The sequence below is a fragment of the Paraburkholderia sp. SSBN10T genome (assembly GCF_056619545.1).
On sequence record NZ_JBWQQI010000036.1, the window covers coordinates 1 to 55,464 of the forward strand.

At 61.4% G+C, this 55,464-nt stretch carries 61 protein-coding genes (1 of these 61 only partly in view); 7 read left to right on the forward strand and 54 right to left on the reverse strand.

Going from position 1 to position 55,464, the window contains the following annotated elements:
* Positions 1–188: 188 nt before the first annotated feature.
* From thpR to AC1ECK_RS34610, 4 genes are all read right to left on the reverse strand, one after another.
* Positions 189–743 (reverse strand): RNA 2',3'-cyclic phosphodiesterase, encoded by a 555-nt coding sequence (thpR, locus tag AC1ECK_RS34595; RefSeq protein WP_480327484.1) that lies wholly within the window; start codon positions 741–743, stop codon positions 189–191.
* 365 nt (positions 744–1,108) lie between these two features.
* Positions 1,109–2,575 carry a glutamate synthase subunit beta gene (locus AC1ECK_RS34600; protein WP_480327486.1) on the reverse strand — a complete coding sequence of 489 codons (1,467 nt, stop codon included), beginning with the start codon at positions 2,573–2,575 and terminating at the stop codon, positions 1,109–1,111.
* A gap of 100 nt (positions 2,576–2,675) precedes the next feature.
* On the reverse strand, positions 2,676–7,379 hold the full coding sequence (locus AC1ECK_RS34605) for a glutamate synthase-related protein (RefSeq protein ID WP_480327488.1): 4,704 nt from the start codon (positions 7,377–7,379) through the stop codon (positions 2,676–2,678).
* A 288-nt stretch (positions 7,380–7,667) separates the two neighbouring features.
* Positions 7,668–8,375 carry a transposase gene (locus AC1ECK_RS34610; RefSeq protein ID WP_090695838.1) on the reverse strand — a complete coding sequence of 236 codons (708 nt, stop codon included), beginning with the start codon at positions 8,373–8,375 and terminating at the stop codon, positions 7,668–7,670.
* A gap of 190 nt (positions 8,376–8,565) precedes the next feature.
* Between AC1ECK_RS34610 and AC1ECK_RS34615 the strand changes: the two genes are divergently transcribed.
* The gene (locus tag AC1ECK_RS34615; protein ID WP_480327490.1) at positions 8,566–9,288 is read left to right on the forward strand and encodes an OmpW/AlkL family protein; all 723 of its coding nucleotides are present in this window, start codon (positions 8,566–8,568) and stop codon (positions 9,286–9,288) included.
* A 304-nt stretch (positions 9,289–9,592) separates the two neighbouring features.
* Positions 9,593–9,970, forward strand: coding sequence for an ElaB/YgaM/YqjD family protein (locus tag AC1ECK_RS34620; protein ID WP_480327492.1), 378 nt, complete (start codon positions 9,593–9,595; stop codon positions 9,968–9,970).
* A 167-nt stretch (positions 9,971–10,137) separates the two neighbouring features.
* Here AC1ECK_RS34620 and AC1ECK_RS34625 read toward each other — a convergent pair whose 3' ends face one another.
* The 7 genes from AC1ECK_RS34625 to pilM form a co-directional block, all read right to left on the reverse strand.
* Positions 10,138–11,334 (reverse strand): deoxyguanosinetriphosphate triphosphohydrolase, encoded by a 1,197-nt coding sequence (locus tag AC1ECK_RS34625; protein ID WP_480327557.1) that lies wholly within the window; start codon positions 11,332–11,334, stop codon positions 10,138–10,140.
* A gap of 183 nt (positions 11,335–11,517) precedes the next feature.
* On the reverse strand, positions 11,518–12,594 hold the full coding sequence (gene aroB / locus AC1ECK_RS34630) for a 3-dehydroquinate synthase (RefSeq protein ID WP_480327494.1): 1,077 nt from the start codon (positions 12,592–12,594) through the stop codon (positions 11,518–11,520).
* 7 nt (positions 12,595–12,601) lie between these two features.
* The gene (locus AC1ECK_RS34635; protein WP_137955848.1) at positions 12,602–13,153 is read right to left on the reverse strand and encodes a shikimate kinase; all 552 of its coding nucleotides are present in this window, start codon (positions 13,151–13,153) and stop codon (positions 12,602–12,604) included.
* Positions 13,154–13,247: 94 nt separating this feature from the next.
* Complete coding sequence (locus tag AC1ECK_RS34640; RefSeq protein WP_480327497.1) at positions 13,248–14,912, reverse strand: type IV pilus secretin PilQ; 1,665 nt, start codon at positions 14,910–14,912, stop codon at positions 13,248–13,250.
* Positions 14,909–15,820, reverse strand: coding sequence for a hypothetical protein (locus tag AC1ECK_RS34645; RefSeq protein WP_480327499.1), 912 nt, complete (start codon positions 15,818–15,820; stop codon positions 14,909–14,911). Before AC1ECK_RS34645 ends, AC1ECK_RS34640 begins: the two co-directional genes overlap by 4 nt.
* On the reverse strand, positions 15,817–16,503 hold the full coding sequence (locus AC1ECK_RS34650) for a fimbrial assembly protein (protein WP_480327501.1): 687 nt from the start codon (positions 16,501–16,503) through the stop codon (positions 15,817–15,819). Before AC1ECK_RS34650 ends, AC1ECK_RS34645 begins: the two co-directional genes overlap by 4 nt.
* A complete protein-coding gene (pilM, locus tag AC1ECK_RS34655; RefSeq protein ID WP_480327503.1) occupies positions 16,500–17,480 on the reverse strand; it encodes a pilus assembly protein PilM in 981 nt (326 codons plus the stop codon). Before pilM ends, AC1ECK_RS34650 begins: the two co-directional genes overlap by 4 nt.
* 339 nt (positions 17,481–17,819) lie before the next feature.
* Here pilM and AC1ECK_RS34660 point away from each other — a divergent pair, with 339 nt between their 5' ends.
* Positions 17,820–20,234, forward strand: a complete 2,415-nt coding sequence (locus AC1ECK_RS34660; protein ID WP_480327505.1) for a penicillin-binding protein 1A — start codon at positions 17,820–17,822, stop codon at positions 20,232–20,234.
* A gap of 132 nt (positions 20,235–20,366) precedes the next feature.
* Here AC1ECK_RS34660 and cyaY read toward each other — a convergent pair whose 3' ends face one another.
* Complete coding sequence (cyaY, locus tag AC1ECK_RS34665) at positions 20,367–20,684, reverse strand: iron donor protein CyaY (RefSeq protein ID WP_480327507.1); 318 nt, start codon at positions 20,682–20,684, stop codon at positions 20,367–20,369.
* A gap of 35 nt (positions 20,685–20,719) precedes the next feature.
* Here cyaY and lptM point away from each other — a divergent pair, with 35 nt between their 5' ends.
* Both lptM and lysA read left to right on the forward strand, forming a co-directional pair.
* Complete coding sequence (gene lptM, locus AC1ECK_RS34670; RefSeq protein ID WP_480327509.1) at positions 20,720–21,112, forward strand: LPS translocon maturation chaperone LptM; 393 nt, start codon at positions 20,720–20,722, stop codon at positions 21,110–21,112.
* 9 nt (positions 21,113–21,121) lie between these two features.
* Entirely contained in the window at positions 21,122–22,384 is a 1,263-nt protein-coding gene (lysA, locus tag AC1ECK_RS34675) for a diaminopimelate decarboxylase (RefSeq protein ID WP_480327511.1), read from the forward strand.
* Positions 22,385–22,491: 107 nt separating this feature from the next.
* On the opposite strand, the gene msrQ is transcribed toward lysA, so the two are convergent.
* The 5 genes from msrQ to AC1ECK_RS34700 all read right to left on the reverse strand — a co-directional run bounded on the left by msrQ (position 22,492) and on the right by AC1ECK_RS34700 (position 28,568).
* Entirely contained in the window at positions 22,492–23,184 is a 693-nt protein-coding gene (msrQ, locus tag AC1ECK_RS34680; RefSeq protein WP_480327513.1) for a protein-methionine-sulfoxide reductase heme-binding subunit MsrQ, read from the reverse strand.
* Positions 23,185–23,196: 12 nt separating this feature from the next.
* Positions 23,197–24,192 carry a protein-methionine-sulfoxide reductase catalytic subunit MsrP gene (gene msrP, locus AC1ECK_RS34685; protein ID WP_480327515.1) on the reverse strand — a complete coding sequence of 332 codons (996 nt, stop codon included), beginning with the start codon at positions 24,190–24,192 and terminating at the stop codon, positions 23,197–23,199.
* A gap of 165 nt (positions 24,193–24,357) precedes the next feature.
* Complete coding sequence (gene ccsB, locus AC1ECK_RS34690; protein ID WP_480327517.1) at positions 24,358–25,578, reverse strand: c-type cytochrome biogenesis protein CcsB; 1,221 nt, start codon at positions 25,576–25,578, stop codon at positions 24,358–24,360.
* 4 nt (positions 25,579–25,582) lie between these two features.
* The gene (locus tag AC1ECK_RS34695) at positions 25,583–27,787 is read right to left on the reverse strand and encodes a cytochrome c biogenesis protein ResB (protein ID WP_480327519.1); all 2,205 of its coding nucleotides are present in this window, start codon (positions 27,785–27,787) and stop codon (positions 25,583–25,585) included.
* A gap of 127 nt (positions 27,788–27,914) precedes the next feature.
* Positions 27,915–28,568 carry a c-type cytochrome gene (locus AC1ECK_RS34700; RefSeq protein ID WP_480327521.1) on the reverse strand — a complete coding sequence of 218 codons (654 nt, stop codon included), beginning with the start codon at positions 28,566–28,568 and terminating at the stop codon, positions 27,915–27,917.
* A gap of 202 nt (positions 28,569–28,770) precedes the next feature.
* Here AC1ECK_RS34700 and yihA point away from each other — a divergent pair, with 202 nt between their 5' ends.
* Both yihA and hemB read left to right on the forward strand, forming a co-directional pair.
* On the forward strand, positions 28,771–29,424 hold the full coding sequence (gene yihA, locus AC1ECK_RS34705) for a ribosome biogenesis GTP-binding protein YihA/YsxC (RefSeq protein WP_480327523.1): 654 nt from the start codon (positions 28,771–28,773) through the stop codon (positions 29,422–29,424).
* Positions 29,425–29,702: 278 nt separating this feature from the next.
* Positions 29,703–30,701, forward strand: a complete 999-nt coding sequence (gene hemB, locus AC1ECK_RS34710) for a porphobilinogen synthase (protein ID WP_480327525.1) — start codon at positions 29,703–29,705, stop codon at positions 30,699–30,701.
* A gap of 156 nt (positions 30,702–30,857) precedes the next feature.
* Here hemB and dsbD read toward each other — a convergent pair whose 3' ends face one another.
* The 37 genes from dsbD to rpoC form a co-directional block, all read right to left on the reverse strand.
* Positions 30,858–32,759 (reverse strand): protein-disulfide reductase DsbD, encoded by a 1,902-nt coding sequence (gene dsbD, locus AC1ECK_RS34715; RefSeq protein WP_480327527.1) that lies wholly within the window; start codon positions 32,757–32,759, stop codon positions 30,858–30,860.
* Positions 32,752–33,084 carry a divalent-cation tolerance protein CutA gene (cutA, locus tag AC1ECK_RS34720; RefSeq protein ID WP_480327529.1) on the reverse strand — a complete coding sequence of 111 codons (333 nt, stop codon included), beginning with the start codon at positions 33,082–33,084 and terminating at the stop codon, positions 32,752–32,754. Before cutA ends, dsbD begins: the two co-directional genes overlap by 8 nt.
* Positions 33,085–33,296: 212 nt before the next feature.
* The gene (rplQ, locus tag AC1ECK_RS34725) at positions 33,297–33,689 is read right to left on the reverse strand and encodes a 50S ribosomal protein L17 (RefSeq protein ID WP_137955744.1); all 393 of its coding nucleotides are present in this window, start codon (positions 33,687–33,689) and stop codon (positions 33,297–33,299) included.
* A 172-nt stretch (positions 33,690–33,861) separates the two neighbouring features.
* The gene (locus AC1ECK_RS34730) at positions 33,862–34,839 is read right to left on the reverse strand and encodes a DNA-directed RNA polymerase subunit alpha (protein WP_006052226.1); all 978 of its coding nucleotides are present in this window, start codon (positions 34,837–34,839) and stop codon (positions 33,862–33,864) included.
* 124 nt (positions 34,840–34,963) lie between these two features.
* Positions 34,964–35,587 carry a 30S ribosomal protein S4 gene (gene rpsD / locus AC1ECK_RS34735; protein WP_228882643.1) on the reverse strand — a complete coding sequence of 208 codons (624 nt, stop codon included), beginning with the start codon at positions 35,585–35,587 and terminating at the stop codon, positions 34,964–34,966.
* Positions 35,588–35,741: 154 nt separating this feature from the next.
* Positions 35,742–36,146 (reverse strand): 30S ribosomal protein S11, encoded by a 405-nt coding sequence (gene rpsK / locus AC1ECK_RS34740; RefSeq protein ID WP_006052224.1) that lies wholly within the window; start codon positions 36,144–36,146, stop codon positions 35,742–35,744.
* 28 nt (positions 36,147–36,174) lie between these two features.
* Positions 36,175–36,540: a 30S ribosomal protein S13 gene (gene rpsM, locus AC1ECK_RS34745; RefSeq protein WP_006052223.1), complete on the reverse strand. Its 366-nt coding sequence runs from the start codon at positions 36,538–36,540 to the stop codon at positions 36,175–36,177.
* Positions 36,541–36,581: 41 nt separating this feature from the next.
* Positions 36,582–36,698: a 50S ribosomal protein L36 gene (gene rpmJ, locus AC1ECK_RS34750; protein WP_004199844.1), complete on the reverse strand. Its 117-nt coding sequence runs from the start codon at positions 36,696–36,698 to the stop codon at positions 36,582–36,584.
* 20 nt (positions 36,699–36,718) lie between these two features.
* Positions 36,719–36,937 carry a translation initiation factor IF-1 gene (gene infA / locus AC1ECK_RS34755; RefSeq protein ID WP_004521905.1) on the reverse strand — a complete coding sequence of 73 codons (219 nt, stop codon included), beginning with the start codon at positions 36,935–36,937 and terminating at the stop codon, positions 36,719–36,721.
* Positions 36,938–36,945: 8 nt separating this feature from the next.
* Positions 36,946–38,292, reverse strand: a complete 1,347-nt coding sequence (gene secY, locus AC1ECK_RS34760) for a preprotein translocase subunit SecY (RefSeq protein ID WP_480327532.1) — start codon at positions 38,290–38,292, stop codon at positions 36,946–36,948.
* Between the two features lie 46 nt (positions 38,293–38,338).
* Positions 38,339–38,773: a 50S ribosomal protein L15 gene (gene rplO, locus AC1ECK_RS34765; protein WP_480327534.1), complete on the reverse strand. Its 435-nt coding sequence runs from the start codon at positions 38,771–38,773 to the stop codon at positions 38,339–38,341.
* Positions 38,774–38,802: 29 nt separating this feature from the next.
* On the reverse strand, positions 38,803–38,985 hold the full coding sequence (gene rpmD, locus AC1ECK_RS34770; RefSeq protein ID WP_007180126.1) for a 50S ribosomal protein L30: 183 nt from the start codon (positions 38,983–38,985) through the stop codon (positions 38,803–38,805).
* 11 nt (positions 38,986–38,996) lie between these two features.
* A complete protein-coding gene (rpsE, locus tag AC1ECK_RS34775) occupies positions 38,997–39,515 on the reverse strand; it encodes a 30S ribosomal protein S5 (RefSeq protein WP_090695792.1) in 519 nt (172 codons plus the stop codon).
* Positions 39,516–39,529: 14 nt separating this feature from the next.
* A complete protein-coding gene (rplR, locus tag AC1ECK_RS34780; protein ID WP_006052218.1) occupies positions 39,530–39,895 on the reverse strand; it encodes a 50S ribosomal protein L18 in 366 nt (121 codons plus the stop codon).
* Between the two features lie 12 nt (positions 39,896–39,907).
* Complete coding sequence (gene rplF / locus AC1ECK_RS34785) at positions 39,908–40,438, reverse strand: 50S ribosomal protein L6 (protein WP_137955741.1); 531 nt, start codon at positions 40,436–40,438, stop codon at positions 39,908–39,910.
* 18 nt (positions 40,439–40,456) lie between these two features.
* Positions 40,457–40,852: a 30S ribosomal protein S8 gene (gene rpsH, locus AC1ECK_RS34790; RefSeq protein WP_074262699.1), complete on the reverse strand. Its 396-nt coding sequence runs from the start codon at positions 40,850–40,852 to the stop codon at positions 40,457–40,459.
* Between the two features lie 14 nt (positions 40,853–40,866).
* Positions 40,867–41,172, reverse strand: coding sequence for a 30S ribosomal protein S14 (gene rpsN, locus AC1ECK_RS34795; protein ID WP_480327537.1), 306 nt, complete (start codon positions 41,170–41,172; stop codon positions 40,867–40,869).
* Positions 41,173–41,179: 7 nt separating this feature from the next.
* Complete coding sequence (rplE, locus tag AC1ECK_RS34800; RefSeq protein WP_006052214.1) at positions 41,180–41,719, reverse strand: 50S ribosomal protein L5; 540 nt, start codon at positions 41,717–41,719, stop codon at positions 41,180–41,182.
* Between the two features lie 17 nt (positions 41,720–41,736).
* Positions 41,737–42,045, reverse strand: a complete 309-nt coding sequence (gene rplX / locus AC1ECK_RS34805; protein WP_074262701.1) for a 50S ribosomal protein L24 — start codon at positions 42,043–42,045, stop codon at positions 41,737–41,739.
* Positions 42,046–42,054: 9 nt separating this feature from the next.
* The gene (gene rplN / locus AC1ECK_RS34810) at positions 42,055–42,423 is read right to left on the reverse strand and encodes a 50S ribosomal protein L14 (RefSeq protein ID WP_006052212.1); all 369 of its coding nucleotides are present in this window, start codon (positions 42,421–42,423) and stop codon (positions 42,055–42,057) included.
* Between the two features lie 288 nt (positions 42,424–42,711).
* On the reverse strand, positions 42,712–42,984 hold the full coding sequence (gene rpsQ / locus AC1ECK_RS34815; RefSeq protein WP_007180129.1) for a 30S ribosomal protein S17: 273 nt from the start codon (positions 42,982–42,984) through the stop codon (positions 42,712–42,714).
* Positions 42,981–43,175 carry a 50S ribosomal protein L29 gene (gene rpmC / locus AC1ECK_RS34820; protein ID WP_007180130.1) on the reverse strand — a complete coding sequence of 65 codons (195 nt, stop codon included), beginning with the start codon at positions 43,173–43,175 and terminating at the stop codon, positions 42,981–42,983. The genes rpsQ and rpmC overlap by 4 nt, the downstream gene beginning before the upstream one ends.
* Before the next feature lie 10 nt (positions 43,176–43,185).
* The gene (rplP, locus tag AC1ECK_RS34825; RefSeq protein WP_074262702.1) at positions 43,186–43,602 is read right to left on the reverse strand and encodes a 50S ribosomal protein L16; all 417 of its coding nucleotides are present in this window, start codon (positions 43,600–43,602) and stop codon (positions 43,186–43,188) included.
* Between the two features lie 2 nt (positions 43,603–43,604).
* Entirely contained in the window at positions 43,605–44,420 is an 816-nt protein-coding gene (gene rpsC, locus AC1ECK_RS34830) for a 30S ribosomal protein S3 (RefSeq protein ID WP_090695785.1), read from the reverse strand.
* Between the two features lie 11 nt (positions 44,421–44,431).
* Positions 44,432–44,764 carry a 50S ribosomal protein L22 gene (gene rplV, locus AC1ECK_RS34835; protein ID WP_208449389.1) on the reverse strand — a complete coding sequence of 111 codons (333 nt, stop codon included), beginning with the start codon at positions 44,762–44,764 and terminating at the stop codon, positions 44,432–44,434.
* Between the two features lie 7 nt (positions 44,765–44,771).
* The gene (rpsS, locus tag AC1ECK_RS34840; RefSeq protein ID WP_004199273.1) at positions 44,772–45,047 is read right to left on the reverse strand and encodes a 30S ribosomal protein S19; all 276 of its coding nucleotides are present in this window, start codon (positions 45,045–45,047) and stop codon (positions 44,772–44,774) included.
* Positions 45,048–45,057: 10 nt separating this feature from the next.
* Complete coding sequence (gene rplB, locus AC1ECK_RS34845; RefSeq protein WP_480327541.1) at positions 45,058–45,885, reverse strand: 50S ribosomal protein L2; 828 nt, start codon at positions 45,883–45,885, stop codon at positions 45,058–45,060.
* Between the two features lie 2 nt (positions 45,886–45,887).
* Entirely contained in the window at positions 45,888–46,202 is a 315-nt protein-coding gene (gene rplW / locus AC1ECK_RS34850) for a 50S ribosomal protein L23 (protein ID WP_090695781.1), read from the reverse strand.
* Entirely contained in the window at positions 46,199–46,819 is a 621-nt protein-coding gene (gene rplD / locus AC1ECK_RS34855) for a 50S ribosomal protein L4 (protein ID WP_074262706.1), read from the reverse strand. The genes rplW and rplD overlap by 4 nt, the downstream gene beginning before the upstream one ends.
* On the reverse strand, positions 46,819–47,478 hold the full coding sequence (gene rplC / locus AC1ECK_RS34860; protein ID WP_090695779.1) for a 50S ribosomal protein L3: 660 nt from the start codon (positions 47,476–47,478) through the stop codon (positions 46,819–46,821). Before rplC ends, rplD begins: the two co-directional genes overlap by 1 nt.
* 200 nt (positions 47,479–47,678) lie before the next feature.
* Positions 47,679–47,990 carry a 30S ribosomal protein S10 gene (rpsJ, locus tag AC1ECK_RS34865; RefSeq protein WP_006998489.1) on the reverse strand — a complete coding sequence of 104 codons (312 nt, stop codon included), beginning with the start codon at positions 47,988–47,990 and terminating at the stop codon, positions 47,679–47,681.
* Between the two features lie 136 nt (positions 47,991–48,126).
* Positions 48,127–49,317, reverse strand: coding sequence for an elongation factor Tu (gene tuf / locus AC1ECK_RS34870; RefSeq protein WP_074262708.1), 1,191 nt, complete (start codon positions 49,315–49,317; stop codon positions 48,127–48,129).
* 47 nt (positions 49,318–49,364) lie between these two features.
* Positions 49,365–51,467 (reverse strand): elongation factor G, encoded by a 2,103-nt coding sequence (fusA, locus tag AC1ECK_RS34875; protein WP_480327544.1) that lies wholly within the window; start codon positions 51,465–51,467, stop codon positions 49,365–49,367.
* Between the two features lie 133 nt (positions 51,468–51,600).
* The gene (rpsG, locus tag AC1ECK_RS34880; RefSeq protein ID WP_006053291.1) at positions 51,601–52,071 is read right to left on the reverse strand and encodes a 30S ribosomal protein S7; all 471 of its coding nucleotides are present in this window, start codon (positions 52,069–52,071) and stop codon (positions 51,601–51,603) included.
* Positions 52,072–52,250: 179 nt separating this feature from the next.
* On the reverse strand, positions 52,251–52,631 hold the full coding sequence (gene rpsL, locus AC1ECK_RS34885; protein ID WP_102645290.1) for a 30S ribosomal protein S12: 381 nt from the start codon (positions 52,629–52,631) through the stop codon (positions 52,251–52,253).
* A gap of 212 nt (positions 52,632–52,843) precedes the next feature.
* Entirely contained in the window at positions 52,844–54,691 is a 1,848-nt protein-coding gene (gene recQ, locus AC1ECK_RS34890) for a DNA helicase RecQ (protein ID WP_480327546.1), read from the reverse strand.
* Between the two features lie 204 nt (positions 54,692–54,895).
* A protein-coding gene (gene rpoC / locus AC1ECK_RS34895; RefSeq protein ID WP_480327548.1) for a DNA-directed RNA polymerase subunit beta' crosses the window boundary here: on the reverse strand, positions 54,896–55,464 show its 3' portion. 3,670 nt of this gene lie beyond the right edge of the window; only the last 569 of its 4,239 coding nucleotides appear in the window; its start codon lies off the right edge, out of view; its stop codon occupies positions 54,896–54,898.

Sequence of the window (55,464 nt, forward strand, 5' to 3'; positions counted from 1 at the left end):
CACACCGCTAGCTCGTAGGTGTCCCCCACTAACTTCAAACCGGAGTGGTCCGCACGAAGACCTGCACTCGCGCCGCAACCGTTAGTGACACAGGGCTCATTCATCCCGCCCACGCACTTCGTGCATGGCGGTTGGGTACACCGGGTTGGCTCCGGCGGTTTTTTGTCGTCTGTGCGAGGTGCTATTCCTCACCGTAACGAAGTGGTTGCCAGGGCGCGGTAGCGTGCGCCGTGTCTTGCCAGTGTGCTCGAATATAGGATCAGTGATTCGAAACCTGCCAGCAGGTTCGGCGGCGTATGCGCCGCGTGCCCGGCTGGCCCCGCGTCGCGGGCGAAGCGCGCCAGTGTTATGTGCGGTCTGAACGCCCGCGCGTCGACTGGTAAGCCATGTTCGATCATCAGCGATCGTACCTGCCAGTCAAGTTTTACGAACTCGTCGGTCATTGCCAACGTCGCTACCGTCAGGCGCGGGTGCGCCGCGCTCGGCCAGTGTTCTATGCGCGTCACCTCCGTGGGTGCCAGCGGCACGCTATGTTCAGCCAGTGCCTCTGCGAGCGCGCCGCCCTGCTCGACCGTCAAGGCACCAATGAACGTTACCGTTAGATGCAGTTGTTCGTAAGGCACCCGGCGTGCGTTCGTCGAAACCGAAATCGCGCCAAGCGCGTCGCGCGTCTCGACATCCGGCGCCAACGCGATAAAGCAGCGTTGCCATCCGTCTATCGCCTCTGAATCCGTTGCCGGCATCGTTTGTCACCATCCCTGGTTGAAACTCCGCTCGCGCAGGAGCATTGCGTGGACTCACCATACATCCAGTCTCGTGTCCGCAAAGGTGCGCCAGGTGACGGCGGCGGCAAGGTTCTTGCCAGTTTCGCAGGCCACGTCGTTCATGGCATGGTCCAGCATCATTTGCCGGTATTTGCCGCCGCTGGCGAGTGCAGTTCCACCACCTCTACATCACATTATCTCCGCCCCGCCTCACTTGCGTCCGCCAATTGAAAAGCCGGGTCACCCTTGCGGGTGCCCGGCTTTGGGTACGGCCTTGTCGTCTCCACCTCTTCCTGCAAATCGTTGCCGGCCTCTCGTCTCCTGGACGCCGGCCAGCCAAAGATTTAGCGCGGCAGTTCCGAATGGCCCATCAGGTAGGCGTCCACCGAACGCGCGCACTGGCGCCCTTCGCGGATCGCCCACACTACCAGCGATTGCCCGCGGCGCATGTCGCCCGCCGTGAACACCTTGTCCACGGACGTGTAGTACGCCTTGTCGCCTTCCGTCGAGGAGCGCACGTTGCCGCGTGCGTCCTTGTCCACGCCGAACGCCTCGAGGATCGGTGAGACCGGCTGCGTAAAGCCCATCGCCAGCAGCACCAGGTCGGCCTTCATTTCGAATTCGGAGCCCGGCACTTCCTGCATCTTGCCGTCCTTCCATTCGACACGCACCGCAATCAGCTTCTCGACCTTGCCGTTCTTGCCCTCGAAACGCTTCGTCGCCACCGCCCAGTCGCGCTCGCAGCCTTCCTCGTGCGAGGAGGATGTGCGCAGCTTGATCGGCCAGTACGGCCACACGAGCGGCTTGTTCTCTTCTTCCGGCGGTTGCGGCAGCAATTCGAACTGCGTCACGCTCTTCGCGCCGTGCCGGTTCGAGGTGCCCACGCAGTCGGAACCCGTGTCGCCGCCGCCGATCACAACGACGTGCTTGCCCTTCGCTACCAGTTGGTCGGCCAGCTTGTCGCCCGCGTTGACCTTGTTCTGCTGCGGCAGGAATTCCATCGCGTAGTAAATGCCTTCCAGCTCGCGGCCCGGCACCGGCAAGTCGCGCGGCGTTTCCGAGCCGCCCGACAGCACCACCGCGTCGAACTGCTCTTTCAGCTCGGCCGGCGTGATGGTTTCCTTCGCGGTGCTGCCGATATGCGCCGGCAGCGGATCCTTGCCGATGAACACGTTGGCGCGGAACGTCACGCCTTCGGCTTCCATCTGACGCATGCGGCGGTCGATCAGCCACTTTTCCAGCTTGAAATCAGGGATGCCGTAACGCAGCAGGCCGCCGATGCGGTCGTTCTTTTCGAACACCGTCACATCGTGCCCCGCACGCGCGAGCTGCTGCGCGACCGCGAGGCCAGCGGGGCCTGAACCGACGACCGCGACCTTCTTGCCGGTCTTGTGCTTCGACGGCAGCGGCGCGACCCAGCCTTCCGCCCACGCCTTGTCGATGATCGCGTGCTCGATCGACTTGATGCCGACCGGGTCGTCGTTGATCCCGAGCGTGCACGCCGCTTCGCACGGCGCCGGACAGATGCGGCCGGTGAACTCCGGGAAGTTGTTGGTGGAGTGCAGCACTTCGATGGCGTTCTTCCAGTCCTGATGGAACACCAGGTCGTTGAAGTCCGGGATGATGTTGTTCACCGGGCAGCCGTTATTGCAAAACGGAATGCCGCAGTCCATGCAACGCGCGCCTTGAATCTTCGCGTCTTCGTCGGACAGCGCCGCGACGAATTCCTTGTAGTGCTTCACACGCGTGAGCGGAGCTTCGTACGCCTCGTGGCGGCGCTCGAACTCGAGAAAACCGGTTGCCTTGCCCATGTGGTTCTCTTATCTATCTGTACAGGTGGGGGGATCGGCGCCCGCCGCACACGAGGGCGGCGGGCACAGCTAATGGGTATCTACCGTCTCCGGCTGCCCGTTATGCGGCGAGCACTTCCTTGTTCGCCTTTTTGGCAGCCAGTTCGCCCAGTGCGCGCTTGTATTCCGTCGGGAACACCTTCACGAACTGACGGCGCGAGGCGTCCCAGTTTTCGAGCAGCGCCTTCGCTCGCGGCGAGCCGGTGAACTGGAAGTGACGTTCGATGAGCCCCTTGAGCAGCACTTCGTCCGTCTCGTTGGCGTGCCACAAGCCCTTGTCGACCGTGCGCTCCTGTTCGGCCTGCTGCAGCACCGGGTCGAGCGCGACCATCGACTTGTTGCACTTGCCGGCAAACGTGTTGTCCGGGTCGTACACATAAGCGATACCGCCCGACATGCCGGCCGCGAAGTTACGGCCAGTTTCGCCGAGCACCACGACCGTGCCGCCCGTCATGTACTCGCAACCGTGGTCGCCCGTGCCTTCGACAACCGCCGTCGCACCCGAGTTACGCACGCAGAAACGCTCGCCTGCGACACCGCGGAAGAACGATTCGCCTTCGATCGCGCCGTACATCACCGTGTTGCCGCAGATGATGTTCTCTTCCGACTTGCCGCGGAAATCATTAGTCGGACGAATGATGATCCGACCGCCCGACAGGCCCTTGCCGACGTAGTCGTTGCCGTCGCCGACCAGATCCAGCGTCACGCCCTTGGCGAGGAACGCGCCGAAGCTCTGGCCCGCGGTGCCCTTCAACTGGATATGAATCGCGTCGTCAGGCAAGCCGTCATGGCCGTACTTCTTCGCGATCAGGCCGGACAGCATGGCGCCGACCGTACGGTTCACGTTGCGCACCGGCTGGATGAACGAGACGTGCTCGCCCTTCTCGATGGCAGCCTTCGCCTTCTCGATCAGCGTGTGGTCGAGCGCCTTGTCGAGACCGTGGTCCTGCACGTCGACGTGCTTGCGCGCCACTTCCACCGCAACCGGCGGCTGGTAGAACACGCGCGAGAAGTCGAGACCCTTCGCCTTCCAATGCTCGATGCCCTTCTTCATATCGAGCAGTTCGGCATGGCCGATCAGGTCGTCGAACTTGCGCACGCCCAGTTGCGCCATGATTTCGCGCACTTCTTCCGCAACGAAGAAGAAGAAGTTGACGACGTGTTCCGGCTGGCCCTGGAACTTCGCACGCAGCACCGGATCTTGCGTCGCAACGCCAACCGGGCAGGTGTTCAGATGACACTTGCGCATCATGATGCAGCCTTCGACGACGAGCGGCGCCGTTGCGAAGCCGAATTCATCCGCGCCGAGCAGCGCGCCGATCACGACGTCGCGGCCGGTCTTCATCTGACCGTCGGCCTGCACGCGGATCCGACCGCGCAACTGGTTCAGTACCAAGGTTTGCTGCGTTTCGGCCAGACCCAGTTCCCACGGCGTGCCGGCGTGCTTGAGCGACGACAGCGGCGAAGCGCCCGTGCCGCCGTCATGACCGGCGATCACGACGTGATCGGCCTTCGCCTTCGCGACACCGGCTGCCACCGTGCCGACGCCCGATTCGGACACGAGCTTGACCGAGATACTGGCGGCCGAATTCGCGTTCTTCAGATCGTGGATCAGTTGCGCCAGATCTTCGATCGAATAGATGTCATGGTGCGGCGGCGGCGAAATCAGGCCGACACCCGGCACCGAATAACGCAGCTTGCCGATGTAATCGGACACCTTGTGACCCGGCAACTGGCCGCCTTCGCCCGGCTTCGCGCCCTGCGCCATCTTGATCTGGATCTGGTCGGCCGACGACAGGTACTCCGCCGTGACGCCGAAGCGGCCCGACGCCACCTGCTTGATCCTCGAGCGCAGCGAATCGCCTTCCTTCAGCGGAATGTCGACGATGACTTCGTCGCCGATCACCGACTTCATGGTGTCGCCGTTCTTGATCGGGATGCCGCGCAATTCATTGCGATAGCGGTTGGCATCTTCGCCGCCCTCACCGGTGTTCGACTTGCCGCCGATGCGATTCATCGCCACCGCCAGCGTGGCGTGGGCTTCGGTCGAGATCGAACCCAGCGACATCGCACCCGTCGCAAAGCGCTTGACGATTTCCTTCGCGGACTCGACTTCGTCGAGCGGGATCGCCCGGGTCGGGTCGAACTTGAACTCGAACAGGCCGCGGAACGTCATGTGACGCTTCGTCTGATCGTTAATCAGGTGTGCGTATTCCTTGTACGTCTGGTACGAGTTGCTGCGCGCCGAGTGTTGCAGCTTGGCGATCGCATCCGGCGTCCACATATGTTCTTCGCCGCGTACGCGGTAAGCGTACTCGCCGCCCGCGTCGAGCATCGTGGCCAGCACCGGGTTGTCGCCGAAGGCTTCGCGATGCAGGCGGATCGCTTCCTCTGCGACTTCGAACAGGCCGATGCCGCCCACCTTCGACGACGTGCCCTTGAAGTACTTCGAGACCAGGTCTTCCGCGAGGCCGACCGCTTCGAAGATCTGCGCGCCCGTATACGACATGTAGGTCGAGATGCCCATCTTCGACATGACCTTCTGCAGGCCCTTGCCGACTGCCTTGGTGAAGTTGTAGACCGCCTTCTCCGCCGACAGGTCGCCCTTCAGACCTTGCGCCATCTGCGCGAGCGTTTCCATTGCGAGGTACGGGTGCACGGCTTCTGCGCCGTAGCCCGCGAGCAGCGCGAAGTGGTGCGTCTCACGCGCCGAGCCGGTTTCGACGACCAGACCCGCGCTCGTGCGCAGGCCGTGCTGCACCAGATGCGTGTGGATGGCGGCCGTCGCCAGCAGCGCCGGGATCGCGACGTTGTCGCGGTCGGTGCGGCGGTCGGAGACGATCAGCATGTTGTAGCCGGACTTCACCGCATCGACGGCTTCTGCGCACAGCGACGCCAGACGTGCCTCGATGCCTTCCTTGCCCCAGGCGACCGGATAGCAGATGTTCAGTTCATAGGAGCTGAACTTGCCGCCCGTGTATTGATCAATGGCGCGGATCTTGGCGATGTCGCGGAAATCGAGCACCGGCTGCGACACTTCGAGACGCATCGGCGGGTTGATGTTGTTCGTGTCCAGCAGGTTCGGCTTCGGACCGACGAACGACACCAGCGACATCACCATGTTTTCGCGGATCGGGTCGATCGGCGGGTTCGTCACCTGGGCGAACAACTGCTTGAAGTAGTGATAGAGCGTCTTGTTCTTGTTGGACATGACCGCCAGCGGCGAGTCGTTGCCCATCGAACCGACCGCTTCTTCGCCGGCTTGCGCCATCGGCGCCATCAGGAACTTGAGATCTTCCTGCGTATAGCCGAAGGCCTGCTGACGGTCCAGCAAGGCGGCGGCTTCGCGGCGCTCCGTCACGACGTCTTCGGCGCTCGGCTCGATCTCGTCGAGCTTGATCCGCACCGCGTCGATCCAGCTCTTATACGGCTTGGCGTTAGCGAGGTTGTCCTTGAGTTCCTTGTCGTCGATGATGCGGCCGTGTTCCATGTCGATCAGGAACATCTTGCCCGGCTGCAGACGCCACTTCTTGACGATCTTCGACTCGGGAATAGGCAGCACGCCGGCCTCCGACGCCATGATGACCAGGTCGTCGTCTGTAATGATGTAGCGCGCCGGGCGCAGGCCGTTGCGGTCGAGCGTCGCGCCGATCTGACGGCCGTCGGTGAAGGCGATCGCGGCGGGGCCGTCCCACGGCTCCATCATGGCGGCGTGGTATTCGTAGAACGCGCGGCGGTTGTCGTCCATCAGCGTGTGCTGTTCCCATGCTTCCGGGATCATCATCATCACCGCGTGGACGAGCGGGTAGCCGGCCATCACCAGCAGTTCGAGACAGTTGTCGAACGAGGCGGTGTCCGATTGGCCCGGGTAGATCAGCGGCCACAGCTTGGGCAGGTCGTCGCCGAGCACATGGCTCGCGATCGCGCCGGTGCGGGCGTTCAGCCAGTTGACGTTGCCCTTCACCGTGTTGATTTCGCCGTTGTGGGCGATCATCCGGTACGGGTGAGCCAATTCCCACGCCGGGAACGTGTTGGTCGAGAAACGCTGGTGCACCAGCGCCAGCGCCGAAATGGTGCGCTCGTCCTGCAGGTCGCGGTAGTACACGCCGACCTGGCCGGCCAGCAGCAGCCCCTTGTAGACCACCGTGCGCGCCGACATGGACGGCACGAAGTATTCCTTGCCGTGCTTGAGCTTGAGCGCCTGGATGCGGTGGCTCGCCGTCTTGCGGATCACGTACAGCTTCCGCTCGAGCGCGTCGGTCACCATGATGTCCTTGCCGCGGCCGATGAATATCTGGCGGATCAGCGGCTCGCTCGCCTTGACGGTGGGCGAAATCGGCATGGAGTGGTCGACCGGCACGTCGCGCCAGCCGAGCACCACCTGACCCTCGGCCTTCACCGTCCGCTCGAGTTCCTGTTCGCAGGCGAGACGCGACGCGTGCTCCTTCGGTAGGAAAATCATGCCGACGCCGTATTCGCCGTTCGGCGGCAACGTCACGCCCTGCTTGGCCATTTCCTCGCGATAGAAGCCATCCGGAATCTGGATCAGGATGCCCGCGCCGTCGCCCATCAACGGATCGGCGCCAACGGCGCCCCGGTGGTCGAGGTTCTCGAGAATCTTCAGTCCCTGCTCAATGATCTCGTGACTTTTCTTGCCCTTGATATGAGCAACGAAGCCGACGCCGCAGGCGTCATGCTCGTTTTGCGGGTCATAGAGACCTTGCTCGGCGGGAACCGAGGAGACCGGTTGCTGGTGATCGTTCATGGGGACACCGTCTGAAAGGGGGCCGGGGAAGGCCGTTAAACCGTTTTGTTATTGCCCGCAGTCACACTGCAACCGCGCAGCCGGCCTCGACGCAATCCGCGTCGAAACAGCCGGAATTCGGAATATACGCGACGAATCAATGGAATAGCAAATAAAACGTGATGATAAGTCCCCTATTATCAGGTTGGTGCATCGCACCTTAATTTTATTGGTGACACATCAAAAAGGTGCAAATAAAACGGCATCCGGAGATGCCGTTCCTTGCGCAGGCCGTTGAAGCGAAACGACTTATTGGGTCTGCGGCGTTTCCCGGACCTTGCGGGGCCGCCCGCGCGGCAACGGCGAGACCCGGCGGTTGGCCGCCCGCGCCGCCCACTCGCGGTAAGTGTCGCTGCCGAGCACCCAGCCTTTGAGCGTGGCCTGCTGCAGTTGGCTGGCTTCGCGCTCGTCGAGCGGCTGCTCGCACAGTTCGCGATACGCGCGCTGCCGCTCGAACGGCGTATTGCCAAGCGACCAGTACAGCGGGTGATCGGTGATCAGGCTGTCGAGCGTGAGTCCAATGTGGTGCCGGTAGCTCGACCAGCGGTAGTCTTCCGGCGCGCTAACCAGTTGGCCGCGCACCGGACACATCTCGACCACCCGGCTCGCCAGCAGGAAATAGCGCTCACCCTCGATCACCGTTGCCCGGTAGCGCCCCTCCCATAAAGTGCCGCGCCGCGCGTAGCGCCGGTTGAAGTGCGCCACGTAGCGACGGCCGACCGCTTGCATTGCCTTGGGCAAGCTGGACTCCTCCGTCGGCGTGACGAGCAGTTGCACCGCGCCTGGCATCAACGCATACGCGTGAATCGACAGGTGGTGGTCGCGGGAAGCCGCCTTCAGGCAATCGATGAAGAGTTCGTAATCCTGGTCGTCGACAAATGCGGGCTGCTGATCGAGCCCGCGCAGGATGACGTGTTGCGGCTGGTCGGGGACATAAAGACGTGCGAGCCGTGCCATGCTGGAGTATCCAATAGTCGCGTTGGTATATACCCGAAGGTCCAAAAAAGCCGAACGCCCGTACGATTCGGTGCGAAGCGGCTGAGCCGAAAACCGCGCGGAGCTTAGGGAGAAAGCTCTAACCGCCGCGTATGGTTTGTTTCAAACGTTGTAGTCATAATGAGCGGGCCTTTTATGGAGGAGCACATATATGAAATTAAAACAGGCCATGACGGGGATCGCGGCGCTCGCCTGCATGACGGCAGCCCACGCTCAATCGGCTGGAACCTTTTACGTCACGAGCGGCTGGTTGCATCTTGCACCTCAGTCCAGTAGCGATCCGTTGAAGGAGACAAGCGTTGGCGGTTCACCCGTCAATGTCACTCTGCCAAATACAGGGGCTAGCCTCGATAGCGCAGACACCTTGGGCCTCGCCGCCGGTTACTTCGTCACCGATCACATTGCAACCGAATTCGTGGTTGGCATCCCGCCGAAGTTCAGTCTGGACGGCACGGGTGCTTTCTCGCAATACGGCAAGCTCGGTGACGCCAAGCAGTGGAGCCCCACGCTGCTGTTCAAGTACTACTTCATGAGTGCGCAATCGCGGTTCCGTCCTTACCTGGGCTTGGGTGTCACGTACGTCTCGTTCACCAACGCAGAAATCACCAACAGCGTGTTCGAACAACAGGTACTGCATGGTCCGACCACCGTATCCACGGATAGTTCTTGGGAGCCGGTGTTTAATGGGGGCTTCACCTTCGCAATCGACCAGCACTGGTTCGCCGGTTTCTCGCTCTCGTACATACCGCTCAGCACCACCGCGAAACTGAACACTGCCGCCACGACCCCGGTCGGCGTGCTCAACGTCCAGTCGCAGACGAAGATCAGGCTGAACCCGATCGTCAGCTACGTGAGCATCGGTTATCGCTTCTGACACTTAGGACTAAGGGTAGACGAGTTTTGGGGGCTTGAACAATGCCGTCATGCGATCATGACGGCATTTTCTTTTGTCTGCCCCACATAGCGCCTGTGCGCACGGCGGCACGGCACGCCTCATTGTAAATTTGACTGGCGACGGCGCACCCGTCAGGCAAATTGTGCTTCGGCAAAAGGCGTGGTCCGCCGTGCGGAACGCCGCCGGGGGGTTAGGCATCGAAGTTGCGTGGTAGCGGGTTTCCAGCCCGATTCAAGCGGATCTCTTTGACTCAATCCTTTGACTCATCAACGACGGAGCGACCATGACTGCACTACCGAACACGCGAGACGCCCTCGGCGAATCCTGGACGACGACGAGCCGCCGTGCACGCCGTATTGCGCGCCGCAGCCGCCATGCGGCCGAAGACATCGCAACCGAACTGCGCTCACTGATGACGGAACTCGAAGACACCTTGGCCGACGGCACCCAGGCCGACGCGGTGGCCCTGCGCGCACAGTTGCAGAAGCGTCTCGACATCGCCCGCGAGCGCCTGAACGAAACCCGCGACGCCGTACGCCAACGCGCCGAAATCGCGCTCGCGGACGCCGACAACTTCGTGCGTGAAAACCCGTGGCAAACCCTTGCTATCGTCGGCGGCGTTGCGCTGATTGCCGGCGCGTTGCTGGCCCGGGCCCGCTGAACCACACGCTAAGGTTGAAATCCTTGCCCGGGTAATGGGAAGGGCCGGGTAATCGAGGCGGGGCGGGGCGCGCCGGCGTAACGGTACTTCGCCGGCGCATGTTAGTTGCGCATTGCGCGCACGAACTCGCTCTGCGCGGCTCACCCGCTGCCGGCCCCGTTCCAGGCCTAGTTGTCGGCGATCACGAACAGGCGCTGGTATTCCTTGAGCGCGTAACGGTCGGTCATGCCCGCAATGTAGTGGGCAATCAGGCGCGGCTGGATCGCCGCATCCGGCGACTGGTACGAAGGCGGCAGCAGCCGCGGATCATCGGTGAACGCGTCGAACAGGCCGAACACCACGCGGCGCGCCTTGTTCGCCATGCGCATCACGCGATAGTGCCGGTACAGATTCTTGAGCAGGAACCGCTTGAGCACCGCCGCCTGCGCGGCCACCGTCTCGCTATGGGCAACGAGCGGCGGCGCCGCGCGCACGGCATCAAGCGAAGCCGGCGCGTGCTGGATCAGATTGCCGGTCGTGGTTTCGATCAGGTCGACGATCAGCGTATTGATGATGCGCCGCACCGTTTCGTGAATCAGCCTGCGCCCTTCGATGTGCGGATAGTCGCGGCGCGCAGCTTCGAAATGCACCTGCCAGAGTTCGACTTCGGCCAGTTGCGCGACCGTGATCAGTCCCGAGCGCAGTCCGTCGTCGACGTCGTGATTGTTGTACGCAATCTCATCGGCGAGATTGGCGATCTGAGCCTCGATGGACGGCTGCCGCCCTTCCAGAAAGCGTTCGCCGAGGGGGCCAAGGCGTCGCGCGTTTTCCCGTGAGCAATGCTTCAGGATGCCTTCGCGCGTTTCGAAACACAGATTGAGGCCGTTGAACGCCCCATAGTGCTCTTCGAGATCGTCGACTACGGCAAGGCTCTGCAGGTTGTGCTCGAAGCCGCCATGCTCGCGCATGCGTTCGTTGAGCGCGTCCTGTCCGGCATGGCCGAACGGCGTATGGCCGAGATCGTGGGCGAGCGAAATGGCTTCGACCAGATCCTCGTTGACACGCAGGTTGCGAGCCACCGAACGCGCGATCTGCGCAACTTCGAGACTGTGCGTGAGACGGGTGCGAAACAGATCGCCCTCGTGGTTCACGAACACCTGGGTTTTGTATTCGAGGCGCCGGAACGCGGTGGAATGGACAATCCGGTCGCGATCACGCTGGAACTCGGTGCGCGCGCTGGGCGGCGCTTCGGCGTGGCGGCGACCGCGGGATTGCGACGCATGGGCCGCATACGGCGCGAGATGCGCTTCGAGGGCGGCAACGGTGGGGGTGACAGGAAAGGCCGGCGCGCTGCTCGCGGACGTCGCGCCGGTTGCTTCATTCAAAGTCTCGCCATGCGTCTTGCTCACCAGCTTCTCCGAATCAAAGACCACACCCGCAACGCGTGGCGGCGGCCCCCCTTCCCTCCACGAAAACGCCTGGCGGCCCGAAGTTTTCCGCTCCGGAGGAAGCCCTCCCGTGGGATGCCCCCTCGGGGCCGCCGCGCGAAGCGACAGCTTCGGCGCAGCTCAGATGGCGGCCGCTAACGTGGCTTGTACGGCGGGCTCGGGTGCCGGGCCGATTAGCGTCTCACCGAAACGCTTCAGCAGGATGAATTTGATCTCGCCGGCTTCGGCTTTCTTGTCGACCCGCATCAGGTCGACATAGCGAGCCTCGCCGAGCGCCGGCGCGCGGGTAGGGAGATGCGCTGCCGTGATTACCTCGACCAGTCGCTTGCGCGAAGCTTCGTCGAGGTGGCCGAGGCGCACCGACAGATCGGCCGCCATCACCATGCCGCAACCGACGGCCTCGCCATGCAGCCACTCGCCGTAACCGAGTCCTGCCTCGATCGCATGACCGAAGGTGTGACCAAAATTGAGGATCGCGCGCAGACCACTTTCACGTTCGTCCGCCGCCACCACCGACGCCTTGATCTCGCACGAGCGCTTGACCGCCTCCGCAAGCGCCTGGGGCTCGCAGCGGTTCAGGGCGCCGACATTCGCCTCGATCCAGTCGAAGAACGCCGCATCGGCAATAGCGCCGGTTTTGATGATTTCGGCGACACCTGCTGCGAGTTCACGCGCCGGCAGCGTCCGCAGCGCGCCGATGTCGGCGATGACGACCTGCGGCTGGTAGAAGGCGCCGATCATGTTCTTGCCGAGCGGATGGTTGATTCCGGTTTTGCCGCCCACCGACGAATCGACCTGCGACAGCAAGGTGGTCGGCACCTGGATGAACGGCACGCCGCGCATATAGCAAGCAGCGGCAAAACCCGTCATGTCGCCGATCACCCCTCCGCCCAGCGCGATCAGTGTGGTCTTGCGATCGGCCCGCGCGCCGAGCAGCGCGTCGAAGATCAGATTGAGCGTTTCCCAGTTCTTATGGGCCTCACCATCCGGCAGCACCACCGTGGAGACCTGCTTGCCGAGCGGCGCGAGCGCCTTGCGCAGTGCATCGCCATAGAGCGGTTCGACTGTGGTGTTGGTGACGATGGTGACGGACGAACCGGCAATATGCGGTGCGAATAGCGCAGTCTGGCCGATCAGGTCGGAGCCGATATGGATGGGGTAGGCGCGGTCGCCCAGTTCGACATTGACGGTAATCATGCTGGCATTATGACGCAGGATGTTTGGCGACGCCGGCCATCTCGAGCTGCATGAGGACCATGTTGACGAGGCCGTTGACCGACGGTCGGCCGGTTTCGATGACGAAATGGGCGCACTCGCGGTAGAGCGGGTCGCGCACTTCGTAGAGCTCCTCCAGACGCCCTTTGGGATCTTCGGTTTGCAGCAGCGGACGATTCTTGTCGCGCCGCGTGCGCAGCCACAGATCGTGCGGATTGGCGCGCAAATAGACGACAAGGCCGTTATTGCGCAGCGCGAGGCGATTCTCCGGCCGCAATACCGCCCCGCCGCCGGTGGCCAGCACGATGTCCTGCTGGCCGGTCAGGTCGCTGATGACTTGCGATTCCCGGTCGCGAAAGCCTCCTTCGCCCTCGAGTTCGAAGATGACGGGGATGCGCGCGCCCGTGCGCGCCTCGATTTCGTGGTCGGAATCGAAGAACGGACGATCCAGCCGGCGCGCCACCGCGCGGCCCACGGTGGTCTTGCCTGCCCCCATGAGCCCTACAAAAAATACATTGGCGTGTGCGTCCCGCGCTTGCAACGGTGTCCTCTGGCTAATCCGGTATGTTCGTGCCGCAGCTTACTGGCAAAGCGACTGCCTTGTCGAGCCTGCGGGCCGCGGCTGAGGCAGGCGCTCAATTTGTCTGCACAACACGTGGTGTGATGAAAACGACCAGCTCGCTGCGCTGGTCACGGTGTGCCCGATGACGGAAAAATGCGCCCAAAAGGGGTATTTTGCCCAGGAGTGGCACCCGCGTCACATCATCCCGGTCATCCCTGGCATAGATGCCGCCAATCGACACCGTGCCGCCGTCCTCCACCTCGACGCGTGTGCGCACGTGCTTGGTGTTGATGGCCGGGCCCGCGTCGGTCTGCTCGCCCACGCTGTCCTTGGCGATGTCGAGGTCCAGCACCACCCGGCCGTCCGGCGTGATTTGCGGCTCGACCTCCAGTTTCAGGCTGGCGCGGCGAAACTGCACACCGGAGACACCTTGGCCGACCTTGGCCTGATACGGCAATTCGGTACCCTGCTCGACGATCGCTTTCATGCGGTCGGCAGTCACGACCCGCGGGCTGGAGACCGTTTCGCCATGCCCTTCGGCTTCCAGAGCGCTCAACTCGATGTTGAGAAGCCGCGTGGCCTGGGCCGCGAACAGCGTGAGGCCGGCCGTTGCGGCATCAAAGCCGAGCAGAGGCCGCGCCGACAGATCGTAGACGCTGCCGTCCTTGCCGCCGGCGAGTCCGGTCGACGCGCCGCCGTCCTCACCCGTCGTGGCGAGGGAAAGACGCACGCCCAGATTGCGCGAAAAGCCCTGCTCGCCTTCGACAATCCGCGCTTCGATCAGCACCTGGCGCGATGGCCGGTCGATCGATGCCAGCAATTCGGCAATCTGCGCGAGACGCGCTTTCAGATCTGTGACGAACAGCAGGTTGGTGCGCGGATCCGCCATTGCCGCGCCGCGCTTCGACAGCACCCGCTGGCTTCCCGAGCCGGTCAGCAAGCGCCGCACGTCTTCCGCATGCGCGTAGTGCAACTCGAACGTGCGGCTTGCGAGTGGCTCCAGATCCGCTACCCGCGCGTGCGCCTCGAAGCGCTGTCGTCCACGCGCTGCCAGATCGGCGAGCGGCGCGACCCAGATCAGATTGCCGTGACGCTCCATCGCGAGGCCGTTGACGTCGAGCAGGGTATCGAAGGCGGTACGCCACGGCACCTTGTCGAGCCGCAGCGACACCGTGCCGCGTACGCGGTCGCTCGCGACAATGTTCAGGCCTGTGAACTGGGCGAACGCGTTCAGGACCGCGCCTAGTTCCGCGCGCTGGAAGTTCAGCGAGATCGGCTTATCGGGAGCGAGGCCGTCGTCGCTCGAGCGGTTGGACTCGTCGCCAAGGTGCTGCGCCGGGGGGAGCGGCACCGGCGGGCCTTCGAGGGTATGGGCCGGTGCTGGCTCCCGGTTCGCCGTAGCGCCCGAAGCCGGGGGCGACACGCCGTCGGGAGGAGTGCCGTCGACTTGAGCGCCGTCCGGTGGCGCGCCGTCGATGCCGGCGCTCGCGGCGCGGTCCTGGCCGATTGCGCTTTCCGGACGCACGGACGCCTGCGTGTCGTCTGCGGAGTCCGAGCCGAGAAACGGGTTCGGCGCGTCGACCGGGAAGTTGCTCGGTAACGGCACTGCGTCGTACCGCTCGACCGCGTTGTCGGGCGGCATGAAGGCGGGAAGCGGCGGCAGCGCCGCCTGCGCCGCGCCTACAAACAGACAGGCAGCGCCAGTTGCCAGCCGAATGCGCTCAGCACACGTCCTCATAAGGCCTCCGTCAGAGCAAGGGTGCGGAAACCGACACGATTCGTCAGCGTGATACTGAGCGCATCGATATCCGTGACCCGCTCGTCCCCCATACGCTGACCTCGCTCGACGATTGCGGCGCCATCGGCGGTTTCCAGCAGGGCGAGGCCGTGCGCACGGTCGCGCAACAGACCGGCTAGCCGCAGCAGGCCGGCCTGCACCGCGTCCCCGTCCGCCTGCGGTTGCGGTTGCGCTGAAAACGGGTCGTAGAACACCACCTCCTCGTCGTCCAGGTCTTCATCGGCGACAAGCTCAGGGTGGGCCGGCGCAGGATTCAGCGCCCGGAACAGATGCAGGTTCGCGCTGATTTGCAAGTCGCCGGCACCGCGCTTGACTGTCACGTCTTCGGGCACGACCAGCAGCGGCAAGTCCGACAGGCCGCGCAGAAACACCATCAGGTGCAGGAAGTCTGCCTGGGCGGTCAGACGCATCGAGCGCATCGTATCCAGCCCCGCACCGTTTTCTGCGCCCGGCGCCAGAGTGAGCAAAGTCACGCCGCTGCGGGCTGCCAGCAGTGAGATCAGACGCACGTCGTCAGCCGGCGTCCACGACTCTGCCGGCACCGGTCCAATTGGGATAGCCGCGACGGCACGACGCAGTTCAGGCAACTCGCCGAGCGAGCGCTGCGCCTTGATGAGCTGGCGCCGAGCCGCGGAGAGAGCCGCGTGGCCTGCCTGCACGCCGGCCAGATCTGCAGAGATCCACGCGTTCGCGCCGACACAGAACACAACCATGACTATCAGCCCCGCGACCAGAAGCCGGCGCCGTCCGCTCCACGCCGCAAGCGGCACACGCAGGCAATTCAGCCAGTTCGAGAGCGGCGCCGTCGCACCCGCGCCTACGCCATGCTGGGCAAACAAGGTGCTCATCGCGCGCCTCCTGGCCGAGCCGGCCCGTGTGACTGCCGGCTCGCGGAAACGCCCCGCGGCGTCGCGTCTTTAGCGGCACCATCCCACCGCAAGCGTGCGGCAAGCTCGATCGGACTTCCGCCGCTCGCTGCGGCGCCACGTCCGGTATTCGCCAAGGGACGCAGATCGGCGACCTCGGCGCTCTTGACGCCACGCGCCGTGCTCAATTGCTTGAGCCACAGCGTGGACGCCAAAGGATCCTTCGAGGTCGCAAGCAGCTCCGTCTCGTGCCCGTGCTGCCGCACCTGCTGCAGGATCACGTCATCCGCCGGCACACGGCTCAAGGTGTCGAGCAGATCGAGCAGACGCATCGACGGTCCGGATAGCGCAACCGCACGCGTGTAACGGTGGCTGCGCTCATCAGCCTCGTGACGCAGTCTCGCGTGCTCCGCAAGCGGCGTAACAAGGCGCGCCAGTTCCTGCTCGCTCGACACACGCTGCCTATCCAGCCGGGTACGTTCGAAGGTCTGCCAGCCGGCCACCGCCAGCACCGCCGCGCAACCCAGTAATGCCGCGGCCAGCCATTCGAGCAGGCAGCGCCGCCGCGCGCGCCGGGCGTCGCGTTGCCGGTACGGCAGAAGATTGAAGCCGCCGATCCAGACCGCTTGACCGGCCGCCCCCATGCGCAAGTTCATCCACGTCATTCCATCACCCCGCGCAATGCGAGACCGAACGCCACCACGCAGTTCGGCTCGCGCAACAATTCGGCGGACAACGGTCGCGCGCAGTCGCCCATTGCAACGCATTCGAACGACAGCACCGTGCAGCCCAGCACATCGCCGAGATCCGCGACAGAAAAACCGACCCCATCAAGCAAGTCCAGTTCGCCTCCGAGCAACGCGCAGCCGAGTGCGCCGCCGCCTGCAAGGTCGCGCAGCGCGTCAGCCAGATCTTCGTGCTCGGGAGCGGGATAGTGCATCTCGCCGGCGACGGCTTCGTCGGCGATGCGCCAGCCATATACGCCGTCCGCACCGATCCAGATCGCGGCATAGGTTTCGTGCGGCTCCACTTCGAGGGCGGCCGTATGCACCAGCGCGCGCAGCGCGGCGTGCGGCTCGCCGTCGATGGCCGTCAATGTCACGCCGGCCGCCGCCGCACACTCGATGCGAGCCTCCAGATGCTGGCGTGTGGCTGACGCGATCGTCACGGAACCCGCGCGACGCGGCGAGCGGTCTATGAACCAGTCGACCGCCAGCGCATGGCGCTCGATCCCCGCGATCCGCTCAGCTTCGCCCAACACGGCCGACTCCAGTGCCGCGAGCGAGGCGCCGCTCGCGGCCGTTACGGCATCCACGCCGCCCAACTGCGCCAACGGCACACTCGACATCAGCGTCGCCGAAGCGGGCAGTGCCATGGTGCAGCGCAGAGAATTGGATGCACAGGGTCGCGGCAGTTCCGCGAACACGTCGCGCAATGCGCGGATCACCGCCGCGCGATCCACGATCTCGACGCCCGCCACGGCCCCTGCGGCAAGCGGCACGGCTGCGAGATACTCGACCCGCACGGGACCACCCACGGGCACACGCTGACTCAACACCACCAGTCTCACCGCCTGCGGACTCAAGTCGATTCCCGCAGCAAAACGTCGCACCTTCACCAGTAACGAACTTCTGAACGCCATTCCGCCTCCCTTCAGATACATGCCAAATACGCGATACACGCGGCGAACCATTCGCTTGCGAGTACCGGGCAGTCCCGTTCCTGACGCTGCGCGTCACGCCCCCGAGGAGGCCGGAAAACGTGGGAATACCCTGCTGTTTCCTGAGAGGAGAATTGTGCGCAGCCGCCGCGTTGCGCGATATTCGGCCGAATGGCTAACGTGAGTTCCACGGCTCCCGAGACGACCTCAAAGCGTCTACAGTAAGGTCATCCCCTGCGCGGCCTGCCACCCATCTGTAAGCACGCCGAAAGCTGACGAGCCAGGCGGCTATAATCGCGGGACTGTTTTTTTGGTATTCATATGCAATCTTCGTCCCCTACGTCTGCTCCGCCCGCGCCGCAGAAGCGCAAACGTCCGTTGTGGCTGAAGCTCGTTCTGGGGCTGGTAGGTTTGATGTTCGCCGGCATCGCGTGTGCCGGGCTCGTGCTCGGCTACGCGCTGGTCGTGGCCACGCCGAACCTGCCTTCGCTCGACGCGCTCACCGACTACCGTCCGAAAGTGCCGCTGCGCATTTACACGGCAGACCACGTGCTGATCGGAGAATTCGGCGAAGAGCGGCGCGACGTAGTACATATTCAGGACGTGCCCGACAGTCTCAAGAAGGCCGTGCTCGCCATTGAAGACGCGCGCTTCTACGATCACGGCGGCGTCGATCTGACAGGTATCGCGCGCGCCGGCTTCGTCGCGCTGACCAACGGTCACGCCACGCAAGGCGCCAGCACGATCACGATGCAGGTGGCCCGCAATTTCTTTCTCTCGAGCGAAAAAACCTACACGCGCAAGATCTACGAGATGTTGCTCGCGTACAAGATCGAGTCGAAGCTGTCGAAAGATCAGATTCTCGAGGTGTACATGAATCAGATCTATCTGGGCCAGCGCGCATATGGCTTCGCAAGCGCGGCACGAGTGTATTTCGGCAAGGACATGAAGGATCTGACGCTAGCCGAATCCGCCATGCTCGCCGGTTTGCCCAAGGCTCCCTCCGCCTATAACCCGGTCGTCAACCCTAAGCGCGCCAGGGTTCGTCAGGAGTACATCCTGCAGCGCATGCTGGAGTTGCACTACATCACGCAGGAACAGTACGACGAAGCGAGTAGGCAGCCAATCGCCGTCAAGGGCGCGGGTAAAGAGTTCAGCGTGCACGCGGAATACATCGCGGAAATGGTCCGTCAGATGATGTATGCGCAATATCACGAAGAGGCCTACACACGTGGGCTAAATGTCGTGACGACGATCGACTCGGCGGATCAGGATGTCGCATACCGTGCGTTACGCAAAGGTCTGATGGACTACGAGCGGCGCCACGGCTACCGAGGGCCGGAAGCCTTTATCGATCTGCCCACGGATGCGGACGAGCGCGAACAGGCGATCGACGACGCATTGCTCGAACATCCCGACAACGGCGAAATCATCGCGGCCGTGGTAACCACCGCCAATCCCAAACAGGTCGAGGCGACCCTCGCCGACGGCAATGTCGCGACGTTGCAGGGCGACGGCCTGCGTTTCGCCGCCTTCGCACTCGGCCCGCGCGCGCAGCCGAATCAGCGCATCCGTCCCGGCGCGATCATCCGCGTCGTCAAGGGTGACGACGGCAACTGGTCGGTCACGCAGTTGCCGCAGGTCGAAGGCGCCTTCGTCTCGGTCGTGCCGCAAGATGGGGCGATCCGCGCGCTGGTTGGCGGTTTCGACTTCAACAAGAACAAGTTCAATCACGTCACCCAGGCGTGGCGGCAACCGGGCTCGAGCTTCAAGCCGTTTATCTACTCGGCTTCGCTGGAAAAGGGCCTCGGGCCGGCCACCGTCATCAACGACGCGCCGCTCTTCTTCAGCGCCGCGGAAACCGGTGGCCAGGCGTGGGAGCCGAAGAACTACGGCGGCGGCTTCGACGGCCCGATGACGATGCGCACCGCGCTGCAGAAATCGAAGAACCTCGTGTCGATCCGGATCCTCAACCACATCGGCCCGAAATACGCGCAGCAGTACATCACCCGTTTCGGCTTCGATGCGGATCGCCATCCGGCCTATCTGCCGATGGCGCTCGGCGCCGGTCTCGTCACACCGTTGCAGATGGCCGGCGGTTTCTCGGTGTTCGCCAATGGCGGATATCGGATCAACCCGTATCTGATTGCGGAAGTGACCGACCAGCGTGGCATCGTCGTGGCACAGGCCAAGCCGCTCGTCGCGGGACAAAGCGCGCCGTACGCCATCGACGTGCGCAATGCCTACGTCATGAACAGCCTGTTGCAAAGCGTCGCGCAGCGCGGCACGGGAGCAAAGACCAATATCCTGAAGCGCACCGACCTCGCCGGCAAAACCGGCACGACCAACGATTCACGCGACGCCTGGTTTGCGGGTTATCAGCACACGCTCACTGCGATTGCATGGATCGGCTACGACAATCCGCGCAGTCTCGGCGACAAGGAAACCGGCGGCGGTCTGGCGTTGCCGGTGTGGATCGATTACATGGGCAAGGCACTGAAGGGCATACCCGAATACAAGACGCCGATGCCACAGGGAGTCGTCACGCTCGGCGACGAACTGTATTTCGACAACTTCACGCCGGGAAACGGTTTCGTCTCGACCGTCGGAGTCAGTCAGGCCGAGCTGGATGCGGACTCGAGCGAAGGGGCATCCGGCGCGGCGCAAGCGCCGGCACCGGAACAGGTTGGCGACCAGGAAAAGCAGGACATCATGAACCTGTTCCGCGGTCATTAGCGGCTGTGCCGGCGCGCGCTCAACGAGGCGTGCCGGCAAGATTGCGGCCGTGTCATGCGATCGCGAGCGGGTGATCACGCACCATCCGCTATCGCATCCGGCTTCAGGCGAGACGCCGCCGAAGCGCCGCGCTTACGGCTGGAAGCGAACCGGCTCGCCGGCCTGCTGCGTCGCGTAGTCCGAGAGCGCGGCGAAGAACTCGGTGCCGCTGCGGGTATCGCGCCATGCATCGTCGGTAAAGCGGAAATGGAAACCTCCCGCCTTTGCCGCGATCCAGATTTCCCGCATCGGCGGTTGCAGGTTCACGATAATCTTCGAGCCGTTCTCGAACTCGAGTGTCAAAACGTTGCCGCTGCGTTCGAACTCGATATCGGCTTCCGTATCGTCGAGCGTGCGTTCGATGGCCGCAAGTGCAGCCTCGGCGCGGGTCAGGTATTCGCTATCGGACATGCTAAACTCCAACGATCATTTTTTCAGGGACAGTCATGCGAGTTGTTTCTCGGATGCGCAAAACGGCGCCCGACGCGTGGGCGCCCCGCTCAAGGGCGTTTGGCTTAACGCAGCCCCGCGCATCGGCGCCCGGCTTTAGGCAGCCCCGCGCGATTGTAGCCGCTCTGGTCATTGTCGCAGGTTGCGCTCTTGGTGGCTGCGGGCAACGCGGGCCGCTCTATATGCCGACCGTGCCGCCCTTGCCGGCCAAACCCGCCGACGCAACCCAGACGCCGTCCACTGACGCAGTGAAAGCGGCGTCCGGCACGATACCCGACACATCGGGTACACCGTTGACGCTTGCGCCGGAAACCGAACTCCGTACCGTACCTGACTCGGCCGCATCGGCACCGCAATCGCCGGCCTCCGACAGCACCCCCGTTCAATAAGACTTTCGCATGACTCGATCCGCATTTGCCTATGTCGACGGCGTCCTGCACGCAGAAGGCGTGTCCGCCGTTTCCCTTGCCGAGCAGTTCGGCACGCCGCTGTACGTGTATTCGCGCGCGGCGCTTACCGCTGCATGGCAAGCCTATGCGGGCGCATGCGCAGGCCGCCGCGCCACCGTACACGTGGCCGTCAAGGCGAACAGCAATCTCGCTGTGCTGAACGTGTTCGCAAGGCTCGGTGCCGGCTTCGATATCGTCTCCGGCGGTGAGCTGGCGCGCGTCCTCGCGGCCGGCGGCAAAGCGGAAAACGTCGTCTTTTCGGGCGTCGGCAAAAGCGCCGCAGAGATGCGCGAAGCGCTCGAAGCGGGTGTCAAGGGCTTCAACGTCGAATCGATTCCCGAGCTCGACCGCCTGAACGCCGTGGCTGCGTCGGTGGGCAAGAAAGCGCCGGTCTCGCTGCGCGTGAATCCCGACGTCGACGCGAAAACACATCCGTACATTTCCACCGGCCTGAAGTCGAACAAGTTCGGCGTGGCGTTCGACGAGGCGCGCGCCACTTACCGCGCCGCCGCGGCCATGACGCACCTCGAGGTGGTCGGGATCGACTGCCATATCGGCTCGCAGATCACCGAGGTTGCCCCTTATCTGGACGCGGTGGACAAGCTGCTCGAACTGGTCGAACAGATCGAAGCCGACGGCCTGTCGATCCGCCATATCGACGTGGGCGGCGGTCTCGGCATCACCTATGACGACGAAACGCCGCCCGAGATCGGCGAGTTCGTACGTACCGTGCTCGATCGTATCGAAGCGCGCGGTCACGGCCATCGCGAGGTGTATTTCGAACCGGGTCGTTCGCTGGTCGGCAATGCCGGCGTGCTGCTCACGCGTGTCGAGTTTCTCAAGCCCGGCGCGGAAAAGAACTTTGCCATCGTCGACGCGGCGATGAACGATCTCGCGCGTCCGGCCATGTACGAGGCGTATCACCGCATCGAACCGGTCGTGAAGCGCGATTCCCCGGCGCATCTGTACGACGTGGTCGGCCCGGTCTGCGAAAGCGGCGACTGGCTGGGCCGCGAGCGCCTGCTGGCAATCGAAGCCGGCGATCTGATCGCGCTGCGCTCGGCGGGCGCCTACGGTTTCGTGATGAGCTCGAATTACAACACGCGTCCGCGTGCCGCTGAAGTCATGGTCGACGGTGACAAGGTGCACCAGGTCCGCGCCCGCGAAGAGGTCAAGCAGTTGTTCGCCGGCGAGGCCATCTTGCCCGATTGAGGGGCCGGATAACGGATAACGGCTTGACACGCCGCCAACAAAAAGGCGATGCCACTGCGGCATCGCCTTTTTGTTAGGTGGCGCTCAAGACGGCCAGCGGCGCACGTTCACCTCTTCGCGGCTGACACGGCCATGCGCTCGCGCAACCACCCGAGCAACCGCCAGCCCAGCAGGGCAACCATGATTGCGCCGTAGATCTTCGGCAGCAGCAGATCGTGCTTGCCGGATTTCATCCACCAGAAATGCAGGATCGCGAGCACACCGATCGCGTAAATCGCGCGGTGCAGGCTCTGCCAGCGGCGCCCCAGCTTGCGGACCATCGCGCGCGGCGAGGTCGCGGCCAGAGCGATCAGCAGCACGAAGGCCGCGAAACCGACCATGATGAACGGGCGCTTGCCGATGTCTTTCAGGATGGCCGCCACGTCGAACCATTTGTCGAACCACAGGTAGGTCGTGAAATGCAGCGTGGCGTAGAAGAATGCGTACAGCCCCAGCATGCGCCGAAACCGCACCAGCGCGCCCACCCCGGTCAAGCGGCGCAACGGCGTCACAGCAAGCGTGATGCACAGGAATACCAGAGTCCACAGACCGGTTGAGCGAGTGATGAACTCGATCGGATTGGCGCCGAGCCGGTCGGTCAAGCCGAACAACACGATCCGTGCGAGCGGATACCACGCCGCCACGAAAACGGCGATCTTCGCCGGCACCACCCAGCGGGCGCCCGCCGCGGCGGGACGCCTGGCAGCAGACGGCTGCCGCCGTGAAGCAGGCTCGGAGACGGTTGGTGTTTCAGAGGCCATGGCGCATCCCGTTCAGAAGTTCTTCTTCAGGTCCATGCCCTGATACAGCGAGGCAACCTGATCGCCGTAGCCGTTGAACATCAGCGTCTTTCTCTTGGGCGTGAAAAAGCCGTCTTCGCCGATGCGCCGCTCGGTAGCCTGGCTCCAGCGTGGATGGTCGACATTCGGGTTCACGTTCGAGTAGAAGCCATATTCGTTGGGTGCGTAGGTGTTCCAGCTCGTGGCCGGCTGCCTGTCGACGAAGCGGATCTTCACCAGCGACTTGCCGCTCTTGAAGCCGTATTTCCAGGGAACGATGATCCGCAACGGCGCGCCGTTCTGGTTGGGCAGCACTTCACCGTAGACGCCCACCGTCAGCAAGGTCAGCGGATTCATCGCTTCGTCCATCCGCAGTCCCTCGGAGTACGGCCAGTCCAGAATCGGCGTGGACAGGCCCGGCATCTGCGACGGATCGGCCAGGGTGATGAACTGCACGTATTTGGCATTGCCGTTAGGCTGGGCCCGCTTGATGAGCTCCGACAACGGAAACCCGATCCACGGCATCACCATCGACCAGCCCTCCACACAGCGGTGCCGGTACACACGCTCCTCGAGCGGCGCCATCTTCAGCAGATCGTCGATGTTGTACACCTTGGCGTTCTTCACCTCGCCTTCGACGCTCACTCGCCAAGGGTGCGGCCGCAACGTGCCGGCATTCTGCGCCGGGTCGCTCTTGTCGGTCCCAAACTCGTAAAAGTTGTTGTAGGTGGTGATGTCCTTGTAAGGCGTGACCTTATCCGTCGCGACGAACCTGGGATTCGTCTTCGCGGCCAGCTTCTGTCCCTTCGCGTCCGGCGAAGCATACTCGGCGAACGCCTCGCCGCTCGCGCCGATCAGACTGCCCATCGCTGCCGCGCCGGCCGCCCGCAGCACGCGCCGCCGGTTCTCGTACACGCGCCTCGGCGTGATTTCGCTGCGGGCGATGTCGTCGCCCTGCAGTGCAATCCTGTCGCTTCGCTTGATCCACATGGTGCAACTCCTGCTGGCCCGGCGGGCCACGTTGACGATCGTTCGACTACTCATCCATAGGTACTGTTCAGACCAACACTCTGGATGCGCGAATATTCCCGTTCCAAAGAAAAACCGCCGGTGCAGGGCACACGGCGGTTCTTGGTCGGTTGAGCAAGACGGATATTACAGCTTGCCGTAGCTATGCAGCCCGGAGAGGAACATATTCACGCCGAGGAACGCGAACGTGGTGACCAGCAGGCCAGTCAGCGCCCACCATGCGGCAACTGCACCGCGCAGGCCCTTCATCAGCCGCATGTGCAGCCAGGCTGCGTAATTCAGCCAGACGATCAACGCCCAGGTTTCCTTCGGGTCCCAGCTCCAGTAGCCGCCCCAAGCCTGCGCGGCCCACAGCGCGCCGAGGATCGTGGCAATGGTGAAGAACGCAAAACCGACCGCAATCGACTTGTACATCAGGTCGTCGAGCACTTCGAGCGGCGGCAGGCGGTCCGCCAGCACGCCTTTTTCCTTCACCAGATAGGCGACTCCGACCATTGCCGACAGCGCAAAGCTGCCATAGCCGATGAAGTTAGCCGGCACGTGGATTTTCATCCACCAGCTTTGTAGCGCCGGCACGAGCGGCTGGATCTGCTGCGCATCGCGCGAAATCGAGTACCACATCAGGAAGCCGACCGCGGCGCTGATCACCAGCAGCACGAAGGCGCCGAGCGCCCGGGTGTTGTAGTGCTGCTCGTAGTACAGGTAGAAGAGCGCGGTGATCAGGCTGAACAGCACGAACACTTCATACAGGTTCGAGATGGGGATATGACCCACGTCCGAGCCGATCAGGTACGACTCGTACCAGCGCACCATCAGGCCGACAAAGCCCATCAGCACGGCGGCCCACGTCATCTTCGAACCAATTGCGGCTCCCGTGGGCGAGCGCGACAGCAAGCTGATCCAGTAGAACAGCGTAGCCAGCACGAACAGCGCGCTCATCCACAGGATGGCGGACTGGCTCGACAGGAAGTATTTGAGGAAGAACGCGCTATCGGCCCGGGTCAGGTCGCCCTGATAGACCTGGATCGCAAACAGCGACAGCACCGCAATACCGGCGATCAGGAGCCGCGCGGGCTTCCAGCGCCAGCCAAGCGTGACAAAAACCGGCACCGCGCACACCAGCACCAGCTTGTCGTAATAGTTCATGAACGGGTGATAGCGCGACAGCGCGAACCCCGCGCCCCCGACCATCGCCAGCGCGAACAGCCAGTCGAATATACCGAGGCGTTTCAGAAACGGCCGCTCGTCGAGCAGCGCCGGATGCTGTTCCGGCCGGGCCGCCGCTGCCGCGTTCTTGGCCGACGCGCTGCTGCGCGAAGGGGATGAGGAAACCTGAGTCAAGTCCATGATCTTACCGGGTCGTATCGTGTGAGCCTGCGGACGATGCACCGGAGGTGCCGGCCTTGTCGGCTGCGTCGCTGGGTTTGGCACCCAGCACGGCGCCGACGGCGTCGCGCGTCTGAGCAAACTCCTTGTCGAAATCGAGCGTCTTGCGCGCGCTCGACATCGCCATCACGACGTTCGTGCCGTAATCGGCGTCTTTGATCCAGAACCAGAGACGCCGCTCGCGGACGTAGAACATCGAGAAGATGCCCAATACGAGGAGCAGGCTGCCAAGATACACGACTTTTTTGCCCGGCGCGCGCGTCAACTGAAATACCGAAGCTTGCACCTGCCTGAATGAGTCGAGCTGTAAATAGACAGGCGATCCATACAAAAAGCTGTCGGATATCGCGTTGATCGAGCTCTGAATGAACAGGCTGTTGTCCGCCGAAGGCGTGACGTCAGCCTCGCCGGCCTGCTCGCGGGCCAGTTGCCACAAGTCCCAGGTCGAGCCTTCGAGCATGCGCAGCAGCAGCGAGGCCGCTTTCTCCTGCTCGCCCTTCGGTACCGAACGGTCGATGAACGCCGCGATCGCCTGGAAGCCGCCAATGTTCTGGCCGCCCTGCATCATGCCGATACTGCTGTCGCCGCCCGCAAATAGGGTCAGCACGCGCAGCGCGCTTTCTTCGAGGTGCTGCTGCAGGTCCGCGTTGGACGCCGGCACCGAGCGCTGCGCGAAACGGTGCGCCGCGGCGGCGCGCATGGCCGGATTCTCCAGCGTGGCGCGCAGGTTCATCCATTCCTTGACCGTACCGCCCTGGTCGGCGGGAATGCGCAGATAGCGGAACGGATCGTCCGGATTGATGCGCATGCCGGCGAGGAACATCTTCTCGCCGCTCACGTCGACCGGCAGCATGTAGTTGTTGTACTCGCGCGCCTGGCCGTCCTTGCCACGCACCTTGTACTGCACCGACGGACCGACATTGTGCAGATCCAGCGGCTTCGAGGTTTTCGCGCCCGAGCCGAGGCGCTCGTCGAAGGCTTCCTTCAGCGACTGATGCGCGACGCCGCGTGCATCGTTGGCGCCATTGCCGTTCGAGACGTTTTCGACGTTGATGGCGCGGAAATCGGCGAATTCGATGGTCTGGCCGTCCGCGCCGGGCACCGCGTTGCCCAAGGGGGCCGAGTTGCCGATCGTGCCACCGAACGGGGCGGTTTTCGCACTGTCGCCGGTCATCGGATAGGCGGTCATCTGCATCTGCGAGCCGCCGTCCTGGAAGCTCGACTGGTAGATCGACACGCCGTCGTACTCGAAAGGTTGGTTCACTTCGACCCGCGCCGGAATTTTCTGGCCGGTCTTGTGATCGATCACGACAATGTCGCTCGCGAACAGCTTCGGCATGCCCGTCGAGTAGTAGTCGACAATGAACTTGTTCAACTGGATCGAAAACGGCAGATCCTGGATCAGCGACCCGCTCGGCTGGTTCAGGATCGCCGTCGAGACATGCTCGCCTTCCGGCACCCACGCATAACCGCGAAACGTCGGGTTGGACTGCGACAGGCGATGCTCGGGCGGAATGTCGCTGATCACCGAGTTGCTGTTGATGGGCGTCTTGTTGAACATCCACATCTGCAGCTTGATCGGCAGATTGCTGTCGAGCAGGCCCCCCAGGCAGATGATGACGATGGCAAGGTGCGCCGAAATATAGCCAAGTTTGGTGAGCGCGCCGCGCTTGGCGGCGATCAGCGTCGCGCCATTCGATTCACGCGTGACGAACTTGTAGCCGAGCCGGCCCGACAGTTTCGCCAGTGTGGCTGTGGTCTGTTCGCGCGTGCCGCCGACCGCGAACTCGCCCTTGTGGTGAAACGCCCGCAGGCTCGATTCGCGGACCTTGTCCTTCCAGCTTTTCATGTCGGCGATCATCTTCGGCGCATTGCGGATCACGCACAGCGACACCGAGACCATCAGAAAACCGAGGATCAGCATGAACCACCATGCGCTGTACACGGTGTACAGGCTCAGCGAACGGAAGATGTCCGCCCAGAACGGGCCGAACTGATTGACGTAATTGGGATACGGGTCGTCCTGGGTAAGGACGGTGCCGATGATGCTGGCAATCGACAGGATCACCAGCAGCGCGATGGCAAATCGCATCGAACTCAACAACTCGACGACGCGACGGATGGGCCGCTGGCCCGACTTCATTTCAATACCCGACGTGGTGACGCTCATTCACACTCCGACAGAACAGCAAAAAAGGGTGAACGGCCGCCGCTGACACACGAAGCGCACGACGCCATCACCCTTTTCTTGTTTTTCACCGGCCTCGCTGGGCCGGTTGCACTTGCGTGCGGGCTTCTTAATGCAAGCCCGCGATGTAATCGGCCACAGCCTTGATGTCGCTATCCGACAACCGCGACGCAATGGTATGCATTGCATCATTGTTGCTGCGCGCGCCCGAACCCTGCGTGAACGCGTTCAACTGTGTCACCGTGTAGTCCGCCCATTGCCCGGACAGCCGCGGATACTGCACCGGAATGCCCTGACCGGTAGGCCCGTGACAGCTCGCACATGCCGGCACAGCCCGTTCGGCGATGCCCGCGCGATAAATCTTCTGTCCCAGCGGGACGGTGTTCTTGTCGTGTGCGTAACCCGGCTTCGGCGTCTGGGCCGCAAAATATGCGGCAACGTTCACCATATCCTGATCGGACAGCGCTGCGGCCATGCCGGCCATAATCGCATTATTACGCGCAGGCTGCCTCGCACCGGGCTGGGTTTTGAAATCCATCAACTGCTTGACGAGATATTCGGGGTGCTGGCCGGCCAGCTTGGGATAAGCCCCGCCGGCGCTATTGCCGTCGGCACCGTGACACGACGCGCATACTTGCGCCGCAATTGCCTGCCCCCGATTGATGTCCGGTTTTGCCGGATCTGCTGCTCGCGCCTGAACTGCCAAACCTGAAAGACCTGCCGCTACTTGAAACACTATCAGAGCTTTGCACAGTCGATTCATTCGCACACCCTGTTTCGTCTTGTGGGAATTAGAGGTTCTGCAAAACGACGGTGACCGATTTACCGCAGAGGCACGCGCGCTGGCCCCTCAGGTCTTCAGTAAACCATCGTATTGTACAATAACTCGCTAATCGCTTAGACGCCAGTCGGGCTTGACCCGTCCCCACCCCGGGTTCCCCGGCGTCTCATATTCTGGTTCCCCCATGTCCTTCCTGCTCCACCAATCCCGCTTCTTTACGACCGTCAATCACCTGCGTGATCTGCCGGCCACCCCGCAACCCGAAATTGCGTTTGCCGGGCGCTCGAATGCGGGCAAGTCGACGGCAATCAATCTCCTGTGCAACCAGAAGCGCCTCGCGTTCGCCAGTAAGACCCCGGGCCGCACGCAGCACATCAACTACTTCTCGGTCGGACCGGCGGCGGAGCCAGTGGCGAATCTGGTGGATCTGCCCGGTTACGGCTATGCGGAAGTGCCCGGGGCCGCCAAGGCGCACTGGGAGGCGCTGCTGTCCAGCTACCTGCAATCGCGCTCGCAACTGCGCGGCATGATCCTGATGATGGATTCACGGCGTCCGCTGACCGATCTGGACCGCAGGATGATTGAGTGGTTTGCGCCGACCGGCAAGCCGATCCATACCCTGCTGACAAAGTGCGACAAATTGACGCGGCAGGAGAGCATCAACGCGCTGCGGGCCACCCAGAAGGGTCTGGCCGAATATCGCGCGGCGGGCTACCAGGGAGAATTGACCGCCCAGTTGTTCTCGGCCCTCAAACGGATCGGTCTGGATGAGGCCCACGAGTTGATCGAAGGCTGGCTGATCCCTGAAGAGACAGGCGGCACGAACGCTGCCGAGTAAATACAGCGCCTGCCGAATAAGCACCTGAGTGCGGCATGGGCAATGCCGGGACCCGGTCTGGGCCCTATTTCGTTCGCCCATAAAAAAACCCGCCGCTACTGACGGCGGGCCAAACAGCCTAATCGAAAAACGACAGGCACCCGCTCAGGGAGGAGAAGCGGGGAGGTCAGCGCATCGCGCCTTGCTCGATCGGTATGATATACCATTGTCTCAAAAAGAGTTTCCAGCAAGCGGAGGCAGGCGTTTTTGTCATCTCCACGATATCCAAGACATTCGATATGAGCTTCTATCCGCATCACCGTCCGCGCCGCATGCGCCGTGACGACTTCTCGCGCCGTCTCATGCGCGAAAACATCCTTACCACCAATGACCTGATCTACCCCGTGTTCGTCGTCGAAGGCACCAACGTGCGGCAAGCCGTGCCGTCGATGCCGGGCGTCGAGCGTGTGTCGGTCGACCTGCTGATGGGCGTGGCCGAGCAGTGCGTCGAACTGGGCGTGCCCGTGTTGTCGCTGTTTCCGGCGATCGAGCCGTCGTTGAAGACCCCGGATGGCCGCGAGGCCACCAACGAAGCCGGTCTGATTCCGCGCGCCGTTCGCGAACTGAAAAAGCGTTTCCCGGATCTGGGCATTCTGACCGACGTCGCGCTCGATCCGTATACGAGCCATGGCCAGGACGGCGTGCTCGATGAAACGGGTTATGTGATCAACGACGAGACCGTCGAGATTCTCGTCGAACAGGCACGTGCTCAAGCCGAAGCGGGTGTCGATATCGTCGCGCCGTCGGACATGATGGATGGGCGCATTGGCGCGATTCGCGAAATGCTCGAGAGCGAGGATCACATCCACACGCGGATCATGGCCTACTCGGCCAAGTTCGCGTCGGCCTTCTACGGTCCGTTCCGCGATGCTGTCGGTTCCGCGACGAACCTCGGTAAGGGCAACAAGATGACCTATCAGATGGACCCGTCGAATTCCGATGAAGCGCTGCGCGAAGTGCGCGCGGACATCGAGGAAGGCGCGGACATGGTGATGGTGAAGCCAGGCATGCCGTACCTCGATATCGTGCGCCGCGTGAAGGACGAGTTCCGTTTCCCGACTTATGTCTATCAGGTCAGCGGCGAGTACGCGATGCTCAAGGCGGCCGCGCAGAACGGCTGGCTCGATCACGACAAGGCGATGATGGAATCGCTGCTGGCGTTCAAGCGGGCGGGAGCGGACGGCGTGCTGACGTACTTTGCGCTCGATGCAGCGCGCATCTTGCGGGCGCAGAAGTAACGGTGTTTCGAGGCGCTGTTTTGAGCGCCTCGCGATGGGTGATGTCAGGCGCCTGATGCCTGACACGATAGCGGAGGCGTTGGTCACAGCGCCTCCGCTTTTTTATGTCTTGCTGCTGGAGCTTGTTCACCCGGGCGCCTGGTCTGAAAGCTCTCGCTAGGACTGCGGAGGTGTTGCGAGACGGTCGAGGTTATGCAGGAACGTATCGGCCGACTCGTAGCCCACGACGCGCAGCACTTCGACGCCGCTTTGATCGAAGAAAATGATGCCCGGCGGTCCGAACAGCTTGAAGCGCTTCAGCAATGCCTGGTCATCGGGAGTGTTCGCGGTCACATCCGCGCGCAACAGATTCAGTTGCTGCAGACGGGCATGCACGCGCGGGTCGGTAAAGGTGAACTTCTCCATCTCCTTGCAGCTCACGCACCAGTCCGCATAGAAGTCGAGCATCGCCGGCTGCGCAGCGGTCTTGACCGCCTGGTCGAGCTGGGTCGACGAACGCACGGGTGCAAACGTGAGGCTGTCGGCAGGAGCAGCGGTCGGCGCGCCTGGCGAAGTGCCGGCCAGTTCACTCACGCCGCCGCGCGCGGCCAGTACCGCGAGCGGCCTGAGCGGATCCGACGAGCCGGCTGCGAGCCCGACCAGCAGCACCGCTGCCCAGATGGTCAGCGCGACGCCCAGGCCGCGGCCGAGCCGGCGCCACAACGAGCTGGTGCCGGCCGGCGGTGAGAACAAACCCAACGCGGCTGCCGCAACCAGCAGCCACGACGCGCTCAACAGCATCTGCGCAGCCGCGCCCAGCACCGGCCAAACGATCCACAACGCGGCGGCAAGCAAGACCACGCCGAAGAAGACTTTCACACCGTCCATCCATGCCCCCGCGCGCGGCAGGAGCGTGCCGGCGCCAAGGCCGATGATCATAAGCGGAACACCTAGGCCGATCCCCATCGAGAACAGCGCGGCGCCACCGAGCACAGCATTACCGGTGTGGGCGACAAACGCCAGAATCGCGAATAACGGCGCCGTCATACATGCGCCGACAACCAGCGCGGACAGTGCGCCCATGGCCGCCACCGCCGCGAATTTGCCGCCGGAGCGACCCTGCGACGCACGCGAAGCACCATCCTGCCAACGCTGGGGTAAGGCAATGTCATAGCCGGCTATCAGCGTCACGGCAAAGACCGTCAGCAGCACGCCAAATGCGCCCAGTACCCAGGGATTCTGCAGCCAGGCGCCAAGGCTCTGGCCAACCAGCGCCGCGGCAATTCCAAGCGCCGTGTAGACCAACGCCATGCCGATGACATATGCAAGCGAAAGCGCGAAACCGCGCCCGCGAGTCACGCGCGCCCCTTCACCGATGATGATCGCCGACAGGATCGGGATCATCGGATAGGAGCACGGCAGCAGGCTCAGCACGGCGCCTGCGACGAAGAACAGGCCGACGATTGCGAAGAAGCTACCGCCTTGCAGAAGCGACTGCGCATAGTCAGCGCTGGTCGTGCGTTCGTACCAGGAGGCAGTGCCCCCTGCTGGTGCAGGGTTGGCCGGCGCTGCCTGTGCGACCGCCGCTGGCGGCCCTTCGGCGCTAGCGGCGTGCAGGGCGGCGCCGTCGACGTGGTACACGCGCTCCATGGGCGGATAGCAAATGCCGGCGTCGGCACAACCCTGGGAAGTCACGGCCAGGTCGAACGGCCCGGCGGCCTGTTTCACCGGGATGCGAATCGTCAGCTCATTGCGGTACGTCTCGACGTTCTTTGCGAAGGTCTCGTCATACTTCACGTGGCCGGCCGGCAACTGCGGATCGCCGATCGTCACAGTACCGTTGCGCGTGGCGAACGAAAAGCGCTCCCGGTACATGTAATAACCGTCGGCGATCTTGTAGTGAACGAGCACTTCGCCGGGCTGCTCGGTCGCGCTGAACTTGAAGGCATCCGCCGGATCGAGGAAGTCATCCGCGGCACGCGCCTTGCCGGCGGACATCAGGACGACCAGCAGGCAGGAGAAAAACAGGACGGCCGCGCGTAGCGACTCGCGCCCCCGTCGGTGGAGAGCGTTAAACATGTACTGGGCGTTGAGTTTCAGCAATGACCCACTGGCCGTAGGCTGCGGAGGCCGTGGCTTGCCAGCAGAGGATTTCAGGTGTCTCGTACGGGTGGTGTTTCTGGATGAACAACTCGAGCTCCAGAGCCCGTGCTGCGCTCGTTTTGAAGAGCAGTTGGATCTCGTCCGCGGACTCGATTTTGCCTTGCCAGTGGTAGGTCGAATGGACAGATCCCTGCCGGCTGACGCAGGCGGCAAGCCGCGCCTCGAGCGCCTGCTCAGCGAGCTTCCGCGCCGTGTCCTCGTCAGGCACGGTCGTCAGGATCAACGTCACATTCGAACTCACAGACGGCTCCGGCGGGGTGTAACGGATGTGCCGCTATCGTATCACCGGACTCGATCGGCCGCAGACGGCTGCCGGAGGGCTGTATGGGGACTGCTTGAGGACTACCTGAAGGTCGCCTGAGGGTTGAGCGGCCAGGCACTGCCTCGGTGTTTTGCCCCGCCACAAACAAAAAGGCCAGGCATTCGCCTGGCCTTTTCGACTATGCAGGAAGCTTATTCAGCTTCTTGCACTTCAACTTCTTCGACTTCCGGACGGTCCATCAATTCGACCAGTGCCATCGGTGCGTTGTCGCCGACGCGGAAACCGAACTTCAGGATGCGCAGGTAGCCACCCGGACGGTTCGCGAAACGCGGGCCGAGCACGTCGAACAGCTTCGTGACGGAATCACGATCGCGCAGGCGGTTGAACGCGAGACGACGATTTGCCAGCGACGGCTTCTTGCCGAGCGTGATCAGCGGCTCGACGACTTTACGGAGTTCCTTCGCCTTCGGCAGCGTCGTCTTGATGACTTCGTGCTCGATCAACGAGTTGGACATGTTACGGAGCATTGCCAGACGGTGGCTGCTCGTGCGGTTCAGTTTCCGCAGACCATGACGGTGACGCATGTTAATTCCTTCGATTCAAAGTTTTGGTCCAGCTCTTCTATCGCGCTCGGCGAACCCGGAGGTTGGCGAGTGCACGGGCCGGTAGTGAAAAAGGCAAGACGCGGATTTTAAAGGAAAATCCGCGTCCGTGCCAGTAGTGCAACGGTGACTTTCGTCCCGGATGCAGTCTCGATTACTTGTCCAGCCCAGCCGGCGGCCAGTTCTCGAGCTTCATGCCGAGCGTCAAACCACGCGACGCCAGTACTTCCTTGATTTCGTTCAGCGACTTGCGGCCCAGATTCGGCGTCTTCAACAGCTCGTTTTCCGTGCGCTGGATCAGGTCACCGATGTAGTAAATGTTCTCGGCCTTCAGGCAATTCGCGGAACGAACCGTCAACTCGAGATCATCCACCGGACGCAGCAGGATCGGATCGATCTGCGGCGCACGCGACGGCGCTTCAGCCGTAGCTTCCGTACCTTCCAGAGCAGCGAACACCGACAGCTGATCGACCAGAATGCGCGCCGATTGACGGATCGCTTCTTCCGGCGAAATCACACCGTTGGTTTCGATGTTCATCACGAGCTTGTCGAGGTCGGTACGCTGTTCGACACGCGCGCTTTCCACGGCATAGCTCACACGGCGAACCGGCGAGAACGACGCGTCCAGCACGATACGGCCGATGATCTTGGCCGACTCTTCGCCGTAACGACGGACGTTACCCGGCACGTAACCGCGGCCTTTTTCGACCTTGATCTGGACGTCGAGCTTGCCGCCCTTCGACAGATGCGCAATCACGTGATCCGGATTGATCACTTCGCAATCGTGCGCGAGTTCGATGTCGCCAGCGGTGACAACACCTTCGCCTTCCTTGCGCAGCGTAACCGTCACTTCGTCACGGTTATGCAGCTTGAAGACCACGCCCTTCAGGTTCAACAACAGGTTGACTACGTCCTCTTGCACACCGTCGAGCGTCGAATACTCGTGAACCACGCCTGCGATCGTCACTTCGGTCGGCGCGTAGCCGATCATCGACGACAGCAGCACGCGCCGCAGCGCGTTACCCAAGGTGTGGCCGTAACCGCGTTCAAACGGTTCCATGACCACTTTCGCGTGGCTCTCACCAAGCGATTCAACTGCGATGATCTTGGGCTTCAACAAACTGGTTTGCATAGGTTTTCCTTTTCAATACCCTCGGCTCGTTACACCGATAAGGCTGACCGGTAACAACCTGAAAATAAACAGCCGAGGCGCCCCCTTGCGCATCGCAATCAGGGTGCCCCGGCCGTCAATCCGATTACCGCGAATACAATTCGACGATCAGGCTTTCGTTGATATCGCCAGCGATGTCGCTGCGTTCCGGCTTCTGCTTGAACGTGCCTTCGAACTTCTTCGAATCGACAGCGACCCAGCTCGGCAAACCGCCTTGCTCAGCGAGCGACAGCGCTTCGAGAATACGCGCTTGCTTCTTCGCCTGTTCACGCACCGCAACCACGTCTCCAGCCTTAACTTGCAGCGACGGGATGTTGGTGACGACGCCGTTCACCGTGATCGCCTTGTGGCCGACCAGCTGACGCGCTTCAGCGCGCGTCGAGCCGAAGCCCATGCGATACACGACGTTGTCGAGACGCGACTCAAGCAGTTGCAGCAGGTTTTCACCCGTGTTGCCCTTGAGGCGGTCGGCTTCAGCGAAGTAACGGCGGAACTGGCGCTCGAGAACGCCGTAGATGCGCTTCACTTTTTGCTTTTCGCGCAGCTGCGTGCCGTAGTCGGACGTACGGGCACCCGAAGTGCGGCCATGTTGGCCAGGCTTGCTGTCAAGCTTGCACTTGTCAGCCAGCGAACGACGGGCGCTCTTCAGGAAGAGGTCAGTGCCTTCACGGCGGGACAGCTTGGCCTTAGGGCCGATATAACGTGCCACGTTGATTCCTTCTATGATTAATCACGCGAACTCGCGTTCACGCTAGTCCGAACCCTTTGGGTCGAACGGTGGGCTTAGTCAATTCAATAACGCAAGCAGCCCGTCGTCGCCGGCACATAACCCGGCGGCAACAGGCGCTCGTGAAACAAGCGTCTTAGATACGACGACGCTTCGGCGGACGGCAGCCGTTGTGCGGTACCGGCGTCACGTCGGAGATCGCGGTGATCTTGATGCCAAGACCATGCAACGCGCGCACCGCGGACTCACGGCCAGGGCCCGGGCCCTTGATCCGCACTTCGAGGTTCTTCACGCCGTATTCCATCGCCACGCGGCCAGCCGATTCGGCTGCCACCTGGGCTGCAAACGGGGTCGATTTACGCGAACCCTTGAAGCCCTGGCCACCCGACGTTGCCCAAGCAAGTGCATTGCCTTGGCGATCGGTGATCGTGATGATGGTGTTGTTGAACGACGCGTGAACGTGAACCACGCCCTCGGCGACGTTCTTCTTGACCTTCTTGCGAACGCGTTGCGCCGCGGAGTTGTTCGAAGCCTTAGCCATTACGTTTTCCTGTAACTGTCAGTTCCGCTTACTTCTTCAGCGATTGCGCTGCACGACGCGGACCCTTGCGCGTACGGGCATTCGTACGCGTGCGTTGGCCACGCAGGGGCAAGCCCTTACGGTGACGCACGCCACGATAGCAGCCGAGATCCATCAGGCGCTTGATGTTCATCGTCGTTTCACGGCGAAGATCGCCTTCAACGATGAACTTGCCGACTTCTTCACGCAGCTTTTCGAGGTCTGCGTCGTTCAGGTCCTTGACCTTCTTCGAAAATGCCACACCAGCAGCGACGCAAATGTCGCGCGAGCGCGTGCGGCCAATACCGTAAATCGCCGTCAGGCCAATTTCGGTATGCTGGTGATTCGGGATGTTAACCCCTGCGATACGAGCCATTGTTTTTCCTCAAACAAAAAGCGCAAGCAAAAGCGCGGCGTTCAGCCTTGACGCTGTTTGTGGCGCGGATCAGAGCTGCAAATCACGCGCACAACGCCTTTGCGCTTGATGATCTTGCAATTGCGGCAAATGCGCTTAACCGATGCCATCACTTTCATGATATTACCCTTTTTTCAAATCACTTCGCCCGGAACACGATCCGCGCACGCGACAGATCGTAAGGCGTCAATTCAACCGTCACCTTGTCGCCCGGCAGGATTCGGATGTAGTGCATCCGCATCTTGCCGGATATGTGTCCCAATACGACATGGCCGTTTTCCAGCTTCACCCTGAAGGTAGCATTAGGCAGGTTTTCGATGACTTCACCCTGCATCTGGATCACATCGTCTTTGGCCATAAGTCCTTTCAACGCATCGGGACGCCGCCGCCTTTGAAATTGGCTTTCTTCAGCAGCGATTCATACTGTTGCGACATAACGTACGACTGCACCTGCGCCATGAAATCCATTGTGACGACGACAATGATCAGCAGCGACGTTCCACCAAAATAAAACGGCACGTTCCAGCGCAGCACCAGAAATTCGGGCAGCAGACACACGAACACGATGTAGATCGCACCGGCCAGCGTCAGACGCGTGAGGATGCGGTCGATATATCGAGCCGTCTGATCGCCCGGGCGAATACCTGGGACGAAAGCGCCGCTCTTCTTCAGGTTGTCGGCCGTTTCCCTGCTGTTGAACACCAGTGCGGTGTAGAAGAAGCAGAAGAAAACGATCGCCAACGCGTACAACAACACATACACGGGTTGACCGGGCTTAAGGGCTTCGGCCACGTTGTGCAGCGTGTCTGCGAACCAGCTGTTACGCGACCCCGAACTGAACCAGTTCAGGATAGTTGCCGGGAAGAGAATGATCGACGATGCAAAGATCGGCGGAATCACGCCCGACATGTTCAGCTTCAGCGGCAGATGTGACGACTGCCCGCCGTAAATCTTGTTACCGACCTGCCGCTTCGCATAGTTCACGAGAATCTTGCGCTGGCCGCGTTCGATGAACACCACCAGATACGTCACAGCAGCAATCAGTGCGACCACGATAATCGCCGAGACCGGACCCATCGAGCCGGTTCGCACCAGTTCGAACAGACCACCGATCGCATTCGGGAAACCCGCTGCGATCCCGCCGAAAATAATGATCGAGATGCCGTTGCCAAGCCCGCGCTCCGTGATCTGCTCACCCAGCCACATCAGGAACATCGTGCCGGTCACCAGCGTGACGACCGTTGTCAGCCGGAACACCATACCCGGATCGATCACCAGGCCTTGCTGGTTCTCAAGCGCGACGGCAATGCCGAACGCCTGGAACGTCGCCAGCAGGACCGTAAAAACACGCGTGTACTGCGTAATCTTCCGTTGACCTGCCTGCCCTTCTTTCTTCAGCGCTTCCATTTGCGGCGAGACGATCGCCAGCAACTGCATGATGATCGACGCCGAAATGTACGGCATGATCCCAAGCGCGAAAATCGTGAACCGCGAAAGTGCACCACCCGAGAACATGTTGAACATGCCAAGGATGCCGCCCGACTGGCTTTGGAACAGCTTTGCCAGTTGGTCCGGATCGATACCCGGAACCGGAATATGCGCGCCGATACGGTAGACGATCAGCGCCAGCAGCAAGAACACTGCACGCCGACGCAGATCGCCGAACTTCGCCGCGCTTCGACCGGGTTTTGCGAGACTCGGGCTGTTAGCCAAGTAGCTTCTCCGATGCAAATGCTAGTGACGGCAAACGACTTGCTCGTTACTCGGCAAAGGAACCGCCAGCTGCTTCAATCGCAGCGCGCGCGCCCTTCGTCGCACCCAGACCCTTCACAACGATCTTGCGCGTCAGCTCGCCCGTCGCGATGATCTTGGCGCTCTTGATCAGCTCACCGACCAGGCCGGCTTGCTTCAGAGCCAGCAGATCGATTTCGTCGACCGGCAGCTTTTCCAGATCCGACAGACGCACTTCACCGACGAATTCCTTCGTCAGCGAGGTGAAGCCCCGCTTCGGCAGGCGACGTTGCAGCGGCATTTGACCGCCTTCGAAGCCAACCTTGTGGAAGCCGCCCGAACGCGACTTCTGACCCTTGTGACCACGGCCAGCCGTCTTGCCGAGGCCCGAACCGATACCACGACCCACGCGGCGCTTTGCGTGCTTCGAGCCTTCGGCCGGCTTCAGGTTATTCAATTCCATTATCAACTCCTTGAGTCCTGGTCAGCCGCTTAGCTGATGACCTTAACGAGGTACGAAACCTTGTTGATCATGCCGCGCACAGCCGGCGTGTCTTGCAACTCGCTAACCGAGTTGAGTCGACGCAGGCCCAAGCCACGCACCGTAGCGCGGTGCGTTTCGCGGGTCCCGATCAGGCTCTTGACGAGCTGAACCTTGACAGTTTTATCAGACATGGTGTCCACCTTTAGCCCAGAATTTCTTCGACGGACTTGCCACGCTTCGCCGCGATGTCGCTCGGCGTGGACTGCTTGCGCAGGCCGTCGAGCGTTGCACGAACGAGGTTGTACGGGTTCGTCGAACCGTGGCTCTTGGCCACCACATTCTGCACGCCCATCACGTCGAACACTGCGCGCATCGGACCGCCGGCGATCACACCGGTACCGTCCTTCGCCGGGGCGAGGAGGACCATCGATGCGCCGTGCTTACCGTGCACTTCGTGTTGCAGGGTACCGTTCTTGAGCGGCACCTTGAACATGTTGCGGCGGGCTTGTTCCATCGCCTTCTGAACAGCGACCGGCACTTCCTTCGCCTTGCCCTTGCCCATACCGACGCGGCCATCACCGTCGCCAACCACGGTCAGTGCGGCAAAACCGAGAATCCGGCCGCCCTTCACAACCTTGGTCACGCGGTTGACCGAAATCATCTTTTCGCGCAGGCCGTCGTCGCGTTCGTCAGCCTGAACCTTCGCTTGCATCTTTGCCATGACGAATTCTTCCCTTAGAACTTGAGTCCGGCTTCGCGCGCCGCATCGGCCAGCGCTTTCACGCGGCCGTGGTAACGGAAACCCGAACGGTCGAAGGCGACGGATTCGATGCCGGCAGCCTTAGCCTTTTCTGCAATGCGCTTGCCGATCAGCGTAGCAGCAGCAACGTTGCCACCCTTGCCGGTCTGATCAGCCAGTTGCGCACGCACTTCGGCTTCGAGCGTCGACGCGCTGGCGAGCACCTTGGTGCCGCACGGCGAGAACACTTGTGCATAGATGTGCGTGTTCGTGCGATGCACGGCGAGACGCGCGACCTGCAGCTCAGCGATCTTGATACGCGTCTGACGAGCGCGGCGCAGGCGAGATTGAGTCTTATCCATGATTGCGCACCCTTACTTCTTCTTCGTTTCTTTGAGGATCACAACCTCGTTGGCGTAACGCACACCCTTGCCCTTGTAGGGCTCCGGCGGACGATAGCCGCGCACTTCTGCAGCGACCTGGCCAACTTGTTGCTTATTGATCCCCTTGATCACGATTTCGGTTTGCGTCGGGGTTTCAGCCTTGACGCCTTCCGGCATCTGGTGCACCACAGGGTGCGAGAAACCCAGCGACAGGTTCAGCTTGTCGCCTTGCGCTTGTGCGCGGTAACCGACGCCAACCAGCGTCAGCTTGCGCTCGAAACCCTTCGTCACGCCGTTCACCATGTTCGCAACCAGTGCGCGCATCGTGCCCGACATCGCATTCGCTTCGCGGCTTTCGTCAACCGGCTCGAACTTCAGCGTGCCGTTGTCGTTCACCACTTTCACGAGGCGGTTTGCAGCTTGCGTAATCGTACCCAGCGGGCCCTTGACGGTGATGCGATCGTCGCTCAGGGCCACTTCTGCGCCTTGCAGCGCGATCGGGCTTTTACCTACTCGAGACATGTTTCTCTCCTTTCGGCCTTAAGCGACGTAGCAGATGACTTCGCCGCCAACGCCCGTAGCGCGCGCCTTGCGGTCCGTCATCACGCCCTTCGGCGTCGACACGATTGCCACGCCGAGGCCATTCATGACCACGGGGATGTCGTTACGGCCGCGGTACACACGCAGACCAGGCTTCGAAACGCGTTCAATGCGTTCGATGACCGGACGGCCAGCGTAGTACTTCAACACGATGTTCAATTCCGACTTCGCACCTTCAGACTTCACTGCGAAATCGTCGATATAGCCTTCGTCCTTCAGGACCTGCGCGATCGCAACCTTCACTTTCGACGAGGGCATTTGCACCGAAACCTTCTCAACCATCTGCGCGTTGCGGATGCGAGTCAGCATATCGGCGATAGGATCACTCATGCTCATTTACGTTTCTCCTATTACCAGCTCGCCTTGGTCAGGCCAGGGATCTCGCCGCGGAACGCGATTTCGCGAATCTTGTTACGCGCCAGCCCGAATTTACGGAACGTACCGCGCGGACGACCAGTAATCGCACAACGGTTGCGCTTGCGGGTCGGGTTAGAGTTGCGCGGCAGTTGTTGCAGTTCGAGACGGGCTGCGTAATGCTCTTCGTCCGACTTGCTCATATCGCTGATGATCGCCTTCAACTCGTTACGCTTGGGAGCGTACTTAGCAGCGAGGCGAGCACGCTTCTTTTCACGTTCGATCAGTGCCAGTTTAGCCACGGTAACCTCAGTTTCTGAACGGGAACTTGAAGCTGGCGAGCAGAGCCTTTGCTTCGTCGTCGGTCTTCGCAGTCGTCGTGATGCTGATGTTCAGCCCACGCAGTGCGTCGATCTTGTCGTAGTCGATTTCGGGGAAAATGATCTGCTCTTTCACACCGATGTTGTAGTTGCCGCGACCATCGAACGCACGACCCGACACGCCACGGAAGTCGCGCACACGGGGGAGCGCAACCGTCACGAAACGGTCCAGAAATTCGTACATTGCCTGACCACGCAACGTGACCATTGCACCGATCGGATAGCCCTGACGGATCTTGAAGCCAGCGATTGCCTTGCGTGCCTTCGTGATCACCGGCTTCTGGCCTGCGATCTTCGTCAGGTCGCCAACGGCGTTTTCGATGATCTTCTTGTCAGCAACCGCTTCGCCAAGGCCCATGTTCAGGGTGATCTTGGTGATGCGCGGCACTTCCATCACGGACTTGTAACCGAACTTCTCGATGAGGCCGGGTACAACCTTTTCTTTGTAAAACTCTTGCAAACGAGCCATTTTTTTACTCCGCAGCGTCAGGCGCTCAGCTCGGCACCGGTCGTCTTGAGGAAACGGACTTTCTTGTCTCCCTCGACCTTGATGCCTACACGCGATGCCTTGCCATTCGCGTCGACCAATGCGACGTTCGAAATTTGCAGCGGCATCGTCTTGGCTTCCACGCCGCCCGTCGTACCCTTCATCGGGTTCGGCTTGACATGCTTCTTGACGAGGTTGATGCCCTCGACGGTCACATGGTTCTCGCCAACGGACAGCACGATGCCGCGCTTGCCCTTGTCCTTGCCGGTGATGACGATAACTTCGTCACCTTTGCGAATCTTGTTCATCGCGACTCCTTACAGCACTTCCGGTGCCAGCGAAACGATCTTCATGAATCGTTCGCTACGCAACTCGCGCGTGACAGGCCCGAAAATACGGGTGCCAATAGGTTCGAGCTTGGCATTCAACAACACAGCGGCGTTGCCATCGAACTTGATCAGCGAGCCGTCTTGACGACGAACACCCTTGGCGGTACGAACCACCACGGCGTTATAAATTTCGCCTTTCTTCACGCGCCCGCGCGGCGTTGCTTCTTTGACGGTCACCTTGATGATGTCGCCAATGCTGGCATAACGACGCTTCGAGCCGCCGAGCACCTTGATGCACATGACTTCACGCGCACCCGTGTTGTCGGCCACTTCAAGCCGAGTTTCGGTCTGGATCATGGTTTATCTTTCCCAACTTAATCCGGTCACACCACCATGGCGTACCCGGTCAGTCTTGGTCCCGTCAGCCAATCGGCTGCTTGGGTTAGAACAGCAGCGACGGCAAACGAAACCCGCCATCGCAATCCGGTGAATCCTTCGGAACAGACTGGCGCCTGAACCGCTTCCCCCACCAACTTCGCCCGCGACGGGGCTCCCACAAAGAGGGAAGACCGAGATTATAACAAATAATCTCGGTCTTGCAAGCGAAACTTACTGCGATTTCAACTACTTCAACAACTTGCGGCGTCAGATGACGCGAGCAGCCTCGACCAGGCGAGCCACAACCCAAGCTTTCGTCTTAGAAATCGGACGCGTTTCCTGGATTTCAACGAGGTCGCCCTCGTTGTACGTGTTCGCATCGTCGTGCGCATGGTACTTCTTCGAGCGCACAACGTACTTGCCGTAGATCGGGTGCTTCACGCGGTGCTCGACCAGCACAGTGACCGTCTTGTCCATCTTGTTGCTGACGACCTTGCCGACCAGCGTCCGCTTGAGCGAGGTTTTTACGCTATCGTTCATTTCTGGTTCGCCTTCTCAGTCAGGACGGTCCGCACACGTGCGATGTCGCGACGGACCTTCTTCAGCTGGCTCGTGTTCGTGAGCTGCTGGGTCGCGAGTTGCATGCGCAGGCCGAATTGCGCCTTCAACAGGTCCGACAGCTCCTTGTTGAGCGCGGCCTGATCTTTCTGGTGAAGTTCGGAAGCCTTCATCATTTGCTCCTTAGGCGCCGAGCTGACGAACGATAACGGTCGTCTTGAGCGGCAGCTTCGCTGCAGCCAGACGGAACGCTTCGCGTGCCAACTCTTCGGTTACGCCGTCCATTTCGTACAGCATCTTGCCCGGTTGAATCTCTGCGACGTAGTACTCGGGGTTACCTTTACCGTTACCCATACGTACTTCAGCCGGCTTATGCGAGATCGGCTTGTCCGGGAAGATGCGGATCCAGATACGGCCACCACGCTTGATGTGACGCGTCATTGCACGACGCGCCGCTTCAATCTGGCGCGCGGTCAGACGACCACGACCGATAGCCTTCAGACCGTATTCACCGAACGACACCGCGTTGCCGCGGGTAGCGATACCGGTGTTACGACCCTTCTGCTCTTTGCGATACTTTCTGCGTTTCGGTTGCAGCATCGTTATTCTCCAGTCTTGCCGTCACCGCCGGCGCCGCCAGCACCACCCGTACGACGCGGGGCGCCACGGCGTGCACCTGCCGGAGCAGCACCTTCACCATCGCGACGCGGACGGCGATCGCCACCCGGACGTGCGTTGCGGCGCGGACGCTTTTCTTCGGCGACTTCTTCCACCACCGGTGCGTCGTTGCGGCCGAGCGTGTCGCCCTTGTAGACCCACACCTTCACGCCGATGATGCCGTACGTCGTCTTCGCTTCCGAAGTTGCGTAGTCGATGTCAGCGCGCAGCGTATGAAGGGGCACGCGACCTTCGCGATACCATTCCGTACGGGCGATTTCGATGCCGTTCAGACGGCCAGCGCTCATGATCTTGATGCCTTGAGCACCCAGACGCATGGCGTTTTGCATTGCACGCTTCATCGCGCGGCGGAACATAATCCGACGCTCGAGCTGTTGCGTGATCGAATCGGCGATCAGTTGCGCATCGGTTTCCGGCTTGCGGATTTCTTCGATGTTGACGTGGACCGGAACGCCCATGCGGCGTTGCAGTTCCGACTTCAGCAGCTCGATATCCTCGCCCTTCTTGCCGATGACCACACCCGGACGCGAGCTATAAATCGTGATGCGCGCGTTCTTCGCCGGACGCTCGATAACGACGCGACCAACCGAAGCGTTTTTCAGCTTCTTCTTCAGGTACTCACGTACACCGATGTCTTCCTGCAACATCGCCGCGAAATTGTTGTTGTTCGCGTACCAACGCGACGCCCAATTGCGGCTGACGGCCAAACGGAAGCCAGTCGGATGAATTTTCTGTCCCATCGTATGACCCCTTAGTTACCGACCGTCACAGTGATGTGACAGGATTGCTTCTCGATGCGGTTACCGCGGCCTTTAGCGCGCGCAGTAAAACGCTTGAGAGAGGCAGCCTTGTCGACGTAGATGCTCGTGATCTTGAGCTCGTCGATATCGGCGCCTTCGTTGTGCTCCGCATTCGCGATCGCCGACAGCACGACCTTTTTCACGATTCCCGCAGCCTTCTTCGGCGAGAACGTCAGAACGTTCAGCGCCTTGTCGACCGGCAAACCGCGGATCTGGTCGGCCACAAGGCGCGTTTTCTGCGCCGAGATGCGGGCACCGCGATGAATTGCTTTCACTTCCATCATGAGCCCCTTATTTCTTAGCCTTCTTGTCGGCTGCGTGACCCTTGAACGTACGGGTCAATGCAAACTCGCCAAGCTTATGGCCGACCATGTTTTCCGAGATGTACACCGGAACGTGTTGACGGCCGTTGTGCACGGCAATCGTCAGACCGATGAAATCCGGCAGAATCGTCGAACGACGCGACCAGGTTTTGATCGGCTTCTTGTCACGCGAAGCTGCAGCCGCCTCAACTTTCTTCAGCAAATGGGCGTCGCAGAACGGACCTTTTTTTACAGAACGTGCCATTGCCTACTCCTTAACGCTTGTGACGGCGCTGGACGATCATGCTCGTCGTGCGCTTGTTGCTGCGGGTACGATAACCCTTCGTCGGCGTGCCCCACGGGCTCACCGGGTCGCGACCTGCAGCCGTCTTGCCTTCACCACCGCCGTGCGGGTGATCGACCGGGTTCATTGCAACGCCACGCACCGTCGGGCGGATACCGCGCCAGCGGTTTGCGCCAGCCTTACCGATTTGACGGAGGCTGTGCTCTTCGTTGCCAACTTCACCAATCGTCGCGCGGCATTCAACGTGAACGCGGCGGATTTCACCCGAGCGCAGGCGGACCTGTGCGTAGGTACCTTCACGAGCCAGCAGCATCGCCGACGTACCAGCCGAACGCGCCATTTGCGCGCCCTTGCCCGGCAGCATTTCGATGCAGTGAATCGTCGTACCGACCGGAATGTTGCGGATCGGCAGCGTGTTGCCTGCACGGATCGGCGCTTCCGAACCGGACATCAGTTGCTGGCCGACGGTAACGCCCTTCGGAGCAATGATGTAACGGCGTTCGCCGTCTGCGTACAAAACCAGCGCGATGTTCGCGCTACGGTTCGGATCGTACTCGAGACGTTCGACCTTGGCCGGAATGCCATCCTTCGTGCGACGGAAATCGACGACACGGTAGTGATGCTTATGACCACCGCCCTGATGGCGCGTGGTGATATGGCCGTTGTTATTACGGCCGGCCTTCGAGGATTGCGAGTCGAGCAGCGGTGCGAACGGCTTGCCCTTATGCAGATCCTTGTTGACCACCTTGACCATCGCGCGGCGACCCGGCGAAGTCGGCTTAACTTTAACGATTGCCATGATTACTTGGCCTCCGCTTCAAAGTTGATTTCCTGACCGGGCTTCAGGCAGACGTAGGCCTTCTTCACGTCCTTGCGCTTGCCCATGAAGCGGCCAAAGCGCTTGGCTTTGCCCTTCTGGACCAGCACGTTGACGGAATCGACTTCCACCTTGAACATCAGTTCAACAGCGGCCTTCACTTCCTGCTTCGTAGCATCCGGCGCGACTTCGAACACGACTTGCTCGTTCTTGTCGGCCACCAGCGTCGCCTTTTCGGAGATCACCGGCGCGAGCAGGACCTGCATCAAACGATGATCGTTCTTGCGAATCTCGCTCATGACAGCAACTCCTCGATCTGGGCGACCGCAGCCTTCGTGATCAGGATCTTCTTGAAGTAGATCAGCGACAGCGGGTCGGCGTAACGCGGCTCGACAACTGCCACATGGGCGAGGTTGCGCGACGCGAGGTACAGGTTTTCGTCAACCGTATCGGTAATCACCAACACGGATTCGAGACCCATCGCCTTGAATTTTTCGGCCAGCAGCTTCGTCTTCGGGGCTTCGAGCGTCAGCTCGTCAACCACCGAGATGCGGCCTTCGCGAGCCAGCTGCGAGAAGATCGAGCAGAGACCTGCGCGATGCATCTTCTTGTTAACCTTGTGCGAAAAGTTTTCTTCCGGCGAATTCGGGAAGATACGGCCACCGCCGCGCCACAACGGGCTCGACGACATACCGGCACGGGCGCGACCCGTACCCTTTTGACGCCACGGCTTCTTGGTCGTGTGCTTGACCTGCTCACGATCCTTCTGCGCGCGGTTACCGCTACGTGCGTTAGCCTGGTAGGCCACCACAACCTGGTGAATCAGGGCTTCGTTGTAGTCACGGCCGAACACGACGTCCGACGCGCTCACAGCTGCGCCTTCCTGACCATTGGCATTCAGGAGCTTAAGTTCCATTATTTCGCTCCTTTCACGGCGCGCGTCTTCACGGCCGGCGTCACGAAAACCTTGCCGCCCTTAGCACCCGGCACGGCACCCTTGACCAGCAACAACTTGCGGTCGGCGTCGATACGAGCGATTTCGAGGTTTTGCACGGTTACCGTATCGTCACCCATGTGACCGGTCATGCGCTTACCCGGGAAAACACGACCCGGATCCTGCGCCATACCGATCGAACCCGGCACGTTGTGCGAGCGCGAGTTACCGTGCGATGCACGGCCAGATGCGAAGTTGTAACGCTTGATGGTACCGGCGTAGCCCTTACCGATCGACACGCCTTGCACGTCGACCTTTTGGCCTACTTCGAAGAGATCGGGACCAACCACGGTGCCGTTCGACAGCTCGGCAGCCTTAGCGGCATCGATCTTGAATTCTTTGAGGATTTCACCGGCTTCAACACCGGCTTTGGCGAGATGACCTGCCAGCGGCTTCGTCACGCGCGATGCACGGCGCGTACCGAATGCAACCTGAACGGCCGTGTAGCCATCGGTTTCCACAGTCTTGATCTGCGTCACGCGGTTGTCGGACACGTCCAGAACGGTGACGGGAATCGAATCCCCTTCAGCCGTAAAGATACGGGTCATGCCAACCTTGCGACCTACGAGTCCAAGGCTCATCGTTTTCTCCATTCCCGACTGCGATTGGTCGGGGCTAATTTACAAAATGCCGGGGCGCCTTTTCGCAAAAAACGAACTGGAGCACACCGACTTTTTTGCGCAAATGCGCGAAAAGTCTTGCATTATAACGAGGCTTTTCGTTTTCCGCAAGCAATCAATGACTTAGCGATGTCTGGCGGACCGGACACCGCCTGAGAGCCTTATTGCAGCTTGATTTCCACGTCCACACCAGCCGGCAGGTCGAGCTTCATCAGTGCGTCGACGGTCTTGTCCGTCGGGTCAACGATGTCCATCAGGCGTTGGTGAGTGCGGATTTCGAGCTGGTCGCGCGACGTCTTGTTGACGTGCGGCGAACGCAGGATGTCGAAACGTTGAATGCGGGTCGGCAGGGGCACCGGACCACGAACGATTGCGCCAGTCCGCTTTGCCGTGTCGACGATTTCAGCTGCCGATTGATCGATCAGGCGATAGTCGAAAGCCTTCAGGCGAATGCGGATTTTCTGGTTCTGCATGACAATTCCTTGGAAAGAGCGAGGCGATATTGCATCGCCAAATATAAAAAGAACGTAGGGCCGGACACCCACTGAGGGCGGGTGCCCGACCTCGGGCACCTTTACTACAAATTACTGCAACCGCGAATCCTCGATTTTACTCGAGGATCTTGGCGACGACACCTGCGCCGACGGTACGGCCACCTTCACGGATGGCGAAGCGCAGACCTTCTTCCATCGCGATCGGGTTGATCAGCTTCACCGTGATCGACACGTTGTCGCCCGGCATGACCATTTCCTTGTCCTTCGGCAGCTCGATCGAGCCCGTCACGTCCGTCGTACGGAAGTAGAACTGCGGACGATAGTTGTTGAAGAACGGCGTGTGGCGACCGCCTTCGTCCTTGCTCAGCACGTACACTTCTGCCGTGAAGTGCGTGTGCGGGTTGATCGAACCCGGCTTGGCCAGAACCTGGCCACGCTCCACGTCTTCACGCTTCGTGCCGCGCAGCAGGATACCCACGTTGTCGCCTGCCTGACCCTGGTCGAGCAGCTTGCGGAACATTTCCACGCCCGTGCACGTCGTCTTCACCGTCGGCTTGATACCGACGATTTCGATTTCTTCGCCGACCTTGACCACGCCACGCTCAACGCGGCCCGTCACCACCGTGCCACGACCCGAGATCGAGAACACGTCTTCCACCGGCATCAGGAACGCGCCGTCAACTGCACGCTCCGGCGTCGGGATGTACGTGTCCAGCGCGTCGGCCAGGTTCATGATCGCCACTTCACCCAGTTCGCCCTTGTCGCCTTCCAGCGCCAGCTTGGCCGAACCCTTGATGATCGGCGTGTCGTCGCCCGGGAAGTCGTACTTCGACAGAAGTTCGCGAACTTCCATCTCGACCAGCTCCAGCAGCTCAGCGTCGTCCACCATGTCGCACTTGTTCAGGAACACGATGATGTACGGCACGCCGACCTGACGCGCCAGCAGGATGTGCTCACGCGTTTGCGGCATCGGGCCGTCTGCTGCCGAGCACACCAGGATTGCGCCGTCCATCTGTGCCGCGCCCGTGATCATGTTCTTCACATAGTCAGCGTGGCCCGGGCAGTCAACGTGCGCGTAGTGGCGGTTCGCCGTTTCGTACTCGACGTGCGCGGTGTTGATCGTGATGCCGCGTGCCTTTTCTTCCGGCGCTGCGTCGATCTGGTCGTACGCCTTCGCTTCGCCGCCGAACTTTGCGGTCAGCACCGTCGTGATCGCTGCCGTCAGCGTGGTCTTGCCGTGGTCAACGTGACCGATCGTGCCGACGTTCACGTGCGGCTTGGTCCGTTCGAATTTACCTTTAGCCATGTTTCTCTTCTTTCAAAAAGTTAATCGTTGAATGACTTGCCGCGCGCTTACTTCGACTTCGCGTTGATGATTGCTTCCGACACGTTGCGCGGTGCTTCCGAGTAATGCTTGAACTCCATCGTGTACGTTGCACGACCTTGGCTCAGCGAGCGCAGCGACGTCGAGTAGCCAAACATTTCCGACAGCGGTACTTCGGCGCGAACGATCTTGCCGCCACCGATCATGTCTTCCATGCCCTGGACGATACCGCGACGACCCGACAGGTCGCCCATCACGTTGCCCATGTAGTCTTCCGGCGTTTCGACTTCCACAGCCATCATCGGTTCGAGGATGACCGGGCTTGCCTTGCGCATTGCTTCCTTGAACGCCATCGAACCGGCCATGCGGAACGCGTTTTCGTTCGAGTCAACATCGTGGTACGAACCGAACGTCAAGTGAACCTTCACGTCAACGACCGGGAAGCCTGCCAGCACGCCTGCCTTCAGCGTTTCCTGGATCCCCTTGTCGACTGCCGGGATGTATTCACGCGGAATCACACCGCCCTTGATTTCGTCCAGGAACTCGTAGCCCTTGCCCTGCTCATTCGGCTCGAGCGTGATGACCGCGTGGCCGTACTGGCCGCGACCACCCGACTGCTTGACGAACTTGCCGTCAACGTCTTCCGCCTTGCCGCGAATCGTTTCGCGGTAAGCAACCTGCGGCTTGCCGACGGTTGCTTCGACGCCGAATTCACGCTTCATCCGGTCAACCAGAATTTCGAGGTGGAGCTCGCCCATGCCCGAAATAATAGTTTGACCCGATTCTTCGTCCGTTTGGACGCGGAACGACGGATCTTCCTGAGCCAGACGGTTCAGCGCCAGACCCATCTTCTCCTGGTCGGGCTTCGTCTTCGGCTCAACAGCCTGCGAAATCACCGGCTCCGGGAAAATCATGCGTTCGAGCACGATCGGGCTCTGCGGATCGCACAGCGTGTCGCCGGTCGTCGCGTCTTTCAGGCCAACTGCCGCAGCGATGTCGCCTGCGCGCACTTCCTTGATTTCTTCGCGCTGGTTGGCGTGCATCTGCAGAATACGACCCAGACGTTCCTTCTTGTCCTTCGTCGCGTTCAGCACCGTGTCGCCCGAATTCACAACACCCGAGTACACGCGGAAGAAGATCAGCTGGCCGACGAACGGGTCGGTCATGATCTTGAATGCCAGTGCCGAGAATTTTTCGTCATCAGCAGCGCGGCGCTCACCCTGTTCGCCGTTTTCCAGTTCGCCGGTAACCGGCGGGATGTCGACCGGCGACGGCAGGAAGTCGAGCACGGCGTCCAGCATCCGTTGCACGCCCTTGTTCTTGAACGCGGTACCGCACAGCATCGGCTGGATTTCGCAAGCGATCGTACGGTCGCGCAGACCCTTGACGATTTCCTCTTCCGTCAGCTCGCCCTCTTCGAGGTACTTGTTCATCAGCTCTTCGTTCGACTCAGCCGCAGCTTCGACCATCTTTTCACGCCACTCGTTGCACGAGTCGACGAGTTCTGCCGGGATATCTTCGTACGAGAACTTGGTGCCTTGGGACGCGTCGTCCCAAATGATCGCCTTCATCTTCAGCAGATCGACCACGCCCGTGAACGTTTCTTCAGCGCCGATAGGCACCACGACCGGAACCGGGTTCGCCTTCAGACGCAGCTTGAGCTGGTCGTAGACCTTGAAGAAGTTCGCGCCGGTACGGTCCATCTTGTTGATGAACGCGAGACGGGGAACCTTGTACTTGTTGGCCTGGCGCCACACGGTTTCCGACTGCGGCTGCACGCCGCCCACTGCGCAGTACACCATGCATGCGCCGTCGAGCACGCGCATCGAGCGCTCAACTTCAATCGTGAAGTCGACGTGGCCCGGGGTGTCGATGATGTTGATGCGGTGCTCAGCGCGGTCGCCAGCCATGCCTTTCCAGAAGGCGGTGGTAGCAGCGGACGTGATGGTAATACCGCGTTCCTGTTCCTGCTCCATCCAGTCCATGGTGGCAGCGCCGTCGTGAACTTCACCAATCTTATGGTTCACGCCGGTGTAGAACAGAATGCGCTCGGTCGTCGTCGTTTTGCCGGCGTCGATGTGAGCGCTAATACCGATGTTGCGGTAGCGCTCGATAGGTGTCTTGCGAGCCACTTTGATCCTCTATGGGGATGACGCGATGCGAGAAATACCCATCGCGCTGTAACACAAACGGGCGAGGCGCTTTATAAGCGCACCCGCCCGGAATTTCTTTCCGATTTCTTCCGCTAACCCGGGGTCGGGCAGCTTAGAAGCGGAAGTGCGAGAACGCCTTGTTGGCTTCTGCCATCCGGTGAACTTCGTCGCGCTTTTTCATTGCGCCGCCACGGCCTTCGGCCGCTTCGGAGAGTTCACCTGCGAGGCGCAGGGCCATCGACTTCTCGCTGCGCTTCTTCGCAGCTTCGCGCAACCAACGCATCGCCAATGCCATACGACGCGACGGACGCACTTCGACCGGAACCTGATAGTTTGCACCACCAACGCGACGGCTCTTCACTTCGACCACCGGCTTCACGTTGTTGAGCGCTACCGTGAACACTTCCAGCGGGTCCTTGCCACCCTTGGTCTGGATCTGTTCAAAAGCGCCGTACACGATACGCTCGGCAACCGACTTCTTGCCGGAGAGCATCAGTACGTTCATGAACTTGGCTACATCTACGTTACCGAACTTCGGATCCGGCAACACTTCCCGCTTGGGGACTTCGCGACGACGCGGCATGTTTCTTCCTTTAACTTTTCAGTTGGAGCTAGGTTTAGCCCCGCGGCCACCAACTAACCCGATTCATCTCTAACGACTTACCAGCCTGGTCGGGTGACCACTTACTCGACAGCACCGGCGATTCCGGCACCACCGCTAATACCGCCTTTGCAGGCGACCTGAAACTACTGACCGGCTAGTTACTTGCCAGCCTTGGCACGCTTCGCACCGTACTTCGAGCGAGCTTGCTTACGGTCCTTGACGCCCTGGGTATCCAGCGAGCCGCGAACCATGTGGTAACGCACACCCGGCAAGTCCTTCACACGACCGCCGCGAATCAGCACGACCGAGTGTTCCTGCAGGTTGTGGCCTTCACCACCGATGTACGAAATGACTTCGAATCCGTTCGTCAGGCGCACCTTGGCGACCTTACGAAGTGCCGAGTTCGGCTTCTTCGGCGTCGTGGTGTACACACGGGTGCACACGCCGCGACGCTGGGGGCAGTCCTGCAAAGCCGGGCTCTTGCTCTTCGCTGTTTCCGAAGCGCGGCCTTTGCGAACCAGTTGATTGATGGTTGGCATTGTTTATTCCTGAAATTGAACAAAATCGACGCAAATCTTTCTGGGCAAAGCAGAAACGATTGCGCATCGAGCTTCCGGACCAAGGCGCTGTGACGCACGATTTGACCCCGCGCGACGGCATTCCAAGAACCGGAACCTAGCATAATATTCCGAAAATACTAAGGGAGTCAACAGGTTGCGAGGTTTCGCACCCCTGACCGACTCGCGCGCAGCTAGTCGGCGCCAACCACTTCCAGCAATTCCCAGCCGAAGCGGTCCAGTTTGCGCGCGCCCATGCCCGGAATTCCGCGCAAGTCCTCGATCGAGCCGGGGCCGTTGCGGGCAATTTCAGCCAAGGTCGCGTCGTGGAAAATGACGTAGGCCGGCACGCCGTCGGTCTTCGCCGTTTCGGTGCGCCAGGCGCGCAGCCTGTCCCAGCGGGCCCGCTCGCGCGGCCCCATGCCGATCGTCGGATCGGCACGCTCACTGGTGCGGCCGGATGACTGGCGGGTGCGAGTAGGCTTCACATAGCGACGCATCGTGACGTTCTGCTCGCCTTTGAGTACCGGCTTGCTCGCCTCGGTAAGCACCAGCGAGCCAAAGCCCTCGTGGTCGACCGTCAGGTAGCCGAACGCGACAAGCTGACGGAAGATGGCACGCCATTCCGGCTCGCCTAGTGCGGCCCCGATTCCGAAGGTGGTCAGCTTTTCATGGCCGCGCTGCAGGATCTTCTCGCTGCGATTGCCACGCAAGATGTCGATCAGATGGCCGGCGCCGAAGTGAAAACCACTCGCCCGCTGCGCGCGGAACACGCAGGACAGCGCCATTTGCGCCTCGCGCGTCGCATCCCACGTGTCGGGCGGTTCGAGACAGGTATCGCAGTTGCCGCAGGGCTGGCTGGATTCGCCGAAATAGTTGAGCAACCGCACGCGCCGGCAAGTCGCTGCTTCGCACAGCCCGAGTAGCGCGTCGAGTTTGCCGGTCTGCACTCGCTTGTGGGCGTCGTCGGCATCCGACTCATCGATCATCTTGCGCTGTTGCACCACGTCGCCGAGGCCGTAGGCCATCCAGGCGTTCGCCGGCATCCCGTCGCGACCGGCGCGGCCGGTTTCCTGATAGTAGCCTTCCACACTCTTCGGCAAATCCAGGTGGGCTACAAAACGCACATCAGGCTTGTCGATGCCCATGCCGAACGCGATCGTCGCGCACATGACAATACCTTCCTCGCGCTGGAACATCTCCTGATGCTTCTGGCGGATCTCGAACTCCATGCCCGCGTGATAAGGCAGTGCCCGCATGCCCTTCTCTTTCAGCCACTCGGCGGTTTCTTCCACCTTGCGGCGCGACAGGCAATAGACCACCCCCGCGTCGGTCGTGCCATCCGGTTTCGAATGTTCGGCGCGGATGAAGTCCAGCAATTGGGTGCGCGCGTTGTCCTTCTCGACGATGCGATAGCGGATATTCGGGCGGTCGAAGCTGGAGACGAAGACCCGCGCGTCGTCCAGCGCTAGCCGGTGGATGATCTCGTCGCGGGTAATCGCGTCAGCGGTCGCCGTGAGCGCAATGCGCGGCACATTGGGAAAGCGCTCGTGCAGCACCGAAAGCTGAATGTACTCGGGGCGGAAGTCGTGCCCCCATTGCGACACGCAATGCGCCTCGTCAATTGCAAACAGGCCGATGCGGGTGCGCTCGAGCAGCTCCTGGAAGCGCGAGGTCATCAGCCGTTCCGGTGCGACATACAACAGATCGATCTCGCCCTCGCGCAACGCACGCTCGGTCGCGGCGGCCTCGGGGCCAGATAAGGTCGAATTCAGATACGCGGCCCGGACACCAACTTCCTTGAGCGCGGCGACCTGATCCTGCATCAGCGCGATCAGCGGCGACACCACGATACCGGCCCCCAGCCCCGCCTCCCGCCGCACCAGAGAAGGGATCTGGTAACACAGCGATTTGCCGCCGCCCGTGGGCATCAACACGAGGCAATCGCCGCCGCCGGCGACGTGCTCGACAATTTCGCCCTGTTGCCCTCTGAACGCGGGATAGCCGAAGACTTCGTTGAGGATTTCGAGCGGACGGGACATGAATTTGAGAGAAGACAGCACAAAGCCGGTGACACGAATTTTACCAACGCATTCGCGCGGCGCCCGCGCTTTCCGGCAACGTTAGCCAAACGGCCTACAGAACCGGACAACAGCGCGTCAAGAATGGTGCATAAAAAAAGCCGCTCAGTCGAAACTGAGCGGCTTCGCTGGCTGGTGAGCCCAAGCGGCTTGCGCCGCCGGAACTTACTCGCCTGAGTGCTGCTGTTCGGCGGCCGGGGTTTCCGGCGTACCGAATTCGAACGACTCTTCCGCTGCGATCTGATCGAAACGCTCGCGGTCGGACAGTTCCTTGCTCTTGCGTGCCTTGTGGAACGCGAGACCCGTACCGGCCGGAATCAGACGGCCGACGATCACGTTTTCCTTCAGACCGCGCAGATCGTCGCGCTTGCCCATGATCGCCGCTTCGGTCAGCACGCGGGTCGTTTCCTGGAACGACGCTGCGGAGATGAACGAATCGGTCGACAGCGACGCCTTCGTGATACCGAGCAAGACGTTTTCGTACGTTGCCGGACGCTTGTCTTCCGCGATCATGCGGTCGTTCTCGTCGAGCATATCCGACCGCTCGACCTGTTCGCCCGGGATGAAACGCGTATCGCCGTTGTCCGTAATCTGCACGCGGCGCAGCATCTGACGAACAATCACTTCAATGTGCTTGTCGTTGATCTTCACGCCCTGCAGACGGTACACGTCCTGCACTTCGTCCACGATGTAACGCGACAGCGCTTCGACGCCCTGCAGACGCAGGATGTCGT

What these genes read in the sequence shown, in the direction of transcription:
- thpR (WP_480327484.1), bottom strand. Translation starts at nt 743, where the DNA reads ATGCCGGCAACGGATTCAGAGGCGATAGACGGATGGCAACGCTGCTTT.
- AC1ECK_RS34600 (WP_480327486.1), bottom strand. Translation starts at nt 2,575, where the DNA reads ATGGGCAAGGCAACCGGTTTTCTCGAGTTCGAGCGCCGCCACGAGGCG.
- AC1ECK_RS34605 (WP_480327488.1), bottom strand. Translation starts at nt 7,379, where the DNA reads ATGAACGATCACCAGCAACCGGTCTCCTCGGTTCCCGCCGAGCAAGGT.
- AC1ECK_RS34610 (WP_090695838.1), bottom strand. Translation starts at nt 8,375, where the DNA reads ATGGCACGGCTCGCACGTCTTTATGTCCCCGACCAGCCGCAACACGTC.
- AC1ECK_RS34615 (WP_480327490.1), top strand. Translation starts at nt 8,566, where the DNA reads ATGAAATTAAAACAGGCCATGACGGGGATCGCGGCGCTCGCCTGCATG.
- AC1ECK_RS34620 (WP_480327492.1), top strand. Translation starts at nt 9,593, where the DNA reads ATGACTGCACTACCGAACACGCGAGACGCCCTCGGCGAATCCTGGACG.
- aroB (WP_480327494.1), bottom strand. Translation starts at nt 12,594, where the DNA reads ATGATTACCGTCAATGTCGAACTGGGCGACCGCGCCTACCCCATCCAT.
- AC1ECK_RS34640 (WP_480327497.1), bottom strand. Translation starts at nt 14,912, where the DNA reads ATGAGGACGTGTGCTGAGCGCATTCGGCTGGCAACTGGCGCTGCCTGT.
- AC1ECK_RS34645 (WP_480327499.1), bottom strand. Translation starts at nt 15,820, where the DNA reads ATGAGCACCTTGTTTGCCCAGCATGGCGTAGGCGCGGGTGCGACGGCG.
- AC1ECK_RS34650 (WP_480327501.1), bottom strand. Translation starts at nt 16,503, where the DNA reads ATGACGTGGATGAACTTGCGCATGGGGGCGGCCGGTCAAGCGGTCTGG.
- pilM (WP_480327503.1), bottom strand. Translation starts at nt 17,480, where the DNA reads ATGGCGTTCAGAAGTTCGTTACTGGTGAAGGTGCGACGTTTTGCTGCG.
- AC1ECK_RS34660 (WP_480327505.1), top strand. Translation starts at nt 17,820, where the DNA reads ATGCAATCTTCGTCCCCTACGTCTGCTCCGCCCGCGCCGCAGAAGCGC.
- cyaY (WP_480327507.1), bottom strand. Translation starts at nt 20,684, where the DNA reads ATGTCCGATAGCGAATACCTGACCCGCGCCGAGGCTGCACTTGCGGCC.
- lptM (WP_480327509.1), top strand. Translation starts at nt 20,720, where the DNA reads ATGCGAGTTGTTTCTCGGATGCGCAAAACGGCGCCCGACGCGTGGGCG.
- lysA (WP_480327511.1), top strand. Translation starts at nt 21,122, where the DNA reads ATGACTCGATCCGCATTTGCCTATGTCGACGGCGTCCTGCACGCAGAA.
- msrQ (WP_480327513.1), bottom strand. Translation starts at nt 23,184, where the DNA reads ATGGCCTCTGAAACACCAACCGTCTCCGAGCCTGCTTCACGGCGGCAG.
- msrP (WP_480327515.1), bottom strand. Translation starts at nt 24,192, where the DNA reads ATGTGGATCAAGCGAAGCGACAGGATTGCACTGCAGGGCGACGACATC.
- ccsB (WP_480327517.1), bottom strand. Translation starts at nt 25,578, where the DNA reads ATGGACTTGACTCAGGTTTCCTCATCCCCTTCGCGCAGCAGCGCGTCG.
- AC1ECK_RS34695 (WP_480327519.1), bottom strand. Translation starts at nt 27,787, where the DNA reads ATGAGCGTCACCACGTCGGGTATTGAAATGAAGTCGGGCCAGCGGCCC.
- AC1ECK_RS34700 (WP_480327521.1), bottom strand. Translation starts at nt 28,568, where the DNA reads ATGAATCGACTGTGCAAAGCTCTGATAGTGTTTCAAGTAGCGGCAGGT.
- yihA (WP_480327523.1), top strand. Translation starts at nt 28,771, where the DNA reads ATGTCCTTCCTGCTCCACCAATCCCGCTTCTTTACGACCGTCAATCAC.
- hemB (WP_480327525.1), top strand. Translation starts at nt 29,703, where the DNA reads ATGAGCTTCTATCCGCATCACCGTCCGCGCCGCATGCGCCGTGACGAC.
- dsbD (WP_480327527.1), bottom strand. Translation starts at nt 32,759, where the DNA reads ATGTTTAACGCTCTCCACCGACGGGGGCGCGAGTCGCTACGCGCGGCC.
- rplQ (WP_137955744.1), bottom strand. Translation starts at nt 33,689, where the DNA reads ATGCGTCACCGTCATGGTCTGCGGAAACTGAACCGCACGAGCAGCCAC.
- AC1ECK_RS34730 (WP_006052226.1), bottom strand. Translation starts at nt 34,839, where the DNA reads ATGCAAACCAGTTTGTTGAAGCCCAAGATCATCGCAGTTGAATCGCTT.
- rpsK (WP_006052224.1), bottom strand. Translation starts at nt 36,146, where the DNA reads ATGGCTAAGGCTTCGAACAACTCCGCGGCGCAACGCGTTCGCAAGAAG.
- rpsM (WP_006052223.1), bottom strand. Translation starts at nt 36,540, where the DNA reads ATGGCTCGTATCGCAGGGGTTAACATCCCGAATCACCAGCATACCGAA.
- rpmJ (WP_004199844.1), bottom strand. Translation starts at nt 36,698, where the DNA reads ATGAAAGTGATGGCATCGGTTAAGCGCATTTGCCGCAATTGCAAGATC.
- infA (WP_004521905.1), bottom strand. Translation starts at nt 36,937, where the DNA reads ATGGCCAAAGACGATGTGATCCAGATGCAGGGTGAAGTCATCGAAAAC.
- rplO (WP_480327534.1), bottom strand. Translation starts at nt 38,773, where the DNA reads ATGGAATTGAATAACCTGAAGCCGGCCGAAGGCTCGAAGCACGCAAAG.
- rpmD (WP_007180126.1), bottom strand. Translation starts at nt 38,985, where the DNA reads ATGTCTGATAAAACTGTCAAGGTTCAGCTCGTCAAGAGCCTGATCGGG.
- rpsE (WP_090695792.1), bottom strand. Translation starts at nt 39,515, where the DNA reads ATGGCAAAGATGCAAGCGAAGGTTCAGGCTGACGAACGCGACGACGGC.
- rplR (WP_006052218.1), bottom strand. Translation starts at nt 39,895, where the DNA reads ATGGATAAGACTCAATCTCGCCTGCGCCGCGCTCGTCAGACGCGTATC.
- rplF (WP_137955741.1), bottom strand. Translation starts at nt 40,438, where the DNA reads ATGTCTCGAGTAGGTAAAAGCCCGATCGCGCTGCAAGGCGCAGAAGTG.
- rpsH (WP_074262699.1), bottom strand. Translation starts at nt 40,852, where the DNA reads ATGAGCATGAGTGATCCTATCGCCGATATGCTGACTCGCATCCGCAAC.
- rplE (WP_006052214.1), bottom strand. Translation starts at nt 41,719, where the DNA reads ATGGCTCGTTTGCAAGAGTTTTACAAAGAAAAGGTTGTACCCGGCCTC.
- rplX (WP_074262701.1), bottom strand. Translation starts at nt 42,045, where the DNA reads ATGAACAAGATTCGCAAAGGTGACGAAGTTATCGTCATCACCGGCAAG.
- rplN (WP_006052212.1), bottom strand. Translation starts at nt 42,423, where the DNA reads ATGATCCAGACCGAAACTCGGCTTGAAGTGGCCGACAACACGGGTGCG.
- rpsQ (WP_007180129.1), bottom strand. Translation starts at nt 42,984, where the DNA reads ATGAACGATAGCGTAAAAACCTCGCTCAAGCGGACGCTGGTCGGCAAG.
- rpmC (WP_007180130.1), bottom strand. Translation starts at nt 43,175, where the DNA reads ATGAAGGCTTCCGAACTTCACCAGAAAGATCAGGCCGCGCTCAACAAG.
- rplP (WP_074262702.1), bottom strand. Translation starts at nt 43,602, where the DNA reads ATGCTGCAACCGAAACGCAGAAAGTATCGCAAAGAGCAGAAGGGTCGT.
- rpsC (WP_090695785.1), bottom strand. Translation starts at nt 44,420, where the DNA reads ATGGGACAGAAAATTCATCCGACTGGCTTCCGTTTGGCCGTCAGCCGC.
- rplV (WP_208449389.1), bottom strand. Translation starts at nt 44,764, where the DNA reads ATGATGGAAGTGAAAGCAATTCATCGCGGTGCCCGCATCTCGGCGCAG.
- rpsS (WP_004199273.1), bottom strand. Translation starts at nt 45,047, where the DNA reads ATGGCACGTTCTGTAAAAAAAGGTCCGTTCTGCGACGCCCATTTGCTG.
- rplB (WP_480327541.1), bottom strand. Translation starts at nt 45,885, where the DNA reads ATGGCAATCGTTAAAGTTAAGCCGACTTCGCCGGGTCGCCGCGCGATG.
- rplW (WP_090695781.1), bottom strand. Translation starts at nt 46,202, where the DNA reads ATGAGCGAGATTCGCAAGAACGATCATCGTTTGATGCAGGTCCTGCTC.
- rplD (WP_074262706.1), bottom strand. Translation starts at nt 46,819, where the DNA reads ATGGAACTTAAGCTCCTGAATGCCAATGGTCAGGAAGGCGCAGCTGTG.
- rplC (WP_090695779.1), bottom strand. Translation starts at nt 47,478, where the DNA reads ATGAGCCTTGGACTCGTAGGTCGCAAGGTTGGCATGACCCGTATCTTT.
- rpsJ (WP_006998489.1), bottom strand. Translation starts at nt 47,990, where the DNA reads ATGCAGAACCAGAAAATCCGCATTCGCCTGAAGGCTTTCGACTATCGC.
- tuf (WP_074262708.1), bottom strand. Translation starts at nt 49,317, where the DNA reads ATGGCTAAAGGTAAATTCGAACGGACCAAGCCGCACGTGAACGTCGGC.
- rpsG (WP_006053291.1), bottom strand. Translation starts at nt 52,071, where the DNA reads ATGCCGCGTCGTCGCGAAGTCCCCAAGCGGGAAGTGTTGCCGGATCCG.
- rpsL (WP_102645290.1), bottom strand. Translation starts at nt 52,631, where the DNA reads ATGCCAACCATCAATCAACTGGTTCGCAAAGGCCGCGCTTCGGAAACA.
- recQ (WP_480327546.1), bottom strand. Translation starts at nt 54,691, where the DNA reads ATGTCCCGTCCGCTCGAAATCCTCAACGAAGTCTTCGGCTATCCCGCG.